Origin of the sequence: Kitasatospora sp. NPDC056181, from assembly GCF_042266225.1 — a bacterium.
Taxonomy (GTDB): domain Bacteria; phylum Actinomycetota; class Actinomycetes; order Streptomycetales; family Streptomycetaceae; genus Kitasatospora.
In genome coordinates this window covers 1-53,133 of the sequence record NZ_JBHJUK010000052.1, presented here as the reverse complement: position 1 = coordinate 53,133, position 53,133 = coordinate 1, and the positions used below count along the sequence as shown (strand labels likewise).

46 protein-coding genes and 1 tRNA gene are annotated in these 53,133 nt (G+C 72.6%); 31 read left to right on the top strand and 16 right to left on the bottom strand.

Annotated features, from left to right (window positions below):
* From ACFC1F_RS20820 to ACFC1F_RS20810, 3 genes are all read left to right on the top strand, one after another.
* A partial coding sequence (locus tag ACFC1F_RS20820) for an acyl-CoA dehydrogenase family protein (protein WP_376160167.1) occupies positions 1-344 on the top strand: 344 nt, incomplete at its 5' end.
* A gap of 145 nt (positions 345-489) precedes the next feature.
* A complete protein-coding gene (locus tag ACFC1F_RS20815) occupies positions 490-1,245 on the top strand; it encodes a TetR family transcriptional regulator (protein ID WP_209415234.1) in 756 nt (251 codons plus the stop codon).
* Positions 1,246-1,519: 274 nt separating this feature from the next.
* Positions 1,520-2,902, top strand: a complete 1,383-nt coding sequence (locus ACFC1F_RS20810) for a chloride channel protein (protein WP_376160165.1) — start codon at positions 1,520-1,522, stop codon at positions 2,900-2,902.
* A 50-nt stretch (positions 2,903-2,952) separates the two neighbouring features.
* Here the strand turns inward: ACFC1F_RS20810 and ACFC1F_RS20805 are convergent, their stop codons facing one another.
* On the bottom strand, positions 2,953-3,354 hold the full coding sequence (locus ACFC1F_RS20805) for a hypothetical protein (protein ID WP_376160163.1): 402 nt from the start codon (positions 3,352-3,354) through the stop codon (positions 2,953-2,955).
* Positions 3,355-3,403: 49 nt separating this feature from the next.
* Positions 3,404-4,075, bottom strand: a complete 672-nt coding sequence (locus ACFC1F_RS20800; RefSeq protein WP_376160161.1) for a MarR family winged helix-turn-helix transcriptional regulator — start codon at positions 4,073-4,075, stop codon at positions 3,404-3,406.
* 253 nt (positions 4,076-4,328) lie between these two features.
* On the opposite strand from ACFC1F_RS20800, the gene ACFC1F_RS20795 reads away from it, so the two are divergent.
* On the top strand, positions 4,329-5,345 hold the full coding sequence (locus tag ACFC1F_RS20795) for a DUF2278 family protein (RefSeq protein ID WP_376160159.1): 1,017 nt from the start codon (positions 4,329-4,331) through the stop codon (positions 5,343-5,345).
* A gap of 660 nt (positions 5,346-6,005) precedes the next feature.
* Here the strand turns inward: ACFC1F_RS20795 and ACFC1F_RS20790 are convergent.
* Positions 6,006-7,124 (bottom strand): CapA family protein, encoded by a 1,119-nt coding sequence (locus tag ACFC1F_RS20790; RefSeq protein WP_376160157.1) that lies wholly within the window; start codon positions 7,122-7,124, stop codon positions 6,006-6,008.
* Positions 7,125-7,418: 294 nt separating this feature from the next.
* Between ACFC1F_RS20790 and ACFC1F_RS20785 the strand changes: the two genes are divergently transcribed.
* A complete protein-coding gene (locus ACFC1F_RS20785; protein ID WP_376160155.1) occupies positions 7,419-7,724 on the top strand; it encodes a YrhB domain-containing protein in 306 nt (101 codons plus the stop codon).
* 156 nt (positions 7,725-7,880) lie between these two features.
* Here the strand turns inward: ACFC1F_RS20785 and ACFC1F_RS20780 are convergent.
* Positions 7,881-7,965: transfer RNA gene (locus tag ACFC1F_RS20780), tRNA-Leu, on the bottom strand.
* A 293-nt stretch (positions 7,966-8,258) separates the two neighbouring features.
* Between ACFC1F_RS20780 and ACFC1F_RS20775 the strand changes: the two genes are divergently transcribed.
* The 3 genes from ACFC1F_RS20775 to ACFC1F_RS20765 all read left to right on the top strand — a co-directional run bounded on the left by ACFC1F_RS20775 (position 8,259) and on the right by ACFC1F_RS20765 (position 11,342).
* A complete protein-coding gene (locus ACFC1F_RS20775; RefSeq protein WP_307853326.1) occupies positions 8,259-9,605 on the top strand; it encodes a M20/M25/M40 family metallo-hydrolase in 1,347 nt (448 codons plus the stop codon).
* A 256-nt stretch (positions 9,606-9,861) separates the two neighbouring features.
* Complete coding sequence (locus ACFC1F_RS20770; RefSeq protein WP_209415132.1) at positions 9,862-10,107, top strand: chaplin; 246 nt, start codon at positions 9,862-9,864, stop codon at positions 10,105-10,107.
* Positions 10,108-10,493: 386 nt separating this feature from the next.
* Positions 10,494-11,342, top strand: a complete 849-nt coding sequence (locus ACFC1F_RS20765) for a chaplin (RefSeq protein WP_376160153.1) — start codon at positions 10,494-10,496, stop codon at positions 11,340-11,342.
* Between the two features lie 274 nt (positions 11,343-11,616).
* Here ACFC1F_RS20765 and ACFC1F_RS20760 read toward each other — a convergent pair whose 3' ends face one another.
* Positions 11,617-11,826, bottom strand: coding sequence for a DUF5703 family protein (locus tag ACFC1F_RS20760; RefSeq protein ID WP_037846781.1), 210 nt, complete (start codon positions 11,824-11,826; stop codon positions 11,617-11,619).
* A gap of 442 nt (positions 11,827-12,268) precedes the next feature.
* Between ACFC1F_RS20760 and ACFC1F_RS20755 the strand changes: the two genes are divergently transcribed.
* On the top strand, positions 12,269-12,874 hold the full coding sequence (locus ACFC1F_RS20755) for a hypothetical protein (protein WP_148647722.1): 606 nt from the start codon (positions 12,269-12,271) through the stop codon (positions 12,872-12,874).
* 114 nt (positions 12,875-12,988) lie between these two features.
* Here ACFC1F_RS20755 and ACFC1F_RS20750 read toward each other — a convergent pair whose 3' ends face one another.
* The 5 genes from ACFC1F_RS20750 to ACFC1F_RS20730 form a co-directional block, all read right to left on the bottom strand.
* Entirely contained in the window at positions 12,989-13,624 is a 636-nt protein-coding gene (locus ACFC1F_RS20750) for an ester cyclase (RefSeq protein WP_376160150.1), read from the bottom strand.
* A 152-nt stretch (positions 13,625-13,776) separates the two neighbouring features.
* On the bottom strand, positions 13,777-14,559 hold the full coding sequence (locus tag ACFC1F_RS20745) for an SDR family NAD(P)-dependent oxidoreductase (RefSeq protein ID WP_376160148.1): 783 nt from the start codon (positions 14,557-14,559) through the stop codon (positions 13,777-13,779).
* A 229-nt stretch (positions 14,560-14,788) separates the two neighbouring features.
* Entirely contained in the window at positions 14,789-15,349 is a 561-nt protein-coding gene (locus tag ACFC1F_RS20740; RefSeq protein ID WP_209415136.1) for a cysteine hydrolase family protein, read from the bottom strand.
* Between the two features lie 134 nt (positions 15,350-15,483).
* Positions 15,484-17,793 (bottom strand): helix-hairpin-helix domain-containing protein, encoded by a 2,310-nt coding sequence (locus ACFC1F_RS20735; protein ID WP_376160146.1) that lies wholly within the window; start codon positions 17,791-17,793, stop codon positions 15,484-15,486.
* A 324-nt stretch (positions 17,794-18,117) separates the two neighbouring features.
* A complete protein-coding gene (locus tag ACFC1F_RS20730; protein WP_209415138.1) occupies positions 18,118-19,098 on the bottom strand; it encodes an aldo/keto reductase in 981 nt (326 codons plus the stop codon).
* Between the two features lie 384 nt (positions 19,099-19,482).
* On the opposite strand from ACFC1F_RS20730, the gene ACFC1F_RS20725 reads away from it, so the two are divergent.
* Entirely contained in the window at positions 19,483-20,529 is a 1,047-nt protein-coding gene (locus tag ACFC1F_RS20725) for an LLM class F420-dependent oxidoreductase (RefSeq protein ID WP_376160144.1), read from the top strand.
* Between the two features lie 189 nt (positions 20,530-20,718).
* On the opposite strand, the gene ACFC1F_RS20720 is transcribed toward ACFC1F_RS20725, so the two are convergent.
* A complete protein-coding gene (locus tag ACFC1F_RS20720) occupies positions 20,719-21,711 on the bottom strand; it encodes a magnesium and cobalt transport protein CorA (RefSeq protein WP_376160142.1) in 993 nt (330 codons plus the stop codon).
* A gap of 225 nt (positions 21,712-21,936) precedes the next feature.
* Here ACFC1F_RS20720 and ACFC1F_RS20715 point away from each other — a divergent pair, with 225 nt between their 5' ends.
* From ACFC1F_RS20715 to mshC, 6 genes are all read left to right on the top strand, one after another.
* Entirely contained in the window at positions 21,937-22,665 is a 729-nt protein-coding gene (locus ACFC1F_RS20715) for an MSMEG_4193 family putative phosphomutase (RefSeq protein ID WP_209415141.1), read from the top strand.
* 188 nt (positions 22,666-22,853) lie between these two features.
* A complete protein-coding gene (locus tag ACFC1F_RS20710; RefSeq protein WP_209415142.1) occupies positions 22,854-23,432 on the top strand; it encodes a DUF3090 domain-containing protein in 579 nt (192 codons plus the stop codon).
* A 44-nt stretch (positions 23,433-23,476) separates the two neighbouring features.
* Positions 23,477-24,274, top strand: a complete 798-nt coding sequence (locus ACFC1F_RS20705; RefSeq protein WP_241681555.1) for an SCO1664 family protein — start codon at positions 23,477-23,479, stop codon at positions 24,272-24,274.
* 154 nt (positions 24,275-24,428) lie between these two features.
* Positions 24,429-25,346, top strand: coding sequence for an AraC family transcriptional regulator (locus ACFC1F_RS20700; protein ID WP_376160141.1), 918 nt, complete (start codon positions 24,429-24,431; stop codon positions 25,344-25,346).
* A 234-nt stretch (positions 25,347-25,580) separates the two neighbouring features.
* Complete coding sequence (locus ACFC1F_RS20695) at positions 25,581-26,459, top strand: carbohydrate-binding protein (RefSeq protein WP_376160139.1); 879 nt, start codon at positions 25,581-25,583, stop codon at positions 26,457-26,459.
* A 218-nt stretch (positions 26,460-26,677) separates the two neighbouring features.
* Entirely contained in the window at positions 26,678-27,907 is a 1,230-nt protein-coding gene (gene mshC / locus ACFC1F_RS20690; RefSeq protein ID WP_209415145.1) for a cysteine--1-D-myo-inosityl 2-amino-2-deoxy-alpha-D-glucopyranoside ligase, read from the top strand.
* A 252-nt stretch (positions 27,908-28,159) separates the two neighbouring features.
* Here mshC and ACFC1F_RS20685 read toward each other — a convergent pair whose 3' ends face one another.
* The gene (locus tag ACFC1F_RS20685) at positions 28,160-29,110 is read right to left on the bottom strand and encodes a PAC2 family protein (RefSeq protein ID WP_376160137.1); all 951 of its coding nucleotides are present in this window, start codon (positions 29,108-29,110) and stop codon (positions 28,160-28,162) included.
* Between the two features lie 374 nt (positions 29,111-29,484).
* Between ACFC1F_RS20685 and ACFC1F_RS20680 the strand changes: the two genes are divergently transcribed.
* A complete protein-coding gene (locus ACFC1F_RS20680) occupies positions 29,485-30,000 on the top strand; it encodes an SRPBCC domain-containing protein (protein WP_376160135.1) in 516 nt (171 codons plus the stop codon).
* Positions 30,001-30,079: 79 nt separating this feature from the next.
* Here ACFC1F_RS20680 and ACFC1F_RS20675 read toward each other — a convergent pair whose 3' ends face one another.
* Entirely contained in the window at positions 30,080-31,168 is a 1,089-nt protein-coding gene (locus tag ACFC1F_RS20675) for a hypothetical protein (RefSeq protein ID WP_376160133.1), read from the bottom strand.
* A 145-nt stretch (positions 31,169-31,313) separates the two neighbouring features.
* Here ACFC1F_RS20675 and metH point away from each other — a divergent pair, with 145 nt between their 5' ends.
* From metH to ACFC1F_RS20660, 3 genes are all read left to right on the top strand, one after another.
* Positions 31,314-34,820, top strand: a complete 3,507-nt coding sequence (gene metH, locus ACFC1F_RS20670) for a methionine synthase (protein WP_376160131.1) — start codon at positions 31,314-31,316, stop codon at positions 34,818-34,820.
* A 160-nt stretch (positions 34,821-34,980) separates the two neighbouring features.
* Entirely contained in the window at positions 34,981-35,685 is a 705-nt protein-coding gene (locus ACFC1F_RS20665) for an HAD family phosphatase (RefSeq protein WP_209415150.1), read from the top strand.
* A 351-nt stretch (positions 35,686-36,036) separates the two neighbouring features.
* Positions 36,037-37,650 carry an ABC transporter substrate-binding protein gene (locus ACFC1F_RS20660; RefSeq protein ID WP_209415151.1) on the top strand — a complete coding sequence of 538 codons (1,614 nt, stop codon included), beginning with the start codon at positions 36,037-36,039 and terminating at the stop codon, positions 37,648-37,650.
* Positions 37,651-37,786: 136 nt separating this feature from the next.
* Here the strand turns inward: ACFC1F_RS20660 and ACFC1F_RS20655 are convergent, their stop codons facing one another.
* Both ACFC1F_RS20655 and ACFC1F_RS20650 read right to left on the bottom strand, forming a co-directional pair.
* Entirely contained in the window at positions 37,787-38,458 is a 672-nt protein-coding gene (locus ACFC1F_RS20655; protein WP_148647703.1) for a response regulator transcription factor, read from the bottom strand.
* Between the two features lie 43 nt (positions 38,459-38,501).
* Positions 38,502-39,383, bottom strand: coding sequence for a RecB family exonuclease (locus ACFC1F_RS20650; RefSeq protein WP_148647702.1), 882 nt, complete (start codon positions 39,381-39,383; stop codon positions 38,502-38,504).
* 171 nt (positions 39,384-39,554) lie between these two features.
* On the opposite strand from ACFC1F_RS20650, the gene ACFC1F_RS20645 reads away from it, so the two are divergent.
* From ACFC1F_RS20645 to ACFC1F_RS20635, 3 genes are all read left to right on the top strand, one after another.
* Positions 39,555-40,769, top strand: a complete 1,215-nt coding sequence (locus ACFC1F_RS20645) for a site-2 protease family protein (RefSeq protein WP_376160128.1) — start codon at positions 39,555-39,557, stop codon at positions 40,767-40,769.
* Positions 40,770-40,851: 82 nt separating this feature from the next.
* On the top strand, positions 40,852-41,811 hold the full coding sequence (locus ACFC1F_RS20640) for a tRNA (adenine-N1)-methyltransferase (RefSeq protein ID WP_209415153.1): 960 nt from the start codon (positions 40,852-40,854) through the stop codon (positions 41,809-41,811).
* Between the two features lie 158 nt (positions 41,812-41,969).
* A complete protein-coding gene (locus ACFC1F_RS20635; protein ID WP_376160126.1) occupies positions 41,970-42,575 on the top strand; it encodes a hypothetical protein in 606 nt (201 codons plus the stop codon).
* Between the two features lie 18 nt (positions 42,576-42,593).
* Here the strand turns inward: ACFC1F_RS20635 and ACFC1F_RS20630 are convergent, their stop codons facing one another.
* A complete protein-coding gene (locus ACFC1F_RS20630) occupies positions 42,594-42,896 on the bottom strand; it encodes a ferredoxin (protein ID WP_148647697.1) in 303 nt (100 codons plus the stop codon).
* Between the two features lie 284 nt (positions 42,897-43,180).
* Between ACFC1F_RS20630 and arc the strand changes: the two genes are divergently transcribed.
* From arc to ACFC1F_RS20590, 8 genes are all read left to right on the top strand, one after another.
* Positions 43,181-44,947 (top strand): proteasome ATPase, encoded by a 1,767-nt coding sequence (gene arc / locus ACFC1F_RS20625; protein WP_376160124.1) that lies wholly within the window; start codon positions 43,181-43,183, stop codon positions 44,945-44,947.
* A gap of 229 nt (positions 44,948-45,176) precedes the next feature.
* A complete protein-coding gene (gene dop / locus ACFC1F_RS20620; RefSeq protein ID WP_209415156.1) occupies positions 45,177-46,688 on the top strand; it encodes a depupylase/deamidase Dop in 1,512 nt (503 codons plus the stop codon).
* A gap of 174 nt (positions 46,689-46,862) precedes the next feature.
* Positions 46,863-47,081 carry a ubiquitin-like protein Pup gene (locus ACFC1F_RS20615; protein WP_209415157.1) on the top strand — a complete coding sequence of 73 codons (219 nt, stop codon included), beginning with the start codon at positions 46,863-46,865 and terminating at the stop codon, positions 47,079-47,081.
* 160 nt (positions 47,082-47,241) lie between these two features.
* The gene (gene prcB, locus ACFC1F_RS20610; RefSeq protein WP_209415158.1) at positions 47,242-48,084 is read left to right on the top strand and encodes a proteasome subunit beta; all 843 of its coding nucleotides are present in this window, start codon (positions 47,242-47,244) and stop codon (positions 48,082-48,084) included.
* 31 nt (positions 48,085-48,115) lie between these two features.
* Positions 48,116-48,892: a proteasome subunit alpha gene (gene prcA, locus ACFC1F_RS20605; RefSeq protein ID WP_376160121.1), complete on the top strand. Its 777-nt coding sequence runs from the start codon at positions 48,116-48,118 to the stop codon at positions 48,890-48,892.
* A gap of 125 nt (positions 48,893-49,017) precedes the next feature.
* A complete protein-coding gene (pafA, locus tag ACFC1F_RS20600) occupies positions 49,018-50,379 on the top strand; it encodes a Pup--protein ligase (RefSeq protein ID WP_148647692.1) in 1,362 nt (453 codons plus the stop codon).
* 128 nt (positions 50,380-50,507) lie between these two features.
* Positions 50,508-51,494, top strand: a complete 987-nt coding sequence (locus ACFC1F_RS20595; protein ID WP_209415159.1) for an FKBP-type peptidyl-prolyl cis-trans isomerase — start codon at positions 50,508-50,510, stop codon at positions 51,492-51,494.
* A 220-nt stretch (positions 51,495-51,714) separates the two neighbouring features.
* Complete coding sequence (locus tag ACFC1F_RS20590) at positions 51,715-53,028, top strand: FKBP-type peptidyl-prolyl cis-trans isomerase (protein ID WP_376160119.1); 1,314 nt, start codon at positions 51,715-51,717, stop codon at positions 53,026-53,028.
* Positions 53,029-53,133: the final 105 nt, after the last annotated feature.

Sequence of the window (53,133 nt, the reverse complement as noted above, 5' to 3'; positions counted from 1 at the left end):
GCGAGCGCAAGCAGTTCGGGAAGCCGATCGGTGACTTCCAGGGTGTGCAGTTCATGCTGGCGGACATGGCGATGAAGCTGGAGGCGGCGCGGCAGTTGACGTATGCGGCGGCGGCGAAGTCGCAGCGGGGGGACGGGGACCTGACGTTCTTCGGGGCGGCGGCGAAGTGCTTCGCGTCGGACGCGGCGATGGAGATCACGACGGACGCGGTGCAGTTGCTGGGCGGGTACGGGTACACGCGGGACTACCCGTTGGAGCGGATGATGCGGGACGCGAAGATCACGCAGATCTACGAGGGCACCAACCAGATCCAGCGGATCGTGATGGCCCGCAACCTGCCGTAGTCCGGCGCGCGGCGGTGCACCCGGCGGACCGCGGTGCACCGCCGGACACGCGGGTCCGGCTGTTCGAAGCCGGTGCTATGTTCCGGGAATGAGCGAGAAGGAAGAACAGGACCAGCCCATGAACGACGGGCCGCCGAAACCGGCGATGCGCGAGGCGCTGGTCGCCGCCGCCTTCGAGCTCTTCCTGGAACGAGGCTTCGAACAGACCACCATCGACGACATCGTCTCGCTCGCCGGGGTCGGCCGGCGCTCCTTCTTCCGCTACTTCCCGGCCAAGGAGGACGTGGTCTTCCCCGACCACGAGCGCAGCCTCGCCGAGATGACGGAGTTCCTGGAGTCCGGCAACGGCGAGGAGGACCCGGTCCGGCACGCCTGCGACGCCGCCCGCCTCGTCCTGCGGATGTACGCCGAGCAGCCGTCCTTCTCCGTGCAGCGCTACCGGCTCACCCGCAAGGTGCCCGGCCTGCGCGCGTACGAGCTGTCGGTGGTCTGGCGCTACGAGCACACGCTCGCGCACTACCTGCGCGGCCGCTTCGCCGACCGGCCGGACGGCGCGCTGCGGGCCGACGTGATCGCGGCCGCCGTCGTCTCCGCGCACAACCACGCGTTGCGGACCTGGCTGCGCTCCGGCGGCGAGAGCGACTGGATCGCCGAGGTGGACGCGGCGATGGCCTTCGTCACCGGCACCTGGAGCGACCGTCCGGCCGACAGCGCGTCGGGTGGTGGGGCATCGGGCGGGGCGTCCGGCGGGGCATCGGGTGGCGCGGCTGCCGGCTCCGGCGGTGAGGAGGATCCGGACGACGTGGTGGTGCTGGTCGCCAGCCGCCGGGTGCCGCTCTGGCGGATGGTGCAGGGGATCGAGAGCGCACTGGGGGAGACCCGCCAGGTGCAGCCACGGTGAACCCGTGACTCTTCCGGGCTTCGCGCTCTTCTGAGCCTCCTGGGCTTCCTGGCCTCCCGGACCACTCGGCCTTCTGAACGGCGCTGCCCTCGCGACGGCGCTTTCCTTGCGACGGCGCTGCCCTCTCGACGGCTCACCCGTGCGGCGTAACCCGCCAGGGGCGCGCCGTGCGGAGCGCGTCGGTTACCGTGCGCGCCCCTGCGCCCCGGGCGAGACTCGGTCCCAGGACGGGGCAGGGCGGCGGCGGGCCCCGGGGAGCGCGAGGGAGCGGGCATTGTCCGAGCAGACCAGGACGGCGAGTGGCGGCCCCACCCTGCAAGAGGTGTTGCTGAGGAAGGGGTACCTCGGACTGCTGCTGGTCTCGGCCCTGGTCGGCATCCCGGTCTCGCTGGCCGCGTTCGGCTTCGTCAGCCTGGAGCACGAACTCCAGCACTGGATCTGGGAGAGCCTTCCCGACGCCGCCGGCTTCGACAGCCCGCCCTGGTGGTGGCCCCTGCCGGCGCTGCTGCTCGCCGGTCTGCTGCTGGTCCCGATCGTGACCCGGTTCCCGGGCCGCGGCGGCCACATCCCGGTGGACGGGATCGGCGGCCCGCCGACCATGCCGAAGGCCGTCCCCGGCGTGGTGCTGGCCGCCCTGGCCTGCCTGCCGCTCGGCGCGGTCCTCGGCCCCGAGGCGCCGCTGATGGCAATGGGCAGCGGCCTGGCCCTGCTCGCGGTCAGCTCCGCCAAGCGGACGTCCCAGCCGCAGTTGGCACCCGTGCTCGGTGCGACCGGCTCGGCGGCGGCGATCTCCACCATCTTCGGCAGCCCGTTGGTCGCCGCCGTGATGATGATCGAGGCGGCCGGGCTCGGCGGCCCACGGCTGATGGCGCTGATCCTGCCGTGCCTGTTGGCGAGCGGCATCGGCGCACTGGTCTTCACCGGCTTCGGCCACTGGACCGGCCTGTCGATCGGTGCGCTCTCACTGTCGTCCGAGCCGCCGGCGGGCACCCCCGACCCCGGCGACTTCCTCTGGGGCATCCCCGTCGCGGCAGCCGTGGCGGTGCTCTGCGTGGCGGCCCACACGATCGGAGAGCTGGTCAGGACGTACACCAGCGGCAGGCCGCAGGGGCCGGCACCGACCGCCCGCCGGACGGCGGCCCGCACGGTGGTCTGCGCGGTCGCGGTCGGCGCCTGCATCTCCGCGTACGCGCTGCTCACCGGGCGCTCACCCGCGGAGGCGGCCCTGTCCGGGCAGATCACCCTCGGGGCGCTGGCCGCCGACCCGGCCTCCTGGTCGATCGGGGCGCTGCTGGCGCTGGCACTCTGCAAAGCGGTCGGCTGGGGCATCGCGCTCGGCAGCCTCCGCGGCGGCCCGATCTTCCCGGCGCTCCTGATCGGCGCTGCCGTCGGGGTGGCCTGCGCCCCGCTGCCCGGCTTCGGCGACGCGCCGGGCCTGGCGGCCGGGCTCGCCGCCTCCGCCGCGGCGGTCACCCGGCTGCCGGTCACCAGCGCCGTGCTCGGGGCGGCGCTGCTCGGCGCGGACTCCGTGAACACGATGCCGCTGTTGATCGTCTCGTCGGTGACCGCAGTGGTCGTGGGGGAGATGGCCCGAAGCCTCGTCCGGCGTCCGGCCGCCGTCCCGCGGGACGGGCACGACCGGGCGCAGGCGGGCTGACGCCGGGCCGGCCCGCGCCTCCGGCGTTCGTGTCGGATCTGCTCCTCCGGCTACGCCGGCGGGGCGGCGGCGGCCATCAGCGGGCCCCACGGGGTGGCGTCGAAGATCAGCGCGATCGAGGCGATTCGTCCGTCCCACAGCCGGAAGTGCTCGGCGGTGCGCTGGGTGCCGACCGGCGAGGCGGTGTGCACGTCGTACACCAGCGTCGCCTCCTCCGGACCGTACAGCTCGCTGAGCAGCTCGACGCCGGTGACCAGTCCGAGGAAGCCGTCCAGCCCCGCGAGGTGGCCGGTCGGGCTGGACGAGGTGATCAGCGGGCTGCGGAAGGCGAACGGCTCGCCGGTCTGCGCCGCGGCGCCCGTCACGTCACCCCGGAACCGGGCCTCGTGGTACGCCCTGACGGTCTCCCGGGTCCGGCGAGTCTGCCGGGCCTGCCGTTCGGCTGTGCTCACAGTGTTCTCGGTGCTCACAGTGCTCGTGGTGTTCCCCCTCCTGGTGAGTTCAGGGCTTCCTGTCCGGCTGCTGCGGACGGTCGAGGTACTGCTCGATGCGCTGCTGGTTCTCCACCAGGCGGAGGCAGAGGTGGCGCAGTTGGGCCAGCTCGTCGGGCGAGAACCCGTGGAAGACCGCCGCCATGGCGCGCTCGGTCGGCGCCCGGAACGCCTCCAGCCAGGCCCGCCCCTCCGGGGTGATGGCGACCAGGACGGCCCGCCGGTCGCGGGGGTCGGGCAGACGCCGGGCGAGGCCCTCACGTTCCAGGGTGTCGACCAACCCGGTGACGTTGCGCGAGCTGACGCCGCCGGCCCGGGCCAGCTCGCCGACAGTGAGTCCGGCCGTGCCGATTGCGCTGCTCGTGCTGGTCATACCGGTTGTTCCGGTCGTATCGGCTGTATCGGTCGGGGTTGCCGCGCCCGCCTCCCCGGCCGCGTTCAGCCGGATCAGCACGTCCAGTGCGCCCGAGCTGAGCCCGCGCCCCTGGGTGCCGTGCGTCCGCAGCCGCTCGACGGCGTGGAAGGCCGAGCGCGCGGCGGCCGCGGCCTCCAGGGCGAGGGTGTCCCCGTCACGGGTGAACCCGGTCATGGCGGACCGGACCCGGGTGTCGTACAGCCGGCCCTCGGCATCGCGGTCGAGCGGACCGGCGGCCGGTTCCTCGGATTTATGTACGTACTTCATAATGAAGTCATTCTGTAGATCGGGAGCGGTGCGTGTCAACGCCCGGGCGGCAGCACCACTCGCGAGCGGAGGCGGCCCCAGGCCGACGAGGTGTGTCCGGGTCAACGACGGCGGGCCGTGCACCCGTTCGGCGGACAGCCGGTGAACATCCGTCGATTCGCCGGTGCCGACCGCGGTCCGTGCGGCATAACGGAGGGGTGCCCGCCCAGCACGGCGCACCGGAGCCCACCGGACCGGCCGAAGGACCTCACCGATGCCCCTGAAGAACTACGGCGTGCTCGCCGCCACTGCCGTCGAGCGGCGCCGCGAAGGCGCCGCCGACACCCCGCACTACCAGATCCACCTGCGCGACGCGCAGGGCACCGACTACCGGGCGGCGGTCAACGTCCAGTCGCAGCAGTCCCCTTCGGACCTGCTCTACGTCGTCGTGGACGACTTCCGGCACCCGCTCACCGCGCTGCTCCCCGCCGCCGGCAGCGGCTGGACCGACCTCCCCTCGAAGCCCGGCACGGCGAGTCTGGACTTCATCCGCGGCAACCTCTTCGACCCGGCTGCCCTGCGCACGTTGCCGCCCGACGCCCCCGGTGCCGACAACGACCTCGCCGACCTGCTCGACCACTACGTCCAGCGCGCGATCAACGACCCGGCCGCCGCCGTCTACCTGATCGGCCAGCGCTTCGGCCCCGAGCCGACCGTCCCCGACAAGGTGTTCGGCTTCACGCCCGGCAACGGCGTCCACGACATCCACATGAACCAGGGCAACAGCGGCCGCTTCCGCGCGGACGACGGCGTCTACCAGGACGGCGGGCTGCTGATCCACCTGCCCGCCGAGGACCGCTGGATCGCCGTGTTCCTCGCCTTCCAGTCGCAGGCCTGGCACACCGACGACGCCACCGGCCACACTCTCCCGGGCACCCCGCCGCGCCCCACCGACCCGACCGGCCACGACGCCGCGCTGCGCATCGTCGCCGCCGTGGTCAACCCGGTCGGCCCGGCTCCCGAGGACGAGACGGTCACCGTGCTCAACACCTCCGCGGCGCCCGTCGACCTGGCCGGCTGGCACCTCGCCGACCAGGCCAAGCACCGGCTCGCCCTGCCCGCCGGGCCGCTGGCCGCCGGGGCCGCGCTCACCGTGCACGGCGCCGGCGGCTTCGAGCTCGGCAACCACGGCGGGGCGATCACCCTGCTCGACCCGAGCGGCCTCAAGGTGCACGGTGTCGCCTACACCGCCCGCCAGGCCGCGGCCGAGGGCCGGACGATCACCTTCTGAGGTGATCCGACACCTTCCGACACCCTCCGATGTCTTCTGATGCTCCCTGACTCCCTCTGACGCCTTCTGGCGCCTTCTGGCGTTCGTAGGCCGTCGCGGGCCGTCGCGGGCCGTCGCCGGATCCGGGTGCAGGCCCGGGCCCGGTGACGCTGCCCGCCCCTGCCGGTCTCCTCTTGTCCCTCGTCCGAGTGAGCCCCGGATTTCACCGGGCCCGGCCGGGGCAGATCCCGCCCGTGACCACCTCCACACCGCGCCGCCGGCGTCGTCGCCCGGCCGCTCCGCACCGGAAGCCGGCCCCCGCCAAGACCGCTCCCTCCACTCCTCCTCCGGCCTCGGCGGCGGCACCGGCCACCGCCAAGCCGCCAACCGCGTCGGCCAAGCCGCTTGAGCCGTCCGTCCCTCCCGTGTCGACCGCACCGCGGGGCCCCGCGCCCGCGGCCCGGCGGACAGGGTGCTGCGACGCCTCCGTCACCGAGCACCGCTCCCTCGGCGGCACCGTCATCCGCACGCGCCGCCACCACCCCGGCTGCCCGGTCTGGAGCGCCCGTTGACGACCCGGACGCGGGCTGACCGAGCGCCGCCCCGTGCCACCCACGCAGCTCCGGGCCGCACCCTGTCGCTCCAGGCCGTGCCACGCCGCTCCGCCCTCGCCCGGCTCCGTCACCCCCACGTCCGCCGCAGGGCCAGCATGCCGTCGGGACCGGGGTCGATCCGGACGCCGAATCCGCGGCTGACCCGGTCGAGCACCTCCCGCATCCACTGCCCGTCGGCGTGCGAGGCGTGCCGGAGCCGCATCTGCCAAGCCTGGACCGGCGCCATGAGGACACCGACCAGATTCCCGCTCCCCGGGTCCACCGAGACGAAGTACAGCAGCCGCAGGTCGTCCCGGTACTGCTCGTGACCGGCGATGCCCTCGTAGTCGTCGATGAAGTCGCCGCAGCCGTAGAGGATGAGCTTCCCGCGGTAGACCTCGACGGGGCGGGGGTGGTGGGAGGAGTGCCCGTGCACGACGTCGACGCCGCCGTCGACCAGGGCGTGGGCGAAGCGGGTCTGGTCCCGGGAGATCCGGTAGCCCCAGTTGGACCCCCAGTGGACCGAGGCGACCACGACATCGCCCGGTCGCCTCACCTGCCGTACCCGGTCGACGACATCGGCCGCGTCGACGGCCGAGGCCTCCGAGACGAAGTCGACGCCGGCCCGCTCCTCGGCCGCGCTCCACCGCCACGGAATGCCGCTGGACGCCGTCCCGAAGGAGAAGACCAGGACCCGCCCGCCATCGCCGACCCCGACGACCGCCGGCTGCCGGGCGGCGGCCGCGTCCGGTCCCGCTCCCGCCGAGGTCAGCCCCGCCCCCGCCAAGGCGTCGAGCGTCTCCCCGAGCCCACCGAGGCCGAAGTCCAGTACGTGATTGTTGGCCAGCACGCAGACGTCCGGCCGGGCGGCGGCCAGGCACGGGACGTTGGCCGGGTTCATCCGGTACAGCACGTCCTTCCCCGGTGCGAAGGAGTTGCTGCGGGTGATGCTCGTCTCCAGGTTCAGCACCCGGACGTCGGGCGCGACCTCGTCGAGCAACTCCAAGGCCTCCCCCCAGGGCCAGGAGAAGTCGACCGGCCGGGGGATCGGGCCGCACACGGCCTCCGCCAACTCGACGTAGTCCCGCGCGTCCCGGACGTACGGCTCCCGCAACGTCGGATCACCGGGGTGCGGCAGGATCTGGTCGACACCGCGGCCGAGCATCACGTCGCCGCAGAGGAACAAGCTCAACGCTCCCGCGTCCACACCACAACGCTAGGCCCGCCACCGCCGCGTCGCAGGTTGCGGGGAACCCCGCCCGGTCGTCCCCGAGCGGGGCCACCGCGGCGACCTCGCCCGACGGGACCGCCCGCCGGAGCGGGCCGGTTCCCGCTGCGGCGAACCACGGCCTCGACGGGTTTCCTGGCTCCGACCCCGCCACAGAGTCGTGACGCTCCCTCATATTGCTGCGCACGACGGCCTGCAGAGGTCCAGCTCATGCCGTATTGAGAGTCAGGGCCTCGCTGTCCGGGAGGCCCTGGCGAAGGAGCAACACATCCCATGAGGAATCAGGAAGCGATCGAGGCGGTCCGGGTCTTTCTGGGCAAGATGGAATCCGCAACGCCGCGGACGGTCGTGCTGCGCGAGGAGTGGGCCAGGGAGTTCGGCTGGGCCTGGAACGTCCGGTTCGAGACCCAGGAGTATCTGGATACCGGCGGTCCCAAGAACCGGCCCATGTCACGCGCCCTCTACGTTCGCAAGGACGACGGAACGGTCGCGTTCCTCCCGTCCTCGTTGTCGGTCAGGCAGGGGGAGTACTTCATGGAAACGGGCGTCTTTCCCCCGCCTCCGGAGTCTGAGCTCTGAGCGCGATCCCCGCCCCCGCCGACCGCGCCCGGGTGGCCGGCGGCGACCCGGGCGCCGACGGATTGCCGCTGCCGCCGGTTCCCGGTCTGTGCCGCCGAAGCGGCGACCCGCAAACGCAAAGTGCGGGTCAGGATTTCTCCTGACCCGCACTCGTTGTGTCCGAGGGGGGACTTGAACCCCCACGCCCGATAAAGGGCACTAGCACCTCAAGCTAGCGCGTCTGCCATTCCGCCACCCGGACTAGGTGTTGTCTTTGCGGCTTCCTCGGCCGCGCTGACAGATGTAACTGTAGCAAAGATCGGCTTGAGCTCCCAAAACGGCTCCGGGTGGGGGTGCGGGGGCAGGCGGCGGGGGAGGGGAGTGGTCTGTGGCGGGGGTGTGACCAGGGGGTTTCCTGCGGTTTCCCCCGGGTTCGCGGGGTGGATCCGGGTGGGGGGCTGGGGGAGTATGGGCGGACGTGCTCGTACGGCCCGGGTGCAGGTCCCGGGGGTGGCGCGGTGGTGCGCCGGTGCGGGGCTGAGACGAGGAGTGACCGTGAGCGAGCGGAGCGAGTCGACGGCGGGGCGGGCGGCGGCGCCGAAGGTGACGGCCGAGTCGGAGGTCGCCGAGATCTGTCGCGATCTGATCCGGATCGACACCAGCAACTACGGCGACGGCTCCGGGCCGGGGGAGCGCAAGGCCGCCGAGTACGTGGCCGAACAGCTCGCGGAGTTCGGTCTCGAACCCCAGATCATCGAGTCGGCCAAGGGGCGGGCGTCGACGGTGGTGCGGATCGAGGGGGAGGACCGGTCGCGTCCGGGCCTCCTGATCCACGGGCACACCGACGTGGTGCCGGCCAATGCCGCGGACTGGACGTACGACCCGTTCGGCGGCGAGATCGCGGACGGCTGCGTCTGGGGGCGCGGCGCGGTCGACATGAAGGACATGGACGCGATGACGCTGGCCGTCGTCCGTGACCGTCTGCGGACCGGGCGCAAGCCCCCGCGCGACCTGGTGCTGGCCTTCCTCGCGGACGAGGAGGCGGGCGGCACGTACGGGGCCCGGTACCTGGTGGACAAGCACCCGGGTCTGTTCGAGGGCGTGACCGAGGCGATCGGCGAGGTCGGCGGCTTCTCGTTCACCGTCAACGACCAGACCCGGCTCTACCTGGTGGAGACGGCCGAGAAGGGCATGCACTGGATGCGGCTCACGGTCGAGGGCCGGGCCGGGCACGGGTCGATGGAGAACGACGACAACGCGATCACCGAGCTGTGCGAGGCGGTCGCGAGGCTGGGGCGGCACAAGTTCCCGCTGCGGATCACCAAGACCGTCCGGGCCTTCCTGGACGAGCTGTCGGACGCGCTCGGCGTCGAGCTCGACCCGGAGAACATGGACGAGACGCTGCGGGTGCTGGGCGGCATCGCCAAGATGATCGGCACCACGCTGCGCAACACCGCCCAGCCGACCATGCTCGGCGCCGGCTACAAGGTGAACGTGATCCCCGGGCAGGCGACCGCGCACGTGGACGGGCGATTCCTGCCCGGCTACGAGGAGGAGTTCCTGGCGGAGCTGGACAGCGTGCTCGGCCCGCGCGTGAAGCGGGAGAGCCTGCACTCGGACAAGGCGATCGAGACCGGGTTCGACGGAGCGCTGGTGGAGGCGATGCAGACCGCGCTCCGTGCCGAGGACCCGATCGCGCGCGCCGTGCCGTACTGCCTCTCCGGCGGGACGGACGCCAAGTCGTTCCAGGACCTCGGGATCCGCTGCTTCGGCTTCGCGCCGCTTCAGCTGCCGCCGGAGCTGGACTTCGCCGGGATGTTCCACGGCGTGGACGAGCGGGTGCCGGTGGACGGGCTGAAGTTCGGCGTCCGGGTGCTGGACCGGTTCATCGACCTCAGCTGAGCAACCGGCCCCCGAGCGGGGCGCGGCCCGTTCCCGGAGTGTCCGGGGGCGGGCCGTCCGCATTGTCCGAGCTAATGATTTGGGACCGCGGAAAAGTGATCCAGAGAAACGTTTCTCCGCTAGGTTCCAGGTCGACATCTTGTGCGAGGCGTCACCGTTGCGGGTGAATTGGGAAAAGGTTCCGTACCCCGTTTGCCACACCCTCGTTCATTCCTTTGCAGCCCGCCGAACGGGTTGCGCAGTCCGTACAGGAGGAATGATGAAGCTCAAGAAGATCGCCGCCGTGACCGCCGCCACCAGCGGCCTGGTGCTGGCAGCCGCCGGTGTTGCGTCCGCCCACGGCGGTGCCGCGGCCGATGGTGTCGCCGCCGGCTCGCCGGGCGTGGTTTCGGGCAACCAGGTGCAGATCCCCGTGCACATCCCCGTGAACCTCTGCGGCAACACCGTCAGCGTGATCGGCGTTCTGAACCCGGCTTTCGGCAACCACTGCGCCAACTTCTGAGCGCAGGTTGACCGTGTGATCGGCTGACAGGCCGGTCATCGGGTTGACTGACTTGGCCCCCGGGTGGCGGACGCGCCGCACCGGGGGCGCTTCACTGCCCGGGTCCGTCCGGCGGTCCGGCCGGCCTGCTCCGGGCCGCCGGGACCCGCTCGGGAGACGCGGCCAGGACTCGCTCCGGCCCGTTCGGGATCCCGCTGGATCCGCCCGGGGGGGGCTTGTCCACTGCCTGTGGGTGGCTTCGCTCGATCGGGTGAAGCGGGTTCGTTCGGCTCAACCTCGATGCCCCAGCCTCGTTGTCCCCTGTGCAGCCGAAGACCTAGCCAGTTATTCGGAAATTCCGACTTTCGTTTAGGTCATCACGTCGTTTCGATACGTCAGGGGAAAATATGAGGAATGTAGCCAAGAAGGGGCTCCTCACGGCCGTGGCCACCGGCAGTGTCCTGGCCTCGACCGCCGGCTACGCCTACGCGGGCGCCGAGGCGCAGGGGGTCGCGGCCGGTTCCCCGGGCGTGGCCTCGGGGAACTCGGTGCAGGTGCCGGTCGAGGTGCCGATCAACGCCTGCGGCAACACCGTCGACGTGGTCGGCGTGCTGAACCCGGCGTACGGCAACCACTGTGCCAACGCCAGCGGCGGCGGGCACCCGGCCGGCGGCGGCCACAGCTCCTCCGGATCCTCCGCTTCCGGATCCTCGGCCTCCGGGTCCTCGGCACCCGGGTCCTCCGCTTCCGGATCCTCGGCATCCGGCACGGCGGCCGGTTCGCCCGGGGCGGTCTCCGGCAACAGCATCCAGGCGCCGGTGCACGTGCCGGTCAACGCCTGCGGCAACTCGGTCAACGTGGTCGGCGTCGGCAACCCGGCCTTCGGGAACGCCTGCGGCAACGAGAGCCACCCGGTGTCGGCCCCGCCCACCAAGCCGGACGACGACTGTCCGGAGGGGCACACCCCGCACAACCCGCCGCCCACCCACCCGTCCACGCCGCCCTCGCAGAGCCCGGGTGACAACAAAACGACGCCGCCGGGCATCCCGCACACGGGGAGCCCGTCCACGCCTCCTGCTGCCACCCCCACCGCTCAGGCCGCGCCGGCCTCGGTCCGGACCGAGAGCCCGCAGGCCACCGCGAGCCAACTGGCGTCGACCGGTGCCGGAAGCACCGAACTGCTCGGTGCGGCCGGCCTCGCCCTGCTGGTCGGAGGTGGCGTCCTCTACCGCCGCGCCCGCGCCGGCGCGCGCTGATCCTCGGTGCGTTCCGGCTGGGACCGTGGGCCCGTGGCCGGGATCCCGTGCGGGTTGAACCGCACGCCCTGAGGGCGCGACGAGCGGGCCCCGCTGGGTGGGCCCGCCAGGCGAGGCCACGGCGCACGTCGCGCGGAGCGTGCTGAGCGGCGCGCGCCGAGCCGGAGAAGCCGCCCGCGGCCGTCGGATGAACGGACGGCCGCGGGCGCGCGAAGGCACGGGCGTGAGGCTTCAGGCGCCGGGGTCGGTGATCACGCCCACGGCGTGACGGCCGTCACCAGCTCCGGACCTGCCGGATGATCCGTCGCCGCAGCAGCACCGTCCGGCTGCCGTCGGGGAACAGGCGCAGTCTGTCCAGCTCCCAGTGGCCGTACTCGGCGTGGTCGGTGAGCAGTTGGCGTGCCGCGTTGCGTGAGGTGCCGCGCGGCATGCGCAGCGACTGGTACTCGTACTCCGGCTGCCGGACCGGCTTCGGTGGGGTCAAAACGCTCCTCCTGAGGGACACCTTCGGGCAAGCCTACGGCCTGCCCCCGACAACGGGCCCGGGCATTTTCGGCCGCACTCCCGCCGAGCGGTCACCCGTGGTCCCACCCGGGACCCGCCTGGTGGACCGCCGGCAGAACCGCAGGCGGCCCGCCCTCGGCCCGCCCTCGACCCGCCCTCGATCCGCCGCCGGCCCACCTGCGCCGCGCCCGGGGTCCTGACAGTGCATCAGTTCCGTTTCTCCTCCTGACGGAATACCCCGATCACGGCTCGCCAAGCGGCACCCGGACGGCCCAGCCGTGCCGTCGCCGCGGCCCGCGCGCGGGCGTACGCGGGCACAGAACCACGCGGATCGGACATCAGGGCGGAAGTTGCGGTGAAATCGCGGGTGTAGGTGACAACCGCTGTGCGTACCGACGCCGCGGGGAGATAGCGTCTGCACCATGTCTGATGCCGCGCAGCCCACCATTGCCGAGGTACGCGCCGCCGCCGAGGCGGTCAAGGCCGCCATCGACCGTCATCTGGAAGCGGTGTCGAGCCCCAGCGCAGCGGACGATCCCGCTGTGTTCGCCGCCTACGAGCAGCTGGCGACGGCGGCCATCGCCTACGACCAACTCCTTTACGAGGTCTACGACGAGGTCACCCCGTTCGAGGTCCCCGGTGACGAGGGGCCGGGCGGCTACCACGGTCCGGAACAGCCCGAGTCGATCAGCGTGCTGATCCGCCGCGACTACCACGTGGTGGACTCGAAGCGGCTTCGCGCCCAGGCCGAGCGGCTGGACGAGTCGCTGACCCCCGGCGGGGGCGGCACGGGCGGCCTGAACGCCGCGATCGGCGTGCTGTTCGGCGAGTACGAGCCGGACGAGATCGCCGCCCGCAGCGAGGAGTTCGGCCTGGAGGAGGGCGATTCGACGCTCTGGGTCGCGGCGGCCGAGCCGTCCGAGCCGGGGGAGTGGCTGCCGGAGCCCTTCGAGCACGCCGACCCGCAGTTGCTGATCTGCCGGTTCGACGTCAGCGAGGTCTACGACGACGAGGACCTCGACGACTGATCCGGGTCGCTCCCGGTCCGTTCCGCGGGCCGCGGCGTCACGCCGGGCGGCGCGGCGGGGCACCTCTCCCCGCCGCGCCGTCGGCTCCGGAGGCCGGCGTCCAGTGGTCGGCGCTCAACGGCCTGCGCCGACGCCGAGTTGGGCGAGCAGGGCCTGGTTGTCCTCGATGTGCCAGTCCTCGGTGATCCGCACCGTGCCGACGTGCTGGATGTCGATCGCGTTGAACTCGACGCGCTGGCCCTGCCCCCGCACACCGTTGAAGGTCCCGGTGAAGTGGCCGCGGAAGACCAGCCTGGCGGTGATCCGGTCGCCGGTGATCAGCAGGTCCGACAGCTCGCAGCTGAGGTCCGGCACGGCGGCACGGAAGGTGCGGGAGGCGAAGGCCGGCCCGGCCGGGCCCTGCGGGCGCCCCTCCGGCAGCGTGTTGTCCCGGAATCCGGGGTCGACGGCGGAGTCCAGGTAACGCTGCTCGCCGGTGTTCCAGAAGGTGTAGAGCTGCTGGGCGAGCCGGATCTCCTGGGCTGCCCGCCGGGCGGGGAGCGAGCCGTCCACGGTGAGCGCGCGCGGCTGGACGAGCCCCGGCGTGCGGTCGACCAGCCGCCAGGCACGGTCGCCACCGTGGGCGGCGGAGGGGTGTTCGGAGGCGGCGGTCGCAACGGGCGCGCTGCCGACCGTCGCAGCGGCGACGAGCAGGGCGGCGACGCCGGCGGCGGCCGTGGCGGTGGTGCGGAAACGCTGGCGCGGACGCATGGTTTCGGACGTTCCTCTCAGGTACGGGGCGGTACGGGCGGTGCACAGGGGTGCACGGATGTGTACGGGGAAGGCGGGGCGGGCCGTGCACCGGGGTGCCCAGGGCAAGGCGGTACGGGACGTGCGCAGCCCGGCGGGGGTTCAGCGGGGGTTCAGAGCTGGCGGAGCGCGCCGCCGTCGACGGCCCACTCGGCGCCGGTCACCTGGCCGGCGGGCGGCGAGACCAGGTAGGCGATCACCCGGGCGACGTCCTCGGGCGTGCCCAGCCGTGCGGTCGGCAGCCGCCGGACCTCCCGGACGAAGTGGTCGATCGCGGCCTCGGTCGGCAGGCCGAAGCCCTCGGCGAGCTGCTCCGCGAAGCCGCCGGGAGCGTCCCAGAGGCGGGTGCGGGTCGGTCCGGGCGAGACCACGTTGGAACGGACTCCCCGGCGGCCGAACTCCACGGCGAGGGACTTGGAGAGTGACAGCAGCGCCGTCTTCGCCGCCGCGTAGTCGACCAGCGGGCTGTCGGGCAGCCGGGCGGCCTCGCTGGCGACGTGCACGATCGCCCCGCCGGCGCGCAGCAGGGCGGGCAGCGCGGCGCGGCTCATGCGCACCGCGGAGTGGAAGTTGAGGTCGAAGGTGGCGAGCCACTGCTCGTCGGTGACGTCCAGGAAGCCGCTCCGGGCGTCCAGGCCGCCGACGTTGTTCACCAGCGCGTCGAGCCGGCCGTGCCGGGCCAGTACGTGTTCGACGATCCGGTCCGCCGTGCCGGGCTCGGTGAGGTCGGCGGCCAGTGCGTCGACCCGGTCTCCCAGCTTCTCGACGCCCTCGGGGGAGCGGGAGACGCCCACCACGACGGCCCCCTCGGCGGCCAGCAGCCGGACGGTGGCCTCGCCGATTCCGGCGGAGGCGCCGGTGACGACGACCACCTGGTCAGTGAGCTGTAGATCCATGGAACGGCACTCCTCGGTCGGGGTGGGGAAGTGCTCTCCACCCTCTGCCGACCAGGTGTCATGCGTCCAAGGCTTGGTTTCTATCGTTGCCATGAACGCACGTCATGGCAGTACCGGGGAACGCGCGCGGCCCGTGCGCGGGAAGTCGGCGGATCCGACGTCCCGTGCACGGGCCGGACTGCGGAACCGGCGCCGGCCGGCAGCCGCTCGGGAGCGCAGGGGCGTGGGCTCAGGCCGTGCGGCCGAAGTCCACGTTCTTGGTCTCGACCGTCCCGGCCGTCCGCCCGGGCGCCTTCTGGCCGGACCAGTAGAGGTTGGTGTGGGCGATGACCTGCTCCGGCTTCGGCGCGCCCCAGGAGGAGAGGTCCTCCGTGGTGTGGGCGTCGCTGACCAGGATCGCGTCGTAGCCGCGGACGAGGGCGCCGTGGAGCGTCGAGCGGACGCAGAAGTCGGTCTGCGCGCCGGTGACCACGAGGCGCCCGACCTCCAGGCCCGCCAGTCCGGCCTCCAGGGTGGTGTCCTCGAAGGAGTCGCGGAAGAGCTTCTCGACGATCGCCTCGCCCTCGGCGGGCACCAGCTCGGGCACGATCTGCCAGCCGTCGCTTCCGAGGACGAGGTCCTCGGCGGAGTGCCGGACCCAGATGACCGGCACCTGCTCCAGCCGGGCCTTCTCGACCAGGGCCGCGATGTTGGCGACGACGGCGTCGCGCTCGTAGGCGCCCTCGACCACGTCGTTCTGTACGTCGATCACGAGAAGTGCGGTGTTCGGCCGGTTCTCGAGGGTGGTCATGGTCTCCCCTTTGCGCACGATGGACTACTGCGCCCCGCACGCTAGCGCCGACCACTGACGGCGGACCAGCCGATTGCGGTGGCGGCGGGGGTCCCGCCCCCACCGCAATCGGTTCCCGGTACGTGCCCGCGCCGTCAGTACACCTGGGCGGCGTTCTCGGCGAGGACCGCGCGCAGCCGGGTGGTGCGGGGCTGGGCCGGGCGCTCGGCGACGGCCTGGGGGAGGGCGGGGCCGGCGGCGTGGACCACCGAGAGGTGGCGCTCGCCGCGGCCGAACGCCGTGTACACCCACTGGCGGGTGAGTGCCGCGCCCGCGTCCTCGGGGAGGACCACGACGGCGCCCGGCCAGCGGCGGCCGACCGCCTGGTGGACGGTCAGCGCCCAGCCGTGCCGCAGTCGGCCGGCCTCGGCGGGCGGGACGGTGCGCCGCGCGCCGTCCGCGTACTCCAGGTGCAGACCGGTGGCGTCGCCGTCCAGCACGCGTGCGGGGCGGGTGATGCCGGGGGCGGGGGAGTCGACCACCCGGTCACCCGGGTCGAAGCCGGCGAAGCGGCCCGGGCCGGGGTTGAGGCGGGCCTTGGCGGCGGCGTTGAGCGCCCGGGTGCCGGCCGGTCCGCCGTGGCCGGGGGTGAGCAGCACCACCTGCTCGGCGGGGATGCCCAGCGCGCGCGGGATGGAGTCGGTGAGCAGCTGCACGGCACGGTGGACGGCCTCGGCGCCGTCCTTGGCGGTCAGGATGACCACCTCCTTGTCCGGCGCCTCGACCGGCTGGAGCTCGCCGATGCCGACCCCGGAGACCAGCTCGCCGATCGGTCCGAAGTCCGGGGTGCGGGAGGCCACGGACGGGCAGACCTTGGCGGCCATCAGGTCGGCGAAGAAGCGGCCGGGACCGGCGGACCAGAGCTGGCCCGGGTCGCCGCTGAGGACCAGCCGGGTGCCGTCGGCGAGCGACTCCAGCAGGGTGGCGGCCAGCTCGACGTCCAGCAGCGGGGCGTCCAGGACGACCAGGACGTCCAGGGCGAGCGTGCCGTCCGGGGAACGGCCGGGGCCGGCCGTCCCGGCCAGCAGCTCGGCCAGGGTGGCGACCTGCAGGGGGCCTTCGGCGAGCGCGGCGAGGCTGTCGCGGCCCTGGTCGGTCCAGGTGGCGGCCCAGGCGCGGAGCCCGAGGCCGGTGGCCGCCCGGACCAGGGCTGCCGGCTCGGCCCGCGCGGCCTCGCCGCCGGTGTGGGTGACCAGGGCGTTCTCCGCGGCGGCCCGGATCAGGGCGGTCGCGGAGGAGGACGTGGCGGCGACGGCGGCCGCCTCCCAGGCGGCCGGGCCGGGCGCGGCGGGCGGTTCGGGCGCGGCGGGCGGTTCGGCACCGTGCTCGGTGGCGTCGTGCCCCGCGGCACCGTGCTCGGTGGTGTCGTGTTCCGCGGTGTCGTGCTCGGTGGCGTCGTGCTCGTCGGAGGCCGGTTCGGCGGCGGCGCCGTCGGCGGCCTCCCCGGCCGGACCTCCGTCAGCGGGCACGCCCTCGTCGTCGGGACCACCCTCGGGACCGCCCTCGTCCTCGGGCAGGTGCTCGTCCTCGGGCTGGTCCTCGCCCTCGGGACCGTCCTCGCCGGGGACGAAGGTGGACATCAGCTGGACCAGGCCCTCGGCGAGGCTGTCCTCAGCGAGGGCCAGCCGCTCCAGCGCGAGCAGCATCCGGGTCGGCGGCTCGTCGTCCTCCTCACCGCCGCCCGCGGCGTGCGCCTCGGCACCGGTCAGCTCCTCCTGGAACGGCAGCGCCCGGCCGTCGTCCATGGCCGCCTGGAGTGCGGCGGCGGTGTCCGGGAGACCGAGACGGCCGAGCCCGGCGGTCACCTCGCCGATCTCCACGGCGGAGTGGCCGCGCAGTGCGGCCTGCTCCAGCAGCCACGGCACCAGTGCCTGCGCCCGGCGCGGGTCGCCGGGGCCGGCGGCGGGACCGAGCAGACCGCGGGCGAAGCCGTCCGCGTGCTCGGGGCGGACACCGGGCAGGGTCAGCACGGCCCACGGGTCGGCCCGCAGCTGCCCGGCGGCGCCGTCGCCGAACGCGGCCACGGCGGCGGTCGCGAGGTCGGTCGGTGCGCCGCCGGCGGCCAGGACCTCGGCGGTGTCCTTGAGGGCCTGCGCACGCTGCTCGTCGGTCCCGGCCCCGACCGGGGACGGACGGGCGGCGGCCGACGCCTCCGGTGAAGGAGCGGTACCGGGTGAAGGAGCGGCACCGGGCGAAGGGGTGGCGTCCGGGCCGCCGGTGGGGGCGGCCGGCGAGGCCTCGGGCGCGGGGCCCGCGGACTGCTTCCCGACCGTCCGGATCGCCGCGGCCAGCGCCGCGACGGCGGCCGCCTTGTCCGTGTCGCCGCTGCCGCGGCTCTCGGCGCTGCCGTCCGGGCCCGGGGTCACCGTGGTCTCCTCCGGAGCGCCGTTCTCCGTGTCACTCATCGTTCGCTCCAAGAAAGGTCACTCCACAGCTGGCACCGGACCGCACCGGACGGCGGGACGGCGGGCCGCAGGCGGCCGCCCCGGCGCGGTCGGCGCGGTCGGCATGGTCGGGACGGCACGGCCGCGCGGAGCGGCTGAGCCGATGGGGTCGGTCGGGCAGGTCGAAACAGGTCGGATCAGATCAAAACAGGTCGGGTCAGGTCACGGCAGGTCAGGGTGGGCCAGGTCAGGTCCAGTCCGGTCGGGCCAGGTCGGAACGGGTCGGAACAGGTCGGGCCAGGTCGGAGCGGGTCGGAGCCGCCCGGATCACGGGCGACGCGGGCCCTACAGCTCGCTCCACCCCTGATCCGGGTAGCGGTGGACCGGCGACGAGATGTCGTCGAGCGCACCGCGGATCTCATCCGGAAGCGTAAGCGCCTCCACTGACAGCGCCGCCTGGAGCTGCGCCGCCGTCCGCGCCCCGACCAGCGCGCTCGCGACGCCCGGCCGGTCCCGCACCCAGGCGAGCGCCACCGCGAGCGGGCTGCTGGCGAGGCCGTCGGCGGCGGTGGCGACGGCGTCCACGATCCGCCGCGAGCGCTCCCCGAGGTAGGGCTGGACGAATCCGGAGAGGTACGGCGAGGCGCCGCGCGAGTCCTGGGGCAAGCCGTGCCGGTACTTGCCGGTGAGTACGCCGCGCCCGAGCGGGGAGGAGGCGAGCAGACCCACCCCGGCGTCCCGGGCGGCGGGCAGCGCCTCCCGTTCGATGCCGCGCTGGAGCAGTGAGTACTCCAGCTGCGCGCCGGCGAGCGGCACCCGGCCGTGGTGGGCGCGCTGCCAGGTGGCCGCCTTGGCGAGCTGCCAGCCGCTGAAGTCGCAGACCCCGACGTACCGGGCGCGGCCGGAGGTGACGGCGATGTCGAGGGCGGTGAGCGTCTCCTCGACCGGCGTGACCGGGTCGAAGGCGTGCACCTGCCAGAGGTCGACGTAGTCGGTGCCGAGCCGGCGCAGCGAGGCGTCGAGGGCGGCGAGGAGGTGGCCGCGCGAGCCGTCGAAGCGGCGGGCGGACTCGGGGACGCTGCCCGCCTTGGTGGCGATGACGAGGTCGGAGCGGGGGACGACGTTGTCGGCGAGCCGGGAGAGCAGGTACTCGGCGCCGCCGTCCGCGTAGACGTCGGCGGTGTCGACGAGATTGCCGCCGGCCTCGACGAACTCCTTGAGCTGCTCGGCGGCTTCGTGTTCGTCGGTGTCGCGGCCCCAGGTCATGGTGCCGAGGCCGAGCCGGGAGACCTGCAGCCCGGTGCGGCCGAGGTGTCGCATTTCCATCGGACGGGCCCTCCACTGGCCTTGAACGCGGGTCGCCGGGTACGTCGGCCCGCCTGGCGAACGCGCAGGTGGGGAGAGGCGTCCCCACGTCGGCTGAGCGTAGCGGCCGGTGCCCGGGCTGGTGTGCAGACCCGCAGAACGATCACTGCCCGCGGAGCCGTCACCGCAGGCCCCCGGCCACCGCCCCGGCGCGCGGGGCCGCCCACCGGCGCGCGGGTGACCGCCCGCCCGGCGTCCGGGGTCACCGCCCCGGCGTGCACGTGCCGCCCGCCCCGGCGCGCGCCGGGCGCCCGCAATGTGTCCCGGCCCACACCTACCGGCCAGTAGCATGACCGCCGAGTGCGCGGTTACCCTCGCGAACAACCCGACTGGAAGGCTTGGCAGATGCGACTCGGTATCAACCTCGGCTACTGGGGACTCGGCATGGACGCCGACAACATCGCCGTCGCCCAGGAGGCGGACCGGCTCGGCTACTCGGTCTGCTGGGCCGCCGAGGCCTACGGCTCGGACGCGGCCACCGTGCTCTCCTTCGTCGCCGCCAAGACGGAGCGGATCGACATCGGCTCGGCCATCTTCCAGATCCCGGCCCGCACCCCGGCGATGACGGCGATGACGGCGGCCACCCTGGACACCCTGTCCGGCGGCCGGTTCCGGCTCGGCCTCGGCGTCTCCGGGCCGCAGGTCTCCGAGGGCTGGTACGGCGTGAAGTTCGACAAGCCGCTGGCCCGGACCCGCGAGTACGTGGAGATCATCCGCAAGGCGATGTCCCGTGAGCGGCTCGTCCACGAGGGCGCCCACTGGACGCTGCCGCTGCCCGGCGGGCCCGGCAAGCCGATCAAGCTCACCGTGCACCCGGTGCGCGAGCACATCCCGCTGTACATCGCGGCGATCGGCCCGAAGAACCTGGAGCAGACCGGCGAGATCGCCGACGGCTGGCTCGGCATCTTCTTCTCGCCCGAGCACGCCGCGCTCTCCCTCGACCCGCTGAAGGCCGGCCGGGCCAAGGCCGGGCAGACCCTGGAGGGCTTCGACCTCTGCCCGACCGTCACCATCGCGGTCGGCGAGGACATCAAGGCCGGGGTCGACTCCCAGCGTTCCTACGCCGCCCTGTACATCGGCGGCATGGGCAGCAAGGAGAAGAACTTCTACAACCAGCTCACCCGGCGGATGGGCTACGAGCAGGCGGCGGACGAGATCCAGGAGAAGTACCTCGCCAGGGACTACGCGGGCGCCGCGGCGGCCGTCCCGCACGACCTGATCGACGCCACCTCGTTGGTCGGCGACACCGCCCGGATCGCCGACCGGATGCAGGCGTACGCGGACGCGGGCGTCACCACGCTGACCCTGGCACCGGCCGGGTTCACCCTGGACGAGCGGGTGCAGGCGCTGCGGACGGGCGTCGAGGCGCTGGAGCGTGCCGGGCTGGCCTGATCCGCCCCGCCCCAGCAGGTCCGGCCGGCGGGCCCGTCCCGCCGGCCGGCCGAGCCGGAGAACCGGCCGCGACCGGTACCCCCTCGGCGCCCGGTACCCCTTCGGCGCCCGGTACCCCTTCGGCGCCCGGCACCCCTGCGCCCGGCACCCCCGCACCCGGCCCCCTGCGCGGGCCACCGGCCGCGTGCCCTACAGCCAGTCGTGCCGCTTGAACACCCGGTGCAGCACCACGCAGACCGCCACCATCAGCGTCAGCGCCGCCGGGTACCCCCACGGCTGGTGCAGTTCGGGCATGTGCTCGAAGTTCATGCCGTACACGCCCGCGATCATGGTCGGCACGGCGGCCAGCGCCGCCCAGGCCGAGATCTTCCGCATGTCGTTGTTCTGCTGCACGCTGACCTGCGCCAGGTTGGCGCTGAGGATGTCCGACAGCAGCCGGTCCATGCCGTCCACCTGGTCGTTGGCCCGGGCCAGGTGGTCGGCGACGTCCCGCAGGTACGGCAGCGCCTCGGCGCGGACGAACGGCACGCCGCCGCGTTCCAGCCGCAGCATCGGTTCCAGCAGTGGGCCGGTGGCGCGTCGGACGGCCACCAGCTGGCGCTTGTAGCCGTAGATCCGGCCGGCGTTGGCGCGGTCGACCCTGCCGGGGGCGAACACGTCGGCCTCCAGTTCGTCCAGGTCGGCCTGGAGCGCGACGACCACGTCCACGTAGCCGTCCACCACGATGTCGCAGACCGAGTGCAGGACGGCGCTCGGCCCGTACTTCAGCACCTCGGGCTGGGCTTCCAGTTCCGCCCGCAGCCCGCCGAGCGGGCTGTCGGCGCCGTGGCGGACCGTCATCACGAAGTCCTCGCCGACGAAGACCATCACCTCGCCGCCGGTCACCGCGTGCCCACCGGGGTGGTACCCGAGCGTCTTGAGCACCACGAACAGGTAGTCCTGGTAGGCCTCCACCTTCGGGCGCTGGTGCGCGCGGACGGCGTCCTCGGCGGCCAGCGGGTGCAGGGAGAACTCCGTGCCGACCTGGTCGAGTTCCTCGGCCGTCGGCTCGAACAGGCCTATCCAGACGAAACTGCCCTTGCCGGCCGCCCGCGCGGCGGCGAGGGCGCCGGTGTGGTCCTGCGGGCCCTCGATCCGGCGGCCGTCGCGGTAGATGGCGCAGTGGACGATCATGCGGGCCATTGTGGCCCCTGGACGGCGGCGGTGGTGGCACATCGCCCGTCGTACCGATGCTCCACACCAATCCGGCACCACTCCCGCCGCCCCGGAACCGCCCAGCCGCCGCCTCCCGCCGTCGCCTCCGGCCGCCCCGGAACCGCCCGCTGCCGTTCCTGGCCGCTCGCCGCCCGCTCGCCGCCCGCCCGCCTCCCGTCCGTGCCCCGCCCGGGAGGCCGTACGCTAGGCCCCATGCCCACCCTGCTGCTCGTCCGCCACGGCCGCTCGACCGCGAACACCGCCGGAATCCTGGCCGGTTGGACGCCCGGGGTGGACCTCGACGACACCGGGCGCGCGCAGGCCGCCGCACTGGCCGGCCGGCTCGCCGGGATCCCGCTGGCGCAGGCCGTCAGCAGCCCGCTGGAGCGGTGCCGACAGACGCTGGAGCCGCTGCTCGCCGCGCGGCCCGAACTCGGCGGCCCCACCGAGGACGAGCGGCTCGGCGAGTGCCACTACGGCGACTGGACCGGCCGCCCGCTGGCCGAGCTGGCCAAGGAGCCGCTCTGGCGCACCGTCCAGGACCACGCGGCGGCGGCCGCCTTCCCCGGCGGGGAGTCCCTGCGCGAGCTGAGCCACCGGACGGTGAGCGCCGTCCGCGAGTGGAACGAGAAGATCGCCGCCGAGCACGGCGAGGACGCGGTCTGGATCGCCTGCTCGCACGGCGACGTGATCAAGGCGGTGGTGGCCGACGCGCTCGGCCTGCACCTCGACCACTTCCAGCGGATCAGCGTCGAGCCCTGCTCGGTCACCGCGATCCGCTACACGCCGAAGCGGCCGTTCGTCCTGAGGATGGGCGACACCGGCGACCTCGCCTCGCTCGCCCCCGGGCCGCGCGACGCCGACGCCACCGGCCACGCCGGGCGCGGTGCCGGCACCGCCGACGGCGACGCGGTGGTCGGCGGCGCCACCGGCGCGGCCTGACCGGAGCCGGCGGCGTCCGGTCCCGGGCTCGGCTCCCCGGGCCGGGCCGGGAGGTCGTAGGGTGACTAACGGGTCCCACCGGGACCCGGCCCCACCCCGACCACCGGCTCGCGACCAGCCGCGACCGACCCCGAGCGCCCCACGACCGACCGACCCCTACCATGATCGACACGATCCGGAGCGAGAGCGTGCCCCGTCAGGTCTTCTTCTACGACCAGCCCGAACGGTTCGTGGCCGGCACCGTCGGCCAGCCCGGCGCCCGGGCGTTCTACCTGCAGGCCTCCGCCCGGGGGCGGATCACCAGCGTGCTGCTGGAGAAGACCCAGGTCGCCGCGCTCGCCGAACGGATCGAGGAGGTGCTGGACGAGGCCCTGCGGCGCAGCGGCGGCGATGCCGCCATCCCCGCCACCGCGCCGGTCGACCTGCTCGACACCGCGCCGTTGGACCTGCCGCTGGAGCAGGAGTTCCGGGTCGGCACCATGGCGTTGGCCTGGGACAGCATCGACGCCCGGCTGGTCGTCGAGGCGCAGGCGGTGATCGAGGACGAGGACGACGAGGACGGCGAGAACGCCGCCGAGGCCGTCTTCGAGGACGACGAGAACGGCCCGGACATGCTGCGGGTGCGGCTCACCGGAGCGATGGCCCGGGTCTTCGCCAAGCGGGCGTTGGACCTCGTCGCCGCCGGCCGCAAGCCCTGCCCGTTCTGCAACCTGCCGCTCGACCCGGAGGGCCACCTGTGCCCGCGCGCGAACGGCTACCGGCGCTGAACACCGAGACCCCTCCGCAGGCGGACCCGGCGGCGGGCGCCGCCCTGGCCGCCGACCCGCCCACCGCGCTGCACCTGCTGCGCGAGGGCGCGCTGGCCGTCCACGGCCGGCTGACCGACGCCTCCAACGCAGCGCTGTACTGCAGCGTCACGCTGGACGGGCTGACCGCGCAGGCCGTCTACAAGCCGGTGGCCGGCGAACGCCCGCTCTGGGACTTCCCCGACGGCACGCTGGCCGGCCGTGAGGTCGCCGCGTACGAACTGGCCGCCGCCACCGGCTGGGCGCTGATCCCGCCCACCGTGCTGCGCGACGGGCCGCACGGGCCCGGCATGGTGCAGCTCTGGGTCGAGCCCGACCCGGACGCCGAACCGCTGCTCGCCCTCCAGGACCCCCGGGGGCCCGAGGACGGCTGGCTGCCGATCGTGCAGGCGGAGGTGGGCGACGGGCGTACCGCACTGCTCGTCCACCCCGACGACCGGCGGCTGCGGCGGCTGGCCGTGCTGGACGCCGTCCTGAACAACGCCGACCGCAAGGGCGGTCACCTGATCCCCGCCGCCGACGGCCGGATCTACGGCATCGACCACGGCGTCACCTTCAACACCGAGGGCAAGCTGCGCACCCTGCTCTGGGGCTGGGCCGGGCAGCCGCTGCCGGAGGAGGCGCTGGAGGTGCTGGCCGGCCTCGCGGAGCAGCTGGACGGCGGCCTCGCCGAGCGGCTCGCCCCGCACCTGACGGCCGCCGAACTCGCCGCCGCCCGGGACCGGGTGGACGGGCTGCGGCGGACCGGCCTGCACCCGCTGCCCTCCGAGGACTGGCCGTCGATCCCCTGGCCGCCGATCTGACGCGCACCTGAACGCACGGCACCCGCCCGCGTGCCCGCCCCCGGCTCAGGGGCGGACCGGGGTGGGCCGGACCGGGCAGGGCAGGGCCCGCCCGGGCAAGGCCGGGCGGGGATTGGTCTGGACCGGTACGGCAGTCCGGCCGCAGACTGCTCCGATGGACGAGCGACGGACCACCCCCCACCTGGACCTGCCGCTGCACCGGTTACAGGTCCCGCTGCCACACCTGCTGCCGTTCGCGATCGGCGGCTTCGACGCCATCGGCCCGCTCTCCCGCGCGGGCTTCCCCCACCGGCACTCCTTCTTCGAGATCGTCTACGTCACCGGCGGCGCCGGGGCCCACGTCCTGGACCTGGTCCACCGGCCGCTCCGGCCACCGCAGTTGTGCGTGATCGCGCCAGGCCAGGTGCACTACTGGGCGGACGCGGACGGGCTCACCGGTCAGGTCGTCCTCTTCAACGAGGACTTCCTGCTCTCCCAGCCCCAGGACGTCGCCGCGCTGCGCGCCCTGGCCACCCTCCCGGTGCTCCCGCTCGGCGAACAGGCCGGGCCGATCGGCGCGTTGCTGGCCGACATGGAACACGAGTACCGGGCCAGACCGTCCGGCTACGCGGGCGTGCTGCGGGCCAGCCTGCACATCCTGATCGTCCGCGCGCTGCGCGCCCGCGCCCCGGGCGAGGGTGGTGCGGCGCCGGGCCGCCAGGCCGAACTGGCCGCCGCCTTCGGTCGGTTGATCGCCGACCCGGGAGGGGTCCAGCGCTCGGTGGCCTCCTGCGCCCAGGAGTTGGGCGTCTCGCCCGGGCACCTTCAGACGCTGGTCAAGCAGGCCACCGGCCGTACGCCCGGCAGGCTGATCCGCCAGCAGCAGACCCTGGAGGCGAAACGACTGCTGGCGTGCACCGATCTGACGATCCGCCAGGTGTCCCGGGAGGCGGGGTTCGGCGACCCGGCGTACTTCTGCCGCTTCTTCCGGCGGGAGACCGGGATGACGCCGGGGGAGTTCCGGGTCCGGGTCGGAGGAAAACACCACGATCCCCGGATCGCGTCCATCGCGGCGGCCCCCGACGGCCCGTAGGTTGGCTGCTGGCCGCCGGTGGCCCGCTCGGAGCGACCGGGCGGGCGGCCGGCTCGGCCCTTGTCATGCCCCCACCATGGCAAGGGCCACCCATCCACCGCACCGCCCATCCACCGCGTCATCCACGCACCGCGTCATCCACCGCACTACTCCGTCCACCGCACCACTCCGTCCACCGCACCACTCCGTCCACCACACTCCACGCCATCCCCCACACACCGAAGGAGTCGGCGCATGCCCGCGTCCGAAGAGCCCACCGGGCCGGAGGGCCTGATCGACCGCCGGATCAGCCGGAAGTCCGTCCTGAAGGCCGCCGCCGTCCTCGGCACCGCGCCCCTGCTGGTCGGCGGCGGGGTCGCCCTGGCCCGCGACCGGGCCGGCACCGGCGAGCTGCCCGGTCTCACCCCGGCCTGCCACGACGACGACGAACCGACCATCGAGCAGACCGAGGGCCCCTACTTCAAGCCCAACTCCCCGCTGCGCACCTCGCTGATCACCGACAGCACCCCCGGCACCCGGCTCACCGTGAGCGGCTACGTCTTCGGCCGGGCCTGCCTGCCGATCTCCGGGGTGCTGCTCGACTTCTGGCAGGCCGACGTCAACGGCGCGTACGACAACACCGGCTTCGCGTTCCGCGGCCACCAGTTCACCAACGCCCAGGGCGCGTTCAGCCTGACCACGATCGTCCCCGGCCTCTACCCGGGCCGCACCCGGCACATCCACGTCAAGCTCCAGGCGCCCGGCCGTCCGGTGCTCACCACCCAGCTGTACTTCCCGGGCGAGCCGCGCAACAGCACCGACACCATCTACGACGCGCGGCTGCTGATGAACGTCCGCCAGGTCGGCCAGGCGAAGGAGGGCACCTACGACTTCGTCCTGAACGTGCCGCAGACGCCGACCCCGACCGGCAGTCCGACCGCCACGCCCACGCCGACCCCGACCCCCACCGCGACCCCGACCGGGCAGCCCGGGGGCACCTGGGCCGCCGGGACGCTCTACAACACCGGCGACCGCGTCACCTATGCCGGCGTCTCCTACCGGTGCCTGCAGGGGCACACCGCCATCACCGGCTGGGAGCCGCCCAACGTGCCGGCCCTCTGGCAGCGGCTGTAGCGGCTCCGGCCGCCTCCCCGGAGGAGCCGGGCGCCCGGTCGGCGGCAGGGCCGGCCGGGCGCTCACCCGTGCCCGCGAGGGGTGCGGGTGCCGCGCCGGGGCCGCCCGGCGCCGGTCAATATCAGTCCGAAAGCGCTCAGGCAACGAAAGCAGGCGAATCCAGTCGATCTTGCATACTGGTTAGGCTTTCAAATGTTCGCACGGTTAAAGTGATTCCCATGCATGCCTGGCCCGCCTCCGAGGTTCCCGCCCTGCCTGGTCAGGGGCTCCCCCTTCGTATCCACGACACCGCAGCGGGCTGTATCCGGGAGGTCGTGCCGCAGGACGGCACCGCCCGGATCTACGTCTGCGGCATCACTCCCTACGACGCGACCCACATGGGCCACGCCGCCACCTACAACGCGTTCGACCTGGCGCAGCGAGTGTGGAAGGACGCCGGTCACGACGTCCTGTACGTGCAGAACGTCACCGACGTGGACGACCCGCTGCTGGCCCGCGCGGTCGAGACCGGCCAGGACTGGGTGGCGCTGGCCGAGCGCGAGACCGCGCTCTTCCGCGAGGACATGACCGCCCTGCGGCTGCTCCCGCCGGCCCACTACATCGGCGCCGTCGAGTCGATCCCGTGGATCGTCCCGCTGGTCCAGAAGCTGCTGGCGAGCGGTGCCGCCTACGAGGTGGACGGCGACATCTACTTCTCGGTGGACGCAGACCCGCACTTCGGCGAGGTCTCCGGCCTGAGCCGCGAGGCGATGCGCCCGGTCTTCGCCGAGCGCGGCGGCGACCCGGACCGCCCGGGCAAGCGCCACCCGCTGGACGCCCTGCTCTGGCTCGCCGCCCGCCCGGGCGAGCCCGCCTGGGACACCGAGCTGGGCCACGGCCGGCCCGGCTGGCACATCGAGTGCGTCGCCATCGCGCTGCAGTACCTCGGCATGTCCTTCGACATCCAGGGCGGCGGCAGCGACCTCTCCTTCCCGCACCACGAGATGGGCGCCGCGCACGCCCAGGTGGCCACCGGCGACCACCCGTACGCCAAGGCGTACGTGCACGCCGGCATGGTCGGCCTGGACGGGCACAAGATGTCCAAGTCCCGCGGCAACCTGGTCTTCGTCTCGGCGCTGCGCCGTGAGGGCGTCGACCCGGCGGCGATCCGCCTCGCCCTGCTCTCGCACCACTACCGCGAGGACTGGGAGTGGACCAAGGCCACCCTGGACGAGGCCGTGGAGCGGCTCGCCCGCTGGCGCGCCGCGGTCTCCCGCCCGGACGGCCCGCCGGCCGAGGCGCTGCTCGCCGAGGTCCGCGAGGCGCTCGCCAACGACCTGGACGCGCCCGCCGCGCTGGCCGCGGTGGACCGCTGGGCCGGCCTTCAGGAGTCCGGTGGCGGCGAGGACATCGGCGCGCCCGGACTGGTCTCCCGCACGGTGGACGCCCTGCTCGGCGTCGCCCTGTAGGACCCGCACGCCACGCCCGGCGGGCGCCACGCACCCGCCGGGCGCAGCGGACGCCACGCACCCGCGAGCCCGCCGGACGTAGCAGTCGCCACGCGCCCGCGCACCCGCCGGACGTAGCAGTCGCCACGCACCCGCGAGCCCGCCGGACGCAGCAGTCGCCACGCGCCCGCGCACCCGCCGGACAGCCGAAAGGGGCGTCAGGACCACTCGTCCTGACGCCCCTTTCGGCGTGCGTGCCGCGCGGCGGAGGGACTACTCCTCCTCGCCGCCGTCCTGGCTCTCCCGGGCGGCCGGCGGCTCGGGATCGCTCGGCCGCTCCGCCGTGGCGTGCCCGGCCACCGGCTTCTCGCCGGTCGGCCCGACGTTCTCCCGGCGGCGCAGGTAGCGCTCGAACTCGCGGGCGATCGCGTCGCCCGAGGCTTCCGGCAGCTCGGCGGTGTCCTGCGCCTCCTCCAGCTGCTGCACGTACTCGGCCACCTCGGTGTCCTCCGCGGCCAGCTGGTCCACGCCCAGCTGCCAGGCGCGGGAGTCCTCGCCCAGCTCGCCCGGCGGGATGCGCAGGTCGAGCAGGTCCTCCAGCTTGTTGACCAGCGCCAGCGTGGCCTTGGGGTTCGGCGGCTGCGCGACGTAGTGCGGCACCGCCGCCCAGAGCGTCACGGCCGGCACCCCGGCGTGCGTGCACGCCTCCTGGAGCACCCCGACGATCCCGGTCGGGCCCTCGTAGCGGCTCTCCTCCAGGTCCAGCCGCTGGGCCAGCTCCGGGTCGGAGGTGACCCCGCTGACCGGCACCGGGCGGCTGTGCGGGGTGTCGCCGAGCAGCGCGCCCAGGATCACCACCAGCTCGATGCCCAGCTCGTGCGCGAAGGCGAGGATCTCGTTGCAGAACGAGCGCCAGCGCATGCTGGGCTCGATGCCGCGCACCAGGACGATGTCCCGGGTCGTCGGCTCGGTCACCCGGACCACCGAGAGCCGGGTGGTCGGCCAGGTGATCCGGCGGACGCCGCCGTCCAGCCACACCGTGGGCCGGTTGACCTGGAAGTCGTAGTAGTCCTCCGCGTCCAGGGCGGCGAACACCTTGCCGCCCCAGGTCTCGTCCAGATGCGCGAGGGCGGTGGATGCGGCGTCACCGGCGTCGTTCCAGCCCTCGAAGGCGCAGACCATCACCGGGTCGATCAACTCGGGAACATCTTCCAGCTCGATCACCCAGCGTCTCCCTCCGGTCGGCGGGCGGCCGCACCCCGTCCCGGCTGGGATGCCGGGGCGCCGGCGGTCCGGCTGCCGACTGTCGAACCTCTCGTCACCCATGGAACGCCGCGTTCCATGGTCCCTACCTGCCCAGCCTACGGGCTTTGATGCGCCCGGCGGCCGGGCGCCGGGACAGGCCGGGCACCGGGACAGTCTGGGGGAGCCGGGCGCCGGGGGCCAGCGGATATCCCGGCGGCGCCCTCGCGGGGCCGCCCGGTCCGCCGCCCGGTCCACCGCCCGGTCCGCCGGGCCGGCCGCCGGGCGTGCTGCCGCGACGGGGCGGCGTGATGATGGAGGCGGGGGCCGGGCTGCGGGTGTGAGGAGCCGGGCGGATGAACGGATGGCTTTGGGCAGGAGCCGCGGTGGCGCTCGCGGCCGGGGCCGGGGCGGTGCTGGCGGCCCAGGCGGCCGGGCGGCGGCTGCCGGTGGAGCACATGACCGAGGGCGGCCTGGACCTGGCCCAGCCGCCCGGCGCGGTCTGGGACGTCCTGACCGACATCGACCTCTACCCCGCCTGGCGCCCGGGCCTGTCGCACGTCGAGCGGCTGCCCGCGACGGCCGGCGGCCGGGCCCGCTGGCGCGAGTACGACAGGCACGGCCACACCACGTACGAGGTGGTGGAGAGCGAGGCGCCGCACCGCCTGGTGACCGGCATCGCGGACCCGGACCTGCCGTACGGCGGCACCTGGACGTACGTGCTGACCCCGGCCGGCGTGGGCTGCACCCTGACCGTCACCGAGCGCGGCGAGGTGTACAAGCCGCTCTACCGCGCCGTCGGGCACTACGTGACGGGCGAGGACGCCGCGATCCACCGCTACCTCGGCGCGCTCGCCCACCGGATGGCCTGAGGCGCGCCGACCCCGGGCCGACCCCGCCCGCCCCGGCCGGGGCGGGCGTCCGCACGCGTGCGCACCGGCCCCGCGGGGCTCAGCGCACCCAGCCGCTGCGGTAGTCCGCCCAGTTCTGCTCGGTGGCGGCGAAGTCCACGTACAGCCCGACGCCGAAGTTCCGCCGGTGCAGGTCGTACCGGCCGAGTCCGAGCCGGATGCCCCGGATGCCGGCGTCGACCGTCTCGGCGTGGCCCCAGTGGCCCCACTTGTCCTCCCAGTAGAACGGCAGGCCCATCAGCAGGTCCACGTCCTCCGGGGTGGCCTCCAGCGCCAGCTCGGTCTGGTAGGCGTTGTAGCCGCCGTACAGCGACTCGGACGGCATGCTGGAGTCGTACGTCATGACCGCGATCTGGTCGACCCGGCGGGCGGTCTCGGCGAAGTAGGCCTGGTCCCACCACTTGCCGTGGCCGGTCAGCGCGATGCCGACGTCGTGCTGCCAGGGCAGCGGGTCGATCTGCGGGGCGGCCACCGACAGCTTCGTGCCGCGCCCGGCGGTCACCGGGCGCACCTGGTCGAGCAGGGCGAGCCAGCCCTTCGAGCCCGGGCGGATCGGTTCCATGTCGAAGTGCACCCCGTCGAAGCCGAGGTCGAGCACCTGGCGGGCGGAGGCGGTGACCCGGTCCCGGGTGGGTGCGTCCTCCAGGTCCAGGGCGTCCTTCTCCGGCTTGACCTCGTCGCCCAGCCAGCTCTGCACCCGGACGCCCGGCAGGACACGGTGCGCGGCCTCGGTGAACCAGCGGGCCCGGGGGTGGACGGACGGCGGCAGCGAGCCGTCGTGCTCCAGCGGGCCGGTGTGGACGTACAGGTCGCGCACGCCGGTGCCGGAGAGCCGCTCGGCGAGGTCGGCGAGGTCGGCGTCACCCTTCCGGCCGTCCACCCAGGCGTGGCCGAGCCAGACGGCGTCCTTGCCGCGGGTGCGGGCCTCGGGGGAGGGGTCGCCGGCGTACTGGAGCCGCAGCGCGAGCGCCGCCGCGCCGACCGGTGTCGCCAGCACGGCCGCCACGACGCCCAGCACGGCCAGGGACTTCCGCCATCTGGACCACCCCCGCCAGCGGGTCCGCAGCGCCCGCAGCGGCCTCCCCAGTTCCCCCGTGAACCGCCGTGCCCGTGCGCCGATCGTCGTCATGCAGTCGCTCTCCCCGTCGCGGCCGAACGCTCAGGATACGGAATGCACCACCGCCTCCCGCCGTGGGCCGGATACGCTGGCCAGGTGCGGCCCCGATCAAGCGGGGTTGCAAAGCCGACAGCCGTCGCACCCAGGGAGAAGCCCCATGGCCACTGCAGCCGATCCGTCCATCACCCAGCAGAGCCGCGCGAACGCGTTGCGTGAGGCGCTCGCCACCCGCGTGGTGGTCGCCGACGGGGCGATGGGCACCATGCTCCAGGCGCAGGACCCGACGCTGGAGGACTTCCAGAACCTGGAGGGCTGCAACGAGGTCCTCAACCTCACCCGGCCCGACATCGTCCGCTCCGTCCACGACGCGTACTTCGCGGTGGGCGTGGACTGCGTGGAGACCAACACCTTCGGCGCCAACTTCTCGGCGCTCGGCGAGTACGAGATCGCCGACCGCATCTTCGAGCTCTCCGAGGCCGGCGCCCGGATCGCCCGTGAGACGGCCGACGCCCACGCCGCCGACGGCCGGACCCGCTGGGTGCTCGGCTCGATCGGCCCCGGCACCAAGCTGCCCACCCTCGGCCACGCCCCGTACGAGGTGCTGCGCGACGGCTTCCGGCTGAACGCGGCCGGCCTGATCGCCGGCGGCGCGGACGCCCTGCTGGTGGAGACCAGCCAGGACCTGCTGCAGACCAAGGCGGCGATCCTGGGCAGCAAGCAGGCGCTCGCCGAGGCCGGCGTGGACCTGCCGGTGCTGGTCCAGGTGACCGTCGAGACCACCGGCACCATGCTGCTCGGCTCGGAGATCGGCGCCGCGCTCACCGCGCTGGAGCCGCTCGGCGTCGACTACATCGGCCTGAACTGCGCCACCGGCCCGGCCGAGATGAGCGAGCACCTGCGCTACCTGGCCAAGAACGCGCGGGTCGGCCTCTCCTGCATGCCGAACGCGGGCCTGCCGGTGCTCGGCAAGGACGGCGCGCACTACCCGCTCTCCCCGGCCGAGCTGGCCGACGCGCACGACGTCTTCACCCGCGAGTACGGCCTCTCCCTGGTCGGCGGCTGCTGCGGCACCACCCCCGAGCACCTGCGCCAGGTGGTCGAGCGGGTCCAGGGCCGCCCGGTCACCGCCCGCGAGCCGCGTCCGGAGCCGTCGGCCGCCTCGCTGTACCAGGCGGTGCCGTTCCGCCAGGACACCTCGTACCTGGCGATCGGCGAGCGCACCAACGCCAACGGCTCGAAGAAGTTCCGCGAGTCGATGCTGGCCGGCGACTGGCAGGCGTGCGTGGAGATCGCCCGCGAGCAGATCCGGGACGGCTCCCACCTGCTGGACCTCTGCGTGGACTACGTCGGCCGCGACGGCGTCGCCGACATGAAGGAGATCGCCGGCCGGCTGGCGACCGCCTCGACCCTGCCGATCGTGCTGGACTCCACCGAGCCGGACGTGCTGCGCGCCGGCCTGGAGTCGCTCGGCGGCCGCGCGGTGCTCAACTCGGTCAACTACGAGGACGGCGACGGCCCGGACACCCGGTTCGGCCGGATCGCCTCGCTGGCCCGGGAGCACGGCGCCGGCCTGATCGCGCTGACCATCGACGAGGAGGGCCAGGCCCGCACCGCCGAGACCAAGGTGGCCATCGCCGAGCGGCTGATCACCCAGCTCACCACCGAGTACGGCATCGACGAGGGCTCGATCCTGGTCGACTGCCTGGCCTTCACCCTGGGCACCGGCCAGGAGGAGTCCCGCCGGGACGGCATCGAGACCATCGAGGCGATCCGCGAGCTCAAGCGCCGCCACCCGGACGTGCAGACCACCCTCGGCCTGTCGAACATCTCCTTCGGCCTCAGCCCGGCCGCCCGGATGGTGATCAACTCGGTCTTCCTGAACGAGTGCGTCGAGGCGGGCCTGGACTCGGCGATCGTGCACGCCTCCAAGATCCTGCCGATGGCCCGGATCCCCGAGGACCAGCGCGAGGTCGCGCTCGACCTGGTCTACGACCGCCGCCGCGACGGCTACGACCCGCTGCAGAAGCTGCTCCAGCTGTTCGAGGGCGTCTCCTCGGCCTCGGTCAAGGCGTCCAAGGCGGAGGAGCTGGCCGCGCTGCCGCTGGAGGAGCGCCTCCAGCGCCGGATCATCGACGGCGAGCGGAACGGCCTGGAGGCCGACCTGGACGAGGCGCTGACCGGGCGCCCGGCGCTGGAGATCATCAACGACACGCTGCTCTCCGGCATGAAGGTGGTCGGCGAGCTGTTCGGCTCCGGCCAGATGCAGCTGCCGTTCGTGCTCCAGTCCGCCGAGGTGATGAAGAACGCGGTGGCCCACCTGGAGCCGCACATGGAGAAGTCCGACAGCGAGGGCAAGGGCACCATCGTGCTGGCCACCGTCAAGGGCGACGTCCACGACATCGGCAAGAACCTGGTCGACATCATCCTGTCCAACAACGGCTACAACGTGGTCAACCTGGGCATCAAGCAGCCGGTCTCGGCGATCCTGGACGCCGCGCAGGAGCACCGGGCGGACGTCATCGGGATGTCCGGCCTGCTGGTCAAGTCCACCGTGATCATGAAGGAGAACCTGGAGGAGCTGAACCAGCGCAAGCTGGCGGCCGACTACCCGGTGATCCTCGGTGGCGCCGCGCTCACCCGCGCCTACGTCGAGCAGGACCTGCACGAGATCTACGAGGGCGAGGTCCGCTACGCCCGGGACGCCTTCGAGGGCCTGCGGCTGATGGACGCGCTGATCGCGGTCAAGCGCGGTGTGCCCGGCGCCGCCCTGCCGGAGCTCAAGCAGCGCCGGCACGCCCGGGTCGAGGTCGAGGAGCCGGAGGAGGTCAACCTCGGCCAGATCCGCTCCGACGTGGCCGTCGACAACACCGTTCCCGCCCCGCCGTTCTGGGGCGACCGGATCGTCAAGGGCGTGCCGTTCGCCGACTACGCCTCCTGGCTGGACGAGGACGCGCTGTTCAAGGGCCAGTGGGGCCTCAAGGCGGCCCGCAGCGGTGACGGCCCCTCGTACGAGGAGCTGGTGGAGACCGAGGGCCGGCCGCGGCTGCGGATGTGGCTGGACCGGCTGCAGACCGAGGGCTGGCTGGAGGCGGCCGTGGTCTACGGCTACTACCCGGCCAACTCCAAGGGCGACGACCTGATCGTCTTCAACGAGGACGGCACCGAGCGGACCCGCTTCACCTTCCCGCGCCAGCGGCGCGGGCGCCGGCTCTGCCTGGCGGACTTCTTCCGCCCGGAGGAGTCGGGGGTCAAGGACGTGGTGGGCCTCCAGGTGGTCACCATGGGCAACCGGATCTCCGAGGCGGCCAACGAGCTGTTCGCCAACAACTCCTACCGCGACTACCTGGAGCTGCACGGCCTCTCGGTGCAGCTCGCCGAGGCGCTGGCGGAGTTCTGGCACGCCCGGGTCCGCTTCGAGCTGGGCTTCTCCGGCGAGGACCCGCAGGACGTCAAGGACATGTTCGCGCTGAAGTACCGGGGCGCCCGGTTCTCGCTCGGCTACGGGGCCTGCCCGGAGCTGGAGGACCGCGCCAAGATCGCCGAGCTGCTGCGGCCGGAGCGGATCGGCGTGGTGCTCTCCGAGGAGTTCCAGCTGCACCCCGAGCAGTCCACCGACGCGATCGTGATCCACCACCCGGAGGCCAAGTACTTCAACGCCCGGTAGTCCGTACGTCGCGTACCGTTCGCCCTTTTCGGGCGGTCGGGGCGTATCCTGGATCATCCTGAACGGGCCGGTCCGCTCACCAGCGGGCCGGCCCGTGCCATCCCCAGGGGCCGGGTAACCCGGTCGCGCCCCCCCGGGGCACCGACGGAAGGATCCCGCCATGACCACCATCTCCACCGCCACCCGCGTCCTCGACCACGGCGACGGCCGGGGCCTGCAGGCGGTGCTGCTGGACATGGACGGGACGCTGGTCGACACCGAGGACTTCTGGTGGCGGGCCGAGGCCTCGCTCTTCGCCGAGCTGGGCTACGAGCTCGACGAGAACGACCGCGCCCAGGTCGTCGGCGGCCCGATGAGCCGGGTGATCGACCACCTGCTCGCCAGCACCGGCGTGGACATCGCCCCGGCGGACCTCACCGTCCTGATCAACCAGCGCTTCGTGGACCTGCTGGCCGGTGGCGTCCCGCTCATGCCGGGCGCCGAGCGGCTCCTCAACACCCTTGCCGCGCACGGCGTTCCGGCCGCACTGGTGTCCGCCTCGCACCGGCACATCATCGACATCGTGCTGCAGTCGCTGGGCGCCCACCACTTCGCGTTCTCCGTCGCCGGCGACGAGGTGCCGCGCACCAAGCCGCACCCGGACCCGTACCTGGAGGCGGCGCGCAGGCTGGGTGCCGAGCCGGGGCGCTGCGTGGTGGTCGAGGACGCGCCGACCGGTGTGCGCTCGGCCGAGGCGGCGGGCTGCCCGGTGATCGCGGTGCCGACGGTGGCGGTGATCGAGCCGGCCCCCGGGCGACTGGTGCTGCCCTCGCTGGAGCAGGTGGATCTTGAACTGCTCCGCTCGCTCGTCGCCTCGCGAGTGTGATTGTCGTCTCATTGCGGACCGGCCCTACTGACCGGTAAGCGGGCACCGTCATCCGTTGCCGTCGGCGGTCCGGGGAGAAAACGGGCATTGCCTGACAACTCGTAGGATGGCCGCCTCCGCACCCGGATCTCGTGTCCCAACTGTCACCTGTACGGGTACCGGTGGTGCGTGTTCGATATGGCACGCTACTCCAGTTCGTTCCCCACCCCCGAGCCCTGCACCGCCGCTGACGGGCAACCCCGTCCTGCCCGCGGTCGCACGGCAACCGGCCCGCGCGCGCCACACACCCGGTAGGCGCACTCCTCCGCGGACCGGCCGGCCCCCGCCGGACCGCACAGAAGGACGCGACCCGTGAAGACTTCAGCTGGAAGACTGGCAGTGCTCGGCTGTGCCGGCCTCGTGACCGTCTCGGTGGCCGGCTGCGGGTCGGTCACCGACGCCGTCAAGGGCGACGGCGACAAGTCGATCACCATGGGTACCACCTCGGTCACCAACGTGCTGGACCCGGCCGGCGCCTACGACTCCGGCGCCTGGCTGGTGCTGCGCAACTCCTTCCAGTCGCTGCTGAGCTACCCGGCCGCCTCCAGCGCGCCCGGCCCGGACGCCGCGCAGTCCTGCGAGTTCTCCGGCAGCGACGCCATGCTCTACCACTGCACGCTGAAGTCCGGCCTGAAGTTCTCCAACGGCCACCCGCTCACCGCCGCCGACGTGGTCCACTCCATCGAGCGGACCAAGAAGATCAACGACCAGAACGGCCCGGCCGGCCTGCTGGAAACGATCAAGTCGGTCGAGGCCAAGGGCGACACCGAGGTGGTCTTCCACCTCTCCCAGCCCGACGCCACCCTCCCGGCCAAGCTGGCGACGCCGGCCGGCGCGATCGTCGACCACCAGGTGTTCCCGGCCGACAAGCTGCTCGAGAACGACAAGCTGGTCGGTTCCGGCCCGTACAAGATCGACTCGATCGCGACCATGGACGCCGAGGGCGGCGCCAAGGCCCCCGGCAAGATCGTGCTCTCGGCCAACGCCGCCTACACCGGCGACGCCAAGCTGCGGAACAAGAAGTTCACCGTGCGGTACTTCGACAAGGCCTCCGACCTGAAGGCCTCGCTCGACAAGGGCGACATCGACCTGACCGACAACAGCCTGGAGCCCAACACCGCGGCCCAGGTCCGGTCCGAGCAGCAGGGCGGCAAGACCGACCTCCAGGTCGTCGAGGGCGACAGCAACGACACCCGCAGCCTGGTCTTCAACACCAAGGACGCCACCGCCGGCAACGTCGCCGTCCGCCAGGCCGCGGCCCAGCTGGTCGACCGCAAGTCGCTCGCCCGCGACGTCTTCGCGCGCACCGTCCAGCCGCTGTACTCGATGGTCCCGGCCGGCGTGACCGGCCACGGCACGTCCTTCTTCGACAAGTACGGCGACCAGGACGCGGCCAAGGCCAAGTCCATCCTGACCGCGGCCAAGGTCCCCATGCCGGTCAAGCTGACCCTCACCTGGTCCCGCTCGCGGACCGAGAGCGCCGAGGCCGACATGCTGAAGAAGCAGCTGGAGGCCGGCGGGATCTTCCAGGTGACCGTCCAGCACGAGGCGGACTGGGAGGCCTTCAAGAAGGGCTGGACCGAGGGCAGGTACCAGGCGTACACCGTCGGCTGGTTCGCCGACTACCCGGACGCCGACAACTACATCGCCCCGCTGATCGTCGGCGGCGGCGCGTACCACCACGGCTGGGACGACGCCCGGATCAGCCAGAAGCTGGTGCCCGAGGGCCTCAAGCAGGCCGACCGCGGCGCCGCCTCCGCCACCTACAACCAGATCCAGAACATCGTGGCCGAGAACGTGCCGCTCATCCCGCTGTACCAGAACAAGTCCTTCTACGCCTCGAAGCCGTACATCGCCGGCGTCGAGGCGACCGTCGACACCACCGGTGTCTTCCGGTTCTGGGAGATCGGCCGGATCGGCAAGTAGCCGGCGGACGGCGTGCACGGGCCCGGGCGACCGGGCGACCCTCAGCACGGTGGCCCGTCCGCTCCCCCCAGGGTGCAGGGGGAGCGGACGGGCCACCGTCATGTCCGGCGCACGGCGCCCGCGGCGCCCGCCGCGGTCACAGCGTGCCGGGGCGCACCAGCCCGCTCTCGTACGCGTACACCGCCGCCTGCACCCGGTCACGCAGCTGGAGCTTGGTCAGCACGTGGCCCACGTGCGTCTTCACCGTGGTCTCGCTGACGAACAGCTCCGCCGCGATCTCCGCGTTCGACAGGCCGCGCGCCACCAGCTTCAGCACCTCGAGCTCGCGCTCGGTCAGCGCGTTCAGCGCCTGCGGCGGCGCCTCCTCGCCCGAGGGCAGCTTGGTGGCGTACATGTCCAGCAGCCGGCGGGTGATGCTCGGCGCCAGCATGGCCGCGCCGTCCGCGACCACCCGGATCGCCTGCACCAGCTCCTCGGCCGGGACGTCCTTCAGCAGGAAGCCGCTGGCACCCGCGCGCAGCGCCTCCACCACGTACTCGTCCAGGTCGAAGGTGGTCAGCACCAGCACCTTGGCCGGACCGTCGCGCCCCGGGCCGGCGATCCGGCGGGTCGCCTCCACACCGTCCATCCTGGGCATCCGGATGTCCATCAGCACCACGTCGGGCTGGAGCGCCCGCACCTGGTCCAGCGCCTGCTGGCCGTCGCCGGCCTCGCCGACCACCACCAGGTCGGACTCCGCCTCCAGGATCATCCGGAAACCGGTGCGCAGCAGCGGCTGGTCGTCGACCAGCAGCACTCGGATCGTCACCTAGGACTCCTCGTTCATCGGATCCCCCGTGGGATCGCCTTCGTCAGACGCCGTCTTCGACGGACGTGCGGGCCAGCGGCAGCGGGTACGGCGGGGGAGTGCCGCCGAACTCCGGGCAGCTGGCCTGGTGGTCGCACCAGTCGCAGAGCCGGTTGCGGGTGGCGGGGAACTCCCCGGTCGCCACCGCCTCGGTGATCCGCTCCCAGAGCGCCTGCAGCTTGCGCTCCACCGCCAGGAGATCCGTCTCGTCCGGGTCGTAGCTGACCACGTCCCCGCCCCCGCCGAGGTAGACCAGCTGGAGCCGCTTGGGGATCACGCCCTTCCACCGCCAGACCACCAGGGCGTAGAACTTCATCTGGAACATCGCCTTGCCCTCGAAGTCCCGCGAGGGCGCCCGGCCGGTCTTGTAGTCCACCAGCCGGACCTCACCGGTCGGCGCGACGTCCACCCGGTCGATGTAGCCGCGCAGCAGCAGCCCCGACTCCAGGGCCGTCTCCACGTACAGCTCCCGCTCCACCGGGTGCAGCCGGGTCGGGTCCTCCAGCCGGAACCACCGCTCGACCAGCTTCTCGGCGTCCGCCAGCCAGCGGGTCAGCGCCGCGCCGTCCGGATCCCCCGGGAACAGCGAGACCAGCTCCGGACGCTCGCCCAGCAGCCGCTCCCACTGCGGGCGCAGCAGGCCCAGCGCCCGCTCCGGCGTCCGCTCCGCCGCCGGGCTGTCGAACAGCCGCTCCAGCACGGCGTGCACCAGGGTGCCGCGGGTCGCCGCCGCGCTCGGCGGCTCCGGCAGCCGGTCGATCACCCGCAGCCGGTACAGCAGCGGGCAGGTCAGGAAGTCCCCCGCGCGGGACGGGGACAGGCCGGTCGGGGGCGCCGCCGGCCGGGCCGGGGCCGCGGGGGCACTGCTGGTGTCGGTCTGCTGCATACCCCGACCCTATTGCCCTGTGCTGTCATCCCGCTGCCACCGTGCTGCCAAGGGCCCTTTCCAGTGGGTATGAAGTCTGGGAGAGGGGCGCACGGCGCCCCACGGCCCCGATCACGTAGCGTGGGCGCACCGGCGCGCGCGCACGACGGGGAACCGACCGAAGGGATCACGGTGAGCGACAGCAGGGGTCCGCAGACCTCCGACCAGCCACCGCACGACGGCAGGACCCGGCCCGGACCGCCCGAGGAGCCGGAGCGCCGCAGCGGGATCCTGATGGGCCGCCCCTTCGGCGTGCCGGTCTACGTCACGCCCTCCTGGTTCGCCATCGCCGCCCTGATCACCTGGGTCTTCGGCGGCCAGCTCGACCGCGTCCTGCCCGGACTCGGCGCCACCCGCTACCTGGTCGCGTTCTCCTTCGCCGTCGCCTTCTACGGCTCCGTCCTCGTCCACGAACTCGCCCACACCGTCGTCGCGCTCCGTTACCGTCTCGGCGTGCGCCGGATCCAGCTCCAGTTCTTCGGCGGCGTCTCCGAGATCGAGAACGAGGCCGAGAGCCCCTGGCGCGAGTTCTGGCTCGCCTTCGTCGGGCCGCTGCTCTCACTGGTGCTCGGCGGCGCCTTCTACCTCGCCATGCAGGCCGTCGAACTCTCCAGCGTGCCCGGGGTGCTGCTCACCGGCCTGATGGTCTCCAACCTCGTGGTCGCCGCGTTCAACCTGCTGCCCGGCCTGCCGCTGGACGGCGGCCGGATGCTGCGCGCCGTCGTCTGGGCGGTCACCGGCCGGCCGATGACCGGCACCGTTGCCGCCGCCTGGGTGGGCCGCGGCCTGGCCGTGGCCGTCCTGATCGGCCTGCCCCTGGTCAGCTCCGCCCGCGGCGTCGAACGCACCACCACCGACACCATGATCGACGCCGTGCTGGCCGCCGTCCTCGCCGCGATCATCTGGACCGGCGCCGGCGGCAGCCTGCAGAACGCCCGGCTCAAGGAGGCCCTGCCCGGCCTGCGCCTGCGCGACCTCGCCCGGCGCGCCGTCGAGGTCACCGCCGACACCCCGCTCGGCGAGGCCATGCGCCGCGCCCGCGAGGCCGAGGCCGGCGCCGTCGTCGTCGTCGACGGCCGCGGCGAACCGATCGCCATCGTCCGCGAGTCCCAGGTGCGGGCCGTGCCCGAGCACCGCCGCCCCTGGATCGCCGTCGGCGCGCTGGCCCGCGACCTCGAACCGGGCCTGCGCCTGAGCGCCGACCTCACCGGCGAGGACCTGCTGCGCGCCGTCCGCTCCACCCCGGCCGGCGAGTACCTCGTCGTCGAGGCCGACGGCCGGGTGTACGGCGTCGCCGCGCTCACCGACATCGAACAGCGCCTCACCGCCGCCGTCGCCGGCCGCTGAGGGGGCCCGCCCCGCGGGCGCCGCCACCACCGCAACGATCACCTGGTAAGCCGGACGGCGCGCTTCCCTTAGGATTGTCCGCATGTCCGAACCGACCGGTGCCACCCGCCGACGCGGGCCCTTCCAGGTCGGGGACCAGGTCCAGCTGACCGACCCGAAGGGCCGCCACTACACGTTCACGCTCCAGGCCGGGAACCAGTTCCACACCCACAAGGGTGCGTTCCCCCACGACGAGCTGATCGGCGCCCCCGAGGGCACGGTCGTGCGCACCACGGGGAACGTCCCGTACCTCGCGCTGCGCCCCCTGCTCCCCGACTACGTCCTGTCCATGCCGCGTGGCGCGGCCGTGATCTACCCCAAGGACGCGGGGCAGATCCTGGCCATGGCCGACATCTTCGCCGGCGCCCGCGTGGTCGAGGCCGGCGTCGGCTCCGGCGCGCTCTCCACCTACCTGCTGCGCGCCGTCGGCGACACCGGCATGCTGGCCTCCTACGAGCGCCGGCAGGACTTCGCCGACATCGCCCAGGGCAACGTCGAGCGCTACTTCGGCGGGCCGCACCCCGCGTGGAAGCTCACCGTCGGCGACCTCCAGGACAACCTGGTCGAGACCGACGTCGACCGCGTCATCCTCGACATGCTCGCCCCCTGGGAGTGCCTGGACGTCGCCTCCAAGGCGCTCGTCCCCGGCGGCCTCATCTGCTGCTACGTGGCCACCACCACGCAGATGTCCAAGACCGTCGAGGCGCTGCGCGAGCACGGCACCTTCACCGAGCCGCAGGCCTGGGAGACCATGGTCCGCACCTGGCACCTGGAGGGCCTGGCCGTCCGCCCGGACCACCGGATGATCGGCCACACCGGCTTCCTGCTCACCTCCCGCCGCCTCGCCGACGGCGTCGAGCCGCCGCTGCGCCGCCGCCGCCCGGCCAAGGGCGCGTACGGCGAGGACTACGACAACGGCTCGCCCGAGCCGAGCCTGCAGGAGCGCGCCGCCGCCCGGGCCGCCGCCCGCGCCGCCGATCCGGAGCCGGCCGACCTCGGCTGACCCGTACGCCCGACAGGGGTGGTGCGCCGGGCTCCCCGCCCGCGCACCACCCCTTCGTGCTACCCCCGCACCCGGGCCACCCCGCGCCCGCCCCCGTGTGGGACGATGCACGCTCACACCGACCCACGCGCACACATTCCCGCTGGAGGGGACGCCTGGTGGAGACCGCGGTCAAGGCGACGGCAGAGCAGCAGACACCGCAGCCCGGCAGCGGGCCGGCACACGCCCGCCCGGCCCCCTGGCACTGGGCCCTCGCGACCGCCGGCTGCGCCGCCGTGGTCGCCAGCGCGCTCGCCGCCGCCCCGGCCACCGGCACCCCGAGGCCCGCCCGGGCCGCCGCCAAGGCCCTCCCGGCGGCCGCCGCCCCCGACCCGGCCCGGGCCGAACTCCCGCTGGACTGCGGGCCGTTCCCGGTGAAGATATCCGTCAGCTTCGCCGCCGACCTCGGCGACGGCCGGCCCGGCACCGTCGCCGCCGCCCACTGCGCGGCCGAGAACGGCACCCCGCCGGACGCCGTCTACCTGCTCGGCCCCGGCACCGGCGGGAAGCCCGTCGTGCTGGCCACCCTGCTCTCCGAGGGCGAGCACCTCACCGTCGGCCGGCTCGGCCTGCGCAGCGACGGCGTCATCACCGCCCACGCGCAGGGGTATTCCAGCGACGACGTGCCGCGGTTCAGCCCGGACATCTCACTGGACCTCACCTGGACGCGCAAGGGCGGCGGCTGGGACCGTTCCCAGACCACCGCCCCGCTCACCCGGACCTGACGGGTGCTCGCCCGCCGCCTACTCGGCGTCGGGCCCGTACACCTCGACCAGGTCGGAGACTCGGCGCACGTGGATGCAGTCGCCGGGGCACTCCTTGGCGGAGTCCACCACGTCCTGAAGAAGCGTCAGCGGCACCGGGGCCGTCTCGCCGGGCTGCTGGCGCAGCTCGTCGTCCTCGCCCTTCACGTAGGCCAGCCCGTCGATGTCGAGCTCGAAGACCTCGGGCGCGTACTGCACGCAGATGCCGTCGCCGGTGCACAGATCCTGGTCGATCCACACCTCCAGCGGTCCGCCGGCCTTCGCGTCTTCGGTCACCGACATGGTCCCCTGCCGTTTCTGTCCCGGGCTGCCCCTTATCTGAGGCAATCCCGCCATTCGTACAACGATCGGACCGGAAGTCTCGGTCGCGATCGGATATCGACTCGCTCGACGATACATCTGGTCCGCTTTGGGCGGTGCGCGGTGGGTATCCCCTTAGCAGAGGGGAAGCACGCGAGGGCGAAGATCGGACACGCCCGTTCCATCTTTCTTGATCTAGGGGTTTACGGACCCCTGGTCCCAGGTAGGGTCTGGAAGCGTCCAGCTCCCCGGAGGAGGTGAGGACCGTGGCAGCCCACGATGACGACTACAACCGCAGCACCGGCAGGCCCGCTCGTGGTTCCGACGAGGCCGCTCAGGTCTCGTACCTTGAGCAGGAAATCGCCGTGCTGCGCCGCAAGCTCGCCGACTCGCCGCGCAATTCGAGAATCCTCGAAGAGCGGATCGTCGAGCTCCAGACCAACCTGGCCGGCGTGACCGCCCAGAACGAACGGCTCGCCTCCACCCTGCGCGAGGCCCGCGACCAGATCGTGGCCCTCAAGGAGGAAGTGGACCGGCTGGCACAGCCCCCGGCCGGATTCGGCACCTTCCTCAGCCAGAACGAGGACGGCACCGCCGACATCTTCACCGGGGGGCGCAAGCTCCGCGTGAACGTCAGCCCCAACGTCGACCTCGACGAACTGCGGCGCGGCCAGGAGGTGATGCTCAACGAGGCCCTCAACATCGTGGACGCGATGGCCTTCGAGCGCATCGGCGACATCGTCACCCTCAAGGAGATCCTCGAGGACGGCGAGCGGGCCCTGGTCATCGGCCACACCGACGAGGAGCGGGTGGTGCGCCTCGCCGAACCGCTGCGCGAGATCACCATCCGGGCGGGGGACGCCCTCCTGCTGGAGCCCCGCTCCGGCTACGTCTACGAGGTCGTGCCGAAGTCCGAGGTCGAGGAGCTGGTCCTCGAAGAGGTCCCGGACATCGACTACCGCCAGATCGGCGGCCTCAGCAACCAGATCGAGCTGATCCGCGACGCGGTCGAGCTGCCCTACCTGCACGCCGACCTCTTCAAGGAGTACGAGCTGCGCCCGCCCAAGGGCGTGCTGCTCTACGGCCCGCCCGGCTGCGGCAAGACGCTCATCGCCAAGGCGGTGGCCAACTCGCTGGCCAAGAAGGTCGCCGAGGTGACCGGCCGGCCCCAGGGGAAGAGCTACTTCCTCAACATCAAGGGCCCCGAGCTGCTCAACAAGTACGTGGGCGAGACCGAGCGGCAGATCCGCCTGGTCTTCCAGCGGGCCCGGGAGAAGGCGAGCGAGGGCACGCCCGTCATCGTCTTCTTCGACGAGATGGAGTCGCTCTTCCGCACCCGTGGGTCCGGTGTCAGCTCGGACGTGGAGAACACCATCGTCCCGCAGCTGCTCGCCGAGATCGACGGCGTGGAGGGCCTGGAGAACGTCATCGTCATCGGCGCCTCGAACCGCGAGGACATGATCGACCCGGCGATCCTGCGGCCCGGCCGCCTGGACGTCAAGATCAAGATCGAGCGCCCGGACGCCGAGGCCGCGAAGGACATCTTCTCCAAGTACCTCAAGGGCACGCTGCCCTTCCACCCGGACGACCTCAAGGAGCACGACAGCTCCGTCGAGGCGACCGTGGAGGCGATGATCCAGTCGGTGGTGGAGCGGATGTACTCCGAGACCGAGGAGAACCGCTTCCTGGAGGTCACCTACGCCAACGGTGACAAGGAGGTCCTGTACTTCAAGGACTTCAACTCCGGCGCGATGATCCAGAACATCGTCGACCGTGCCAAGAAGATGGCCATCAAGGACTTCCTCGACCACGGCCAGCGCGGTCTGCGCGTCTCCCACCTGCTCGCCGCCTGCGTGGACGAGTTCAAGGAGAACGAGGACCTGCCCAACACGACCAACCCGGACGACTGGGCCCGGATCTCCGGCAAGAAGGGCGAGCGGATCGTCTTCATCCGCACGCTGGTCACCGGAAAGCAGGGCGCCGAGTCCGGCCGCTCGATCGACACTGTCGCCAACACCGGGCAGTACCTGTAACCGTTCGACCCCGGGCCGGCAACCGCGGTCCCCGGAGCAGCACGCACCCCGTCCGGCTGTGGCGCCTCGCGGCCCCGCAGCCGGACGGCGCGTCTCGGGGCCCGCCCGTCGGTGCCGCGTTCTAGGCTCGACCCACCGTGCGCGGGCACATCGCCGGCGCCGGTGTTGTTCAGCGGTACGTCAGCGTGTTCCGCCCGTGGGGGGCGGCGCACCGGGCAAGGAGGGCCGCATGACCGTACGGCGCGTGATGGGCATCGAGACCGAGTACGGGATCTCCGTGCCCGGGCACCCCAACGCCAACGCCATGCTCACCTCGTCCCAGATCGTCAACGCGTACGCGGCGGCGATGCACCGGGCACGGCGGGCCCGCTGGGACTTCGAGGAGGAGAACCCGCTGCGCGACGCCCGGGGCTTCGACCTCGCGCGCGACGTCGCGGACGCCAGCCAGCTCACCGACGAGGACATCGGCCTCGCCAACATCATCCTCACCAACGGCGCGCGGTTCTACGTCGACCACGCGCACCCCGAGTACAGCTCGCCCGAGGTGACCAACCCGCGCGACGCCGTGCTCTGGGACAAGGCCGGCGAGCGGATCATGGCGGCCGCCGCGAGGCGCGCCCTGGAACTGCCCAACGGGCAGACCATCCACCTCTACAAGAACAACACCGACAACAAGGGCGCCTCCTACGGCACCCACGAGAACTACCTGATGAAACGGGCGACACCGTTCGCCGACATCGTCCGCCACCTCACCCCGTTCTTCGTCTCCCGCCAGGTGGTCACCGGCGCCGGCCGGGTCGGCATCGGCCAGGACGGCTCCGCCAACGGCTTCCAGATCAGCCAGCGGGCCGACTACTTCGAGGTGGAGGTCGGCCTGGAGACCACCCTCAAGCGGCCGATCATCAACACCCGGGACGAACCGCACGCGGACGCCGAGAAGTACCGCCGGCTCCACGTGATCATCGGTGACGCCAACCTCTCCGAGATCTCCACCTACCTCAAGCTGGGCACCACCTCGCTGGTCCTGGCGATGATCGAGGACTCCTTCATCGCCTCCGACCTCGCCGTCGACCAGCCGGTGCGCACCCTGCACCGGGTCTCCCACGACCCCACGCTGAAGCACCTCGTCACGCTGCGCAACGGGCGCAAGCTGACCGCGGTCCAGCTCCAGCTGGAGTACTTCGAGCTGGCCCGCAAGTACGTCGAGGACCGCTTCGGCAACGACGCGGACGAGCAGACCGTGGACGTGCTGGCCCGCTGGGAGGACGTGCTGGGCCGGCTGGAGCGCGACCCGATGTCGCTCTCCAAGCAGCTGGACTGGGTCGCCAAGCGGGAGATCCTGGAGGGCTACCGCAGTCGCGACGCCCTGGAGTGGGACAACTCCCGGCTGCACCTGGTCGACCTCCAGTACAGCGACGTACGGCCCGAGAAGGGCCTCTACAACCGTCTGGTGGCCCGCGGCCGGTTCGAGCGGCTGCTCACCGAGGAGGAGGTCGAGCGGGCCGTCTCCAAGCCCCCGGAGGACACCAGGGCCTACTTCCGCGGGCGCTGCCTGGAGCAGTACGCGGAGCACGTCGCCGCGGCCTCCTGGGACTCGGTGATCTTCGACCTGCCGGGCCGCGACTCGCTGCAGCGGGTCCCCACGCTGGAGCCGCTGCGGGGCACCCGCAACCACGTCAAGGAGCTGCTGGACCGCTGCCGGACGGCCGAGGACCTGCTCCGCGTCCTGTCCGGCGGGTAACTTTTTGATCACCATGGGTGAACGTCCGCCGAATGGGAATCATCCGGGGTGACAGCGGGTGTCGGACGGGAAGCGTCACCGGCAAACCGGGAGCGGTAGTCGCCCCTTGTGTATAGGGTCGGTGCAGCAAGCAACGACCAAACCGTGCCAGACGAATCGAGCGGGGTGAGGGAAATGGCGAGCAAGGACACCGGCGGCGGCCAGCAGCGGGCGAACCGCTCCTCCGAGGAGGTCGAGGAGCAGGTCGCGGAAGCGCAGAATTCCGAGGAGCTCAAGGAGCGCCAGGAAAAGCTGAGCGACGACGTCGACGCGGTTCTCGACGAAATCGACGAAGTGCTCGAGTCCAATGCCGAGGATTTCGTGCGGCAATTCGTGCAGAAGGGCGGCCAGTAACACCGCCCGGGCATTCAGGGAATTCACGGTCTCGGCCGCCGAGGGCGGGCGGACGGCAACGGCCGTCCGTCCGTTCCGGTCCGGCCCTCCACGCGTGGACGGTGATCGTCGGCGGGTAGGGTGCCGGGCAGCGCGCTTCAAGCTACCTGGAAGGAATCGTGTGGAAGCCAACACTCGTGGCACCGGGCGTCTACCGGCTGCCTTCCTGACCCCGGGATCCTCGTCGTTCCTCGACTTCCTGGCGGAGCACCAGCCGGAGCTGATCCCGGGCCGCCGCAGCCTCCCGGAGGGAGCGGTGGTCGAGGCCCCGCACGGGACGACGATCGTCTCCGCGGTGTTCGACGGCGGCGTGGTCATCGCCGGTGACCGCCGCGCCACCATGGGCAACGTGATCGCCCAGCGCGACATCGAGAAGGTCTTCCCGGCCGACGAGTACAGCGCGGTCGGCATCGCCGGCACCGCCGGCCTCGCGGTCGAGATGGTCCGGCTGTTCCAGCTGGAGCTGGAGCACTACGAGAAGATCGAGGGCACCGTGCTCTCCCTGGAGGGCAAGGCCAACCGCCTCACCACCATGATCCGGGGCAACCTCGGCATGGCGATGCAGGGCCTCGCCGTCGTCCCGCTCTTCGCCGGCTACGACCTCGACCTCGGCCGCGGCCGGATCTTCACCTACGACGTCACCGGCGGCCGCTCCGAGGAGCGCGGGTTCGCCGCCACCGGCTCGGGCTCGGTCTTCGCCCGCGGCTCGATGAAGAAGCTCTACCGCGCGGACCTGACGGCCCAGCAGGCGTCCACCCTGGTCGTCCAGGCCCTCTACGACGCGGCCGACGACGACTCCGCCACCGGCGGTCCGGACCTCGCCCGCAAGATCTTCCCGATCGTCTCGCTGATCACGGAGGACGGCTTCCGCCGGCTCACCGAGGCCGAGGTGTCCGAGATCGCCGTCTCGATCACCGACGAGCGCCTCATCCACCCCAACGGCCCGCAGGCCCCGCTGCTCTAGCCAACACCTACCAAGGAAGGGACGGCCGCCGGTGTCGACACCGTTCTACGTCTCGCCCCAGCAGGCCATGGCGGACCGCGCGGAGTACGCCCGCAAGGGCATCGCGCGCGGTCGCAGCGTGGTCGTGCTCACCTACGCCGACGGCATCGTCTTCGTCGCCGAGAACACCTCCCGGGCGCTCCACAAGGTCTCCGAGATCTACGACAAGATCGCCTTCGCGGCGGTCGGCCGCTACAACGAGTTCGAGAACCTGCGCATCGGCGGCGTCCGCTACGCCGACCTGCGCGGCTACTCCTACGACCGGGCCGACGTCACCGCCCGCGGCCTCGCCAACGTCTACGCCCAGACGCTCGGCACGATCTTCTCCTCGGTCGGCGACAAGCCGTACGAGGTGGAGCTGATCGTGGCCGAGGTCGGCCGCACCACGGACGAGGACCAGATCTACCGCCTCACCCCGGACGGCTCGGTCGTCGACGAGAAGAACTACGTGGTGGTCGGCGGCAACGCCGACTCGATCGGCAACTACCTGGGCCAGCGCCACCGCAGCGGGCTCTCGCTCACCGAGGCGGTCAAGGTCGCCGTGGACTCCCTCGCCCGGGACCCGAACGGCGGCAGCCCGCGCGCCCTCACCCCCGAACAGCTGGAGGTGGCGGTCCTCGACCGCCAGCGCTTCCAGCAGCGCAAGTTCAAGCGGATCCTGGGCGGCCAGCTCGCCCGGCTGCTCGACGGCGACGTGTCCGCGGAGTCGGACGACGAGGAGAAGCCGGCGGCCACCGCGCCGCCGGAGCAGTCGGAGCAGTCCGACTAGCAGTGCCAAGGAGTCCCGTACGGCGGCCGTCCGCCGTCGTCGTGCGGGACTCCGTGCCCCTGCGGCGGCCCGTACGGCGCCGCGGAGGCGGTTTCGGACAGCTCCCATCAGAGAATGGATGCCGCATGGACCGCCGAATCTTCGGGCTGGAGAACGAGTACGGCGTCACCTGCACGTTCCGGGGACAGCGACGGCTGTCGCCGGACGAGGTGGCCCGCTACCTCTTCCGCCGCGTTGTCTCCTGGGGGCGCAGCAGCAACGTGTTCCTGCGCAACGGTGCCCGCCTCTACCTCGACGTCGGCTCCCACCCCGAGTACGCCACCCCCGAGTGCGACGAGGTCACCGAGCTGGTGACCCACGACAAGGCGGGCGAGCGCATCCTCGAAGGGCTCCTGGTGGACGCCGAGCGCCGGCTGCACGAGGAGGGCATCGCGGGGGACGTCTACCTCTTCAAGAACAACACCGACTCGGCCGGCAACTCCTACGGCTGCCACGAGAACTACCTGGTGGCCCGGCACGGCGAGTTCTCCCGGCTGGCGGACGTCCTGATCCCCTTCCTGGTCACCCGCCAGCTGATCTGCGGCGCCGGCAAGGTGCTGCAGACCCCGCGCGGCGCGGTGTACTGCGTCAGCCAGCGGGCCGAGCACATCTGGGAGGGCGTCAGCTCGGCGACCACCCGCTCCCGCCCGATCATCAACACCCGCGACGAGCCGCACGCCGACGCCGAGCGCTACCGCAGGCTGCACGTCATCGTCGGCGACTCCAACATGTCGGAGACCACCACCCTGCTCAAGGTCGGCGCGACCGACCTGGTGCTCCGGCTCATCGAGGCCGGCGTGGTGATGCGCGACCTCACCCTGGAGAACCCGATCCGGGCGATCCGCGAGGTCAGCCACGACCTCACCGGCACCCACCAGGTCCGGCTCGCCAACGGCCGGGAGGCCAGCGCGCTGGACATCCAGGAGGAGTACTACACCAAGGCGCTGGAGTTCGCCGACCGCAAGGGCATCAACACCGGCACCATCGCCCGGGTCCTCGACCTCTGGGGCCGCACCCTGGAGGCGGTCCGCACCGAGCGGCTCGACGGGGTGGCCACCGAGATCGACTGGATCATGAAGTACAAGCTCATCGAGCGCTACCGCGAGAAGCACCAGATGAGCATGTCCAACCCGCGGGTCGCCCAGATCGACCTCGCGTACCACGACATCCACCGCCGGCGCGGCCTGTTCTACCTGCTCCAGGCCAAGAACCAGGCCCAGCGGGTGACCACCGACCTCAAGACCTTCGAGGCCAAGTCGATCCCGCCGCAGACCACCCGGGCCCGGCTGCGCGGGGACTTCATCCGCCGGGCGCAGGAGCAGCGCCGGGACTTCACGGTGGACTGGGTGCACCTGAAGCTGAACGACCAGGCGCAGCGGACGGTCCTGTGCAAGGACCCGTTCCGCTCCGTCGACGAGAGGGTGGAGAAGCTGATCGCGGGGATGTGAGCGGAGCGGTCCCGGTGTGATCTTCGCGGTGTCCGGCCCCGGTGGTGTCTACCGGGGCCGGACACCGTCGGGGCATACGCTGTCCGTCGAGTCCGGAGAGCCGACTTTGACCGACAGTTAGGAACGCCGTGCGCCGCACCGCCGGTTTGCTTCTCACCCTGCCCCTGCTGCTGGCGGTCGCCTGCAGCAGCTCCACCAAGGCGACCAGCCCGGCGACGCCCACGACGCCCAGTGCGGCGCCCACCGTGCCGGCACCGGTGAGCGAGGCCGCGCCGATGCCGACCCTGTCGGGCGGCGGGTTCGGGAGCAAGGCCACCATCACCATCCCCGATGGTGCGCCCAGCGGCCAGTTCGTGGTCAACACCGTGAGCGAGGGGGACCGCTCCACGGTGAACAAGGGCGACTGGGTGACGGTGAACTACACCGCCAAGGACTGGACCACCGGCAAGGACCTGCCCAGCTCCTACGACGCGGGCGGCAAGCCGCAGCTCTACCAGGCGGGCAGCGGGCAGCTGGTGCCCGCCTTCGACCAGAGCGTGATCGGCAAGAAGGTCGGCAGCCGGCTGCTGGTGGTGGCCCCGCCGGCCGCCGCGTTCGGCAGCCAGGGCAACACCGAGCTCGGCGTGGGCCCCGGGGACACCGTCGTGTTCGTGCTGGACATCATGGAGAGCCTGCCGCCCGACTCCACCCTCTCCGGTGCCATGACGCAGCCGCCGGCGACGCTGCCGCAGGTCAAGGACAACGGCAAGGCCGCTCCGACGATCACGATCCCGCCCGGGCAGGCCCCGCCCGCCGACCTCCAGCAGGCCGTGCTGATCAAGGGCGAGGGCAAGCAGGTCAAGGCCGGGCAGACCCTCGTCGTGCAGTACACCGGGGTGCTCTGGAGCAACGGCCAGCAGTTCGACTCGTCCTGGAGCCACGGCGGCGCGCAGGCGCTCCAGATCGGCACCGGAAGCGTGATCGAGGGCTGGGACAAGGGCCTGGTCGGCCAGACCGTCGGCAGCCGGGTGGAACTGGTGGTCCCGCCCGCCCTCGGTTACAAGGAGCAGGGGAAGGACGCCGTCCCGCCGAACGCGACCCTGGTCTTCGTGATCGACATCCTCGAGGCGGTCTAGATCCCCGAGGCGGGCTGGGAAGAGTGCGGTGGGATTCCGTACGCTTGGGCGGGCGCTCGCACAAGGAAGCGTCCGCCCTCATCCTGACCTGTCATACTGCCCTCGCACTGTGGTAGGCGCCTCCGGCGTCCGGGTTCCGGGCGGCAGTGCGACAGCACCCCGGCGCCGAACACGCCGGCCGTAGACCTCGAAGACCTCGTGGCGAGATGGATGGGGAGTCATGTCTGAGAAAGCGTCGAGCCCGGGCGGAGCCGGCACCGCGAACGGAAACTCCACCGGTGACCCGGCCGACTCGCGGCCCGGTGGCCCGCTGCCCGGCGACGGCGAGTCGATCGTCGTACCGCCGTCGATCCTGAAGCAGCAGGCGGGCTGGGCCCAGCCCGGCACCGCCGCGCCGCGGACGGGCGGGACGAAGACCGACGAGGCCCCGCAGATCTTCGCGTCCAACGTGCGCCGCCAGGACACCTCGGAGGCCGGGTACGCCGAGAACCCGCCCGGCGTCGGCAAGCTCGGTGTGATCCTCGGCACCGTGCTCGCGGTGCTGCTGGTCGGCAGCGGCATCACGTTGTACGTCGTGAACAGGGACGGCGGGTCCAAGAGCGACACCGCCGCCAAGCCGGACGCCGGCAAGAGCGCGCCGGCCACGCCGAGCGCCGAGCCGGTGCCGCCGATCAAGGACAGCGCCAAGGTGCTGCCGACGATCACCGGCGAGTTCGGCAAGAAGGCCGGCATCGAGGTGCCCGGCGAGCAGTCCGACGGCTCCTTCGTCGTCAAGGTCCTCTCCGAGGGCACCGGCGCCAAGGTCGAGAAGAACTCCTGGACCTCGGTCGACTACACGGCCAAGGACTGGACCACCGGCAAGGACATCCCCAGCTCGTACGACGAGAAGGGCAAGCCGCAGATCTTCCAGGCCGGCACCGACGCCCTGATCCCGGCCCTCGACCAGGCCGTCGTCGGCAAGAAGGCCGGCAGCCGCGTCCTGGTGGTGGCCCCGCCGGCCGCCGCGTTCGGCGCCCAGGGCAACCCGAGCATGTCGATCGGCGCCAAGGACAACCTGGTGTTCGTCATCGACATCCGCAACAGCAACGCGCCCGACGCCGTGGTCAGCGGCACCGTGACCCCGCCGCCCGCGGACTTCCCGCAGGTGAAGGACAACGGCAAGAAGCCGGCCGACATCACCCCGGTCGCCGGCGCCGCCGACCCGACCGAGCTCAAGACGCACGTCCTGATCAAGGGCACCGGCCCCAAGGTGGAGAAGGGCGAGAAGGTCGTCGTCCAGTACACCGGCGCGCTGTTCAAGGACGGCAAGGTCTTCGACTCCTCGCTCAGCAAGGGCCAGGCGTTCTCCTTCCCGGTGGGCGGCGGCCAGGTCATCGCCGGCTGGGACCAGGGCCTGGAGGGCCAGACCGTCGGCAGCCGCGTCGAGCTGGTCATCCCCGCCTCGCTCGGCTACGGGGACAAGGGCCAGGGCGACATCCCGGCCAACGCCACCCTGGTCTTCGTCGTGGACATTCTGGACGCCGGTCAGGGCTGATCCACTTTCGGGTGACAATGGTGTGCGTGTGACCTTCGGGCCGGGCCGCGTGGCCTGAGCCCGGACGGGCGGCGGGCGCCCGTACCGTGGTCCGGGAACGGACCG

Coding starts and splice junctions, on each gene's coding strand:
- ACFC1F_RS20815 (WP_209415234.1), top strand. CDS start 490: ATGCGCGAGGCGCTGGTCGCCGCCGCCTTCGAGCTCTTCCTGGAACGA.
- ACFC1F_RS20800 (WP_376160161.1), bottom strand. CDS start 4,075: ATGAAGTACGTACATAAATCCGAGGAACCGGCCGCCGGTCCGCTCGAC.
- ACFC1F_RS20795 (WP_376160159.1), top strand. CDS start 4,329: ATGCCCCTGAAGAACTACGGCGTGCTCGCCGCCACTGCCGTCGAGCGG.
- ACFC1F_RS20785 (WP_376160155.1), top strand. CDS start 7,419: ATGAGGAATCAGGAAGCGATCGAGGCGGTCCGGGTCTTTCTGGGCAAG.
- ACFC1F_RS20770 (WP_209415132.1), top strand. CDS start 9,862: ATGATGAAGCTCAAGAAGATCGCCGCCGTGACCGCCGCCACCAGCGGC.
- ACFC1F_RS20765 (WP_376160153.1), top strand. CDS start 10,494: ATGAGGAATGTAGCCAAGAAGGGGCTCCTCACGGCCGTGGCCACCGGC.
- ACFC1F_RS20755 (WP_148647722.1), top strand. CDS start 12,269: ATGTCTGATGCCGCGCAGCCCACCATTGCCGAGGTACGCGCCGCCGCC.
- ACFC1F_RS20750 (WP_376160150.1), bottom strand. CDS start 13,624: ATGCGTCCGCGCCAGCGTTTCCGCACCACCGCCACGGCCGCCGCCGGC.
- ACFC1F_RS20745 (WP_376160148.1), bottom strand. CDS start 14,559: ATGGATCTACAGCTCACTGACCAGGTGGTCGTCGTCACCGGCGCCTCC.
- ACFC1F_RS20740 (WP_209415136.1), bottom strand. CDS start 15,349: ATGACCACCCTCGAGAACCGGCCGAACACCGCACTTCTCGTGATCGAC.
- ACFC1F_RS20735 (WP_376160146.1), bottom strand. CDS start 17,793: ATGAGTGACACGGAGAACGGCGCTCCGGAGGAGACCACGGTGACCCCG.
- ACFC1F_RS20730 (WP_209415138.1), bottom strand. CDS start 19,098: ATGGAAATGCGACACCTCGGCCGCACCGGGCTGCAGGTCTCCCGGCTC.
- ACFC1F_RS20725 (WP_376160144.1), top strand. CDS start 19,483: ATGCGACTCGGTATCAACCTCGGCTACTGGGGACTCGGCATGGACGCC.
- ACFC1F_RS20720 (WP_376160142.1), bottom strand. CDS start 21,711: ATGGCCCGCATGATCGTCCACTGCGCCATCTACCGCGACGGCCGCCGG.
- ACFC1F_RS20715 (WP_209415141.1), top strand. CDS start 21,937: ATGCCCACCCTGCTGCTCGTCCGCCACGGCCGCTCGACCGCGAACACC.
- ACFC1F_RS20700 (WP_376160141.1), top strand. CDS start 24,429: ATGGACGAGCGACGGACCACCCCCCACCTGGACCTGCCGCTGCACCGG.
- ACFC1F_RS20695 (WP_376160139.1), top strand. CDS start 25,581: ATGCCCGCGTCCGAAGAGCCCACCGGGCCGGAGGGCCTGATCGACCGC.
- mshC (WP_209415145.1), top strand. CDS start 26,678: ATGCATGCCTGGCCCGCCTCCGAGGTTCCCGCCCTGCCTGGTCAGGGG.
- ACFC1F_RS20680 (WP_376160135.1), top strand. CDS start 29,485: ATGAACGGATGGCTTTGGGCAGGAGCCGCGGTGGCGCTCGCGGCCGGG.
- ACFC1F_RS20675 (WP_376160133.1), bottom strand. CDS start 31,168: ATGACGACGATCGGCGCACGGGCACGGCGGTTCACGGGGGAACTGGGG.
- metH (WP_376160131.1), top strand. CDS start 31,314: ATGGCCACTGCAGCCGATCCGTCCATCACCCAGCAGAGCCGCGCGAAC.
- ACFC1F_RS20665 (WP_209415150.1), top strand. CDS start 34,981: ATGACCACCATCTCCACCGCCACCCGCGTCCTCGACCACGGCGACGGC.
- ACFC1F_RS20650 (WP_148647702.1), bottom strand. CDS start 39,383: ATGCAGCAGACCGACACCAGCAGTGCCCCCGCGGCCCCGGCCCGGCCG.
- ACFC1F_RS20640 (WP_209415153.1), top strand. CDS start 40,852: ATGTCCGAACCGACCGGTGCCACCCGCCGACGCGGGCCCTTCCAGGTC.
- ACFC1F_RS20630 (WP_148647697.1), bottom strand. CDS start 42,896: ATGTCGGTGACCGAAGACGCGAAGGCCGGCGGACCGCTGGAGGTGTGG.
- dop (WP_209415156.1), top strand. CDS start 45,177: ATGACCGTACGGCGCGTGATGGGCATCGAGACCGAGTACGGGATCTCC.
- ACFC1F_RS20615 (WP_209415157.1), top strand. CDS start 46,863: ATGGCGAGCAAGGACACCGGCGGCGGCCAGCAGCGGGCGAACCGCTCC.
- pafA (WP_148647692.1), top strand. CDS start 49,018: ATGGACCGCCGAATCTTCGGGCTGGAGAACGAGTACGGCGTCACCTGC.
- ACFC1F_RS20590 (WP_376160119.1), top strand. CDS start 51,715: ATGTCTGAGAAAGCGTCGAGCCCGGGCGGAGCCGGCACCGCGAACGGA.